General features: G+C 31.7%; 62 protein-coding genes, 2 tRNA genes and 1 riboswitch (1 of these 65 running past the window's edge). Of the genes, 16 read left to right on the forward strand and 48 right to left on the reverse strand.

Going from position 1 to position 57,671, the window contains the following annotated elements; genetic code table 11:
• Positions 1–35: 35 nt before the first annotated feature.
• The 5 genes from AC5LAX_RS11470 to AC5LAX_RS11490 form a co-directional block, all read right to left on the reverse strand.
• On the reverse strand, positions 36–404 hold the full coding sequence (locus tag AC5LAX_RS11470; RefSeq protein ID WP_288909490.1) for a CatA-like O-acetyltransferase: 369 nt from the start codon (positions 402–404) through the stop codon (positions 36–38).
• Positions 405–450: 46 nt separating this feature from the next.
• Positions 451–576: a CatA-like O-acetyltransferase gene (locus tag AC5LAX_RS11475; RefSeq protein WP_288909491.1), complete on the reverse strand. Its 126-nt coding sequence runs from the start codon at positions 574–576 to the stop codon at positions 451–453.
• Between the two features lie 7 nt (positions 577–583).
• Complete coding sequence (locus AC5LAX_RS11480; RefSeq protein WP_278489295.1) at positions 584–985, reverse strand: arsenate reductase ArsC; 402 nt, start codon at positions 983–985, stop codon at positions 584–586.
• Positions 986–1,001: 16 nt separating this feature from the next.
• Positions 1,002–1,988, reverse strand: a complete 987-nt coding sequence (locus tag AC5LAX_RS11485; RefSeq protein WP_288909492.1) for a permease — start codon at positions 1,986–1,988, stop codon at positions 1,002–1,004.
• 69 nt (positions 1,989–2,057) lie between these two features.
• Positions 2,058–2,339 carry an ArsR/SmtB family transcription factor gene (locus AC5LAX_RS11490; RefSeq protein WP_008538987.1) on the reverse strand — a complete coding sequence of 94 codons (282 nt, stop codon included), beginning with the start codon at positions 2,337–2,339 and terminating at the stop codon, positions 2,058–2,060.
• A gap of 86 nt (positions 2,340–2,425) precedes the next feature.
• Between AC5LAX_RS11490 and AC5LAX_RS11495 the strand changes: the two genes are divergently transcribed.
• From AC5LAX_RS11495 to AC5LAX_RS11510, 4 genes are all read left to right on the forward strand, one after another.
• Positions 2,426–3,349 (forward strand): ketopantoate reductase family protein, encoded by a 924-nt coding sequence (locus tag AC5LAX_RS11495; RefSeq protein ID WP_288909493.1) that lies wholly within the window; start codon positions 2,426–2,428, stop codon positions 3,347–3,349.
• Between the two features lie 39 nt (positions 3,350–3,388).
• The gene (locus tag AC5LAX_RS11500; RefSeq protein WP_008538989.1) at positions 3,389–4,174 is read left to right on the forward strand and encodes a sulfite exporter TauE/SafE family protein; all 786 of its coding nucleotides are present in this window, start codon (positions 3,389–3,391) and stop codon (positions 4,172–4,174) included.
• Between the two features lie 121 nt (positions 4,175–4,295).
• Positions 4,296–4,964: a tRNA (guanosine(46)-N7)-methyltransferase TrmB gene (gene trmB, locus AC5LAX_RS11505; protein ID WP_288909494.1), complete on the forward strand. Its 669-nt coding sequence runs from the start codon at positions 4,296–4,298 to the stop codon at positions 4,962–4,964.
• Positions 4,964–6,157, forward strand: a complete 1,194-nt coding sequence (locus AC5LAX_RS11510) for an FtsW/RodA/SpoVE family cell cycle protein (RefSeq protein ID WP_008538992.1) — start codon at positions 4,964–4,966, stop codon at positions 6,155–6,157. The genes trmB and AC5LAX_RS11510 overlap by 1 nt, the downstream gene beginning before the upstream one ends.
• Positions 6,158–6,882: 725 nt before the next feature.
• Here the strand turns inward: AC5LAX_RS11510 and dhaL are convergent.
• Positions 6,883–7,506, reverse strand: coding sequence for a dihydroxyacetone kinase subunit DhaL (gene dhaL, locus AC5LAX_RS11515; RefSeq protein ID WP_008538994.1), 624 nt, complete (start codon positions 7,504–7,506; stop codon positions 6,883–6,885).
• 306 nt (positions 7,507–7,812) lie between these two features.
• Here dhaL and AC5LAX_RS11520 point away from each other — a divergent pair, with 306 nt between their 5' ends.
• The gene (locus AC5LAX_RS11520; protein ID WP_288909495.1) at positions 7,813–8,658 is read left to right on the forward strand and encodes a menaquinone biosynthesis protein; all 846 of its coding nucleotides are present in this window, start codon (positions 7,813–7,815) and stop codon (positions 8,656–8,658) included.
• 70 nt (positions 8,659–8,728) lie between these two features.
• Here AC5LAX_RS11520 and manZ read toward each other — a convergent pair whose 3' ends face one another.
• From manZ to AC5LAX_RS11560, 8 genes are all read right to left on the reverse strand, one after another.
• Positions 8,729–9,544, reverse strand: a complete 816-nt coding sequence (gene manZ, locus AC5LAX_RS11525) for a PTS mannose transporter subunit IID (protein ID WP_018998590.1) — start codon at positions 9,542–9,544, stop codon at positions 8,729–8,731.
• Between the two features lie 16 nt (positions 9,545–9,560).
• Positions 9,561–10,379: a PTS mannose/fructose/sorbose transporter subunit IIC gene (locus AC5LAX_RS11530; protein ID WP_018998591.1), complete on the reverse strand. Its 819-nt coding sequence runs from the start codon at positions 10,377–10,379 to the stop codon at positions 9,561–9,563.
• Positions 10,380–10,449: 70 nt separating this feature from the next.
• Positions 10,450–10,926 (reverse strand): mannose/fructose/sorbose PTS transporter subunit IIB, encoded by a 477-nt coding sequence (locus AC5LAX_RS11535; RefSeq protein WP_018998592.1) that lies wholly within the window; start codon positions 10,924–10,926, stop codon positions 10,450–10,452.
• Positions 10,926–11,369 carry a PTS sugar transporter subunit IIA gene (locus tag AC5LAX_RS11540; RefSeq protein WP_008538999.1) on the reverse strand — a complete coding sequence of 148 codons (444 nt, stop codon included), beginning with the start codon at positions 11,367–11,369 and terminating at the stop codon, positions 10,926–10,928. The genes AC5LAX_RS11535 and AC5LAX_RS11540 overlap by 1 nt, the downstream gene beginning before the upstream one ends.
• A 237-nt stretch (positions 11,370–11,606) precedes the next feature.
• Positions 11,607–14,333, reverse strand: coding sequence for a sigma-54-dependent transcriptional regulator (locus tag AC5LAX_RS11545; protein ID WP_288909496.1), 2,727 nt, complete (start codon positions 14,331–14,333; stop codon positions 11,607–11,609).
• Positions 14,334–14,449: 116 nt separating this feature from the next.
• Positions 14,450–15,205, reverse strand: a complete 756-nt coding sequence (locus AC5LAX_RS11550; protein WP_288909497.1) for a C40 family peptidase — start codon at positions 15,203–15,205, stop codon at positions 14,450–14,452.
• A gap of 50 nt (positions 15,206–15,255) precedes the next feature.
• Positions 15,256–16,521, reverse strand: coding sequence for a DAK2 domain-containing protein (locus tag AC5LAX_RS11555; protein WP_015563018.1), 1,266 nt, complete (start codon positions 16,519–16,521; stop codon positions 15,256–15,258).
• Between the two features lie 131 nt (positions 16,522–16,652).
• Positions 16,653–17,906: an Nramp family divalent metal transporter gene (locus AC5LAX_RS11560; RefSeq protein WP_288909498.1), complete on the reverse strand. Its 1,254-nt coding sequence runs from the start codon at positions 17,904–17,906 to the stop codon at positions 16,653–16,655.
• A 224-nt stretch (positions 17,907–18,130) separates the two neighbouring features.
• Here AC5LAX_RS11560 and AC5LAX_RS11565 point away from each other — a divergent pair, with 224 nt between their 5' ends.
• Complete coding sequence (locus AC5LAX_RS11565; protein WP_008539007.1) at positions 18,131–18,409, forward strand: metal-sensing transcriptional repressor; 279 nt, start codon at positions 18,131–18,133, stop codon at positions 18,407–18,409.
• Positions 18,410–18,448: 39 nt separating this feature from the next.
• Here the strand turns inward: AC5LAX_RS11565 and AC5LAX_RS11570 are convergent, their stop codons facing one another.
• The 12 genes from AC5LAX_RS11570 to AC5LAX_RS11625 all read right to left on the reverse strand — a co-directional run bounded on the left by AC5LAX_RS11570 (position 18,449) and on the right by AC5LAX_RS11625 (position 29,150).
• The gene (locus tag AC5LAX_RS11570; RefSeq protein WP_288909499.1) at positions 18,449–18,805 is read right to left on the reverse strand and encodes a molecular chaperone Hsp90; all 357 of its coding nucleotides are present in this window, start codon (positions 18,803–18,805) and stop codon (positions 18,449–18,451) included.
• 166 nt (positions 18,806–18,971) lie between these two features.
• Positions 18,972–20,504 (reverse strand): cobyric acid synthase, encoded by a 1,533-nt coding sequence (locus tag AC5LAX_RS11575; protein ID WP_288909500.1) that lies wholly within the window; start codon positions 20,502–20,504, stop codon positions 18,972–18,974.
• Complete coding sequence (locus AC5LAX_RS11580; RefSeq protein WP_288909501.1) at positions 20,504–21,898, reverse strand: cobyrinic acid a,c-diamide synthase CobB; 1,395 nt, start codon at positions 21,896–21,898, stop codon at positions 20,504–20,506. Before AC5LAX_RS11580 ends, AC5LAX_RS11575 begins: the two co-directional genes overlap by 1 nt.
• A gap of 15 nt (positions 21,899–21,913) precedes the next feature.
• Entirely contained in the window at positions 21,914–22,549 is a 636-nt protein-coding gene (locus tag AC5LAX_RS11585) for a precorrin-8X methylmutase (RefSeq protein ID WP_115150925.1), read from the reverse strand.
• Positions 22,550–22,560: 11 nt separating this feature from the next.
• Entirely contained in the window at positions 22,561–23,328 is a 768-nt protein-coding gene (locus AC5LAX_RS11590) for a cobalt-precorrin-6A reductase (protein ID WP_270386415.1), read from the reverse strand.
• Positions 23,325–24,062, reverse strand: a complete 738-nt coding sequence (gene cobJ / locus AC5LAX_RS11595) for a precorrin-3B C(17)-methyltransferase (RefSeq protein WP_117585319.1) — start codon at positions 24,060–24,062, stop codon at positions 23,325–23,327. Before cobJ ends, AC5LAX_RS11590 begins: the two co-directional genes overlap by 4 nt.
• Positions 24,053–25,114: a cobalt-precorrin 5A hydrolase gene (locus tag AC5LAX_RS11600; protein ID WP_288909502.1), complete on the reverse strand. Its 1,062-nt coding sequence runs from the start codon at positions 25,112–25,114 to the stop codon at positions 24,053–24,055. The genes cobJ and AC5LAX_RS11600 overlap by 10 nt, the downstream gene beginning before the upstream one ends.
• Entirely contained in the window at positions 25,114–25,875 is a 762-nt protein-coding gene (gene cobM, locus AC5LAX_RS11605; protein WP_008539017.1) for a precorrin-4 C(11)-methyltransferase, read from the reverse strand. The genes AC5LAX_RS11600 and cobM overlap by 1 nt, the downstream gene beginning before the upstream one ends.
• 24 nt (positions 25,876–25,899) lie before the next feature.
• Positions 25,900–26,481, reverse strand: coding sequence for a precorrin-6Y C5,15-methyltransferase (decarboxylating) subunit CbiT (cbiT, locus tag AC5LAX_RS11610; RefSeq protein ID WP_288909503.1), 582 nt, complete (start codon positions 26,479–26,481; stop codon positions 25,900–25,902).
• A gap of 36 nt (positions 26,482–26,517) precedes the next feature.
• A complete protein-coding gene (gene cbiE, locus AC5LAX_RS11615) occupies positions 26,518–27,144 on the reverse strand; it encodes a precorrin-6y C5,15-methyltransferase (decarboxylating) subunit CbiE (protein ID WP_288909504.1) in 627 nt (208 codons plus the stop codon).
• Complete coding sequence (cbiD, locus tag AC5LAX_RS11620) at positions 27,129–28,235, reverse strand: cobalt-precorrin-5B (C(1))-methyltransferase CbiD (RefSeq protein WP_288909505.1); 1,107 nt, start codon at positions 28,233–28,235, stop codon at positions 27,129–27,131. The genes cbiE and cbiD overlap by 16 nt, the downstream gene beginning before the upstream one ends.
• A 109-nt stretch (positions 28,236–28,344) precedes the next feature.
• Positions 28,345–28,519: riboswitch (cobalamin riboswitch) on the reverse strand.
• Positions 28,520–28,565: 46 nt separating this feature from the next.
• Complete coding sequence (locus AC5LAX_RS11625) at positions 28,566–29,150, reverse strand: GNAT family N-acetyltransferase (RefSeq protein WP_288909506.1); 585 nt, start codon at positions 29,148–29,150, stop codon at positions 28,566–28,568.
• Between the two features lie 209 nt (positions 29,151–29,359).
• On the opposite strand from AC5LAX_RS11625, the gene AC5LAX_RS11630 reads away from it, so the two are divergent.
• The gene (locus AC5LAX_RS11630) at positions 29,360–31,729 is read left to right on the forward strand and encodes a heavy metal translocating P-type ATPase (RefSeq protein WP_288909507.1); all 2,370 of its coding nucleotides are present in this window, start codon (positions 29,360–29,362) and stop codon (positions 31,727–31,729) included.
• 50 nt (positions 31,730–31,779) lie between these two features.
• Here AC5LAX_RS11630 and AC5LAX_RS11635 read toward each other — a convergent pair whose 3' ends face one another.
• On the reverse strand, positions 31,780–32,655 hold the full coding sequence (locus AC5LAX_RS11635; RefSeq protein ID WP_117585324.1) for an AraC family transcriptional regulator: 876 nt from the start codon (positions 32,653–32,655) through the stop codon (positions 31,780–31,782).
• Between the two features lie 113 nt (positions 32,656–32,768).
• On the opposite strand from AC5LAX_RS11635, the gene AC5LAX_RS11640 reads away from it, so the two are divergent.
• The gene (locus tag AC5LAX_RS11640) at positions 32,769–33,554 is read left to right on the forward strand and encodes a histidinol-phosphatase HisJ family protein (RefSeq protein WP_266286742.1); all 786 of its coding nucleotides are present in this window, start codon (positions 32,769–32,771) and stop codon (positions 33,552–33,554) included.
• Positions 33,555–33,605: 51 nt separating this feature from the next.
• On the opposite strand, the gene AC5LAX_RS11645 is transcribed toward AC5LAX_RS11640, so the two are convergent.
• From AC5LAX_RS11645 to yqeC, 7 genes are read right to left on the reverse strand one after another with little or no spacing between them, the layout of a single operon-like run.
• Complete coding sequence (locus AC5LAX_RS11645) at positions 33,606–34,094, reverse strand: MogA/MoaB family molybdenum cofactor biosynthesis protein (RefSeq protein WP_115150916.1); 489 nt, start codon at positions 34,092–34,094, stop codon at positions 33,606–33,608.
• Positions 34,095–34,107: 13 nt separating this feature from the next.
• Entirely contained in the window at positions 34,108–34,542 is a 435-nt protein-coding gene (locus AC5LAX_RS11650) for an MOSC domain-containing protein (protein ID WP_288909508.1), read from the reverse strand.
• A gap of 22 nt (positions 34,543–34,564) precedes the next feature.
• Positions 34,565–35,044 carry a cyclic pyranopterin monophosphate synthase MoaC gene (gene moaC, locus AC5LAX_RS11655; RefSeq protein WP_117585328.1) on the reverse strand — a complete coding sequence of 160 codons (480 nt, stop codon included), beginning with the start codon at positions 35,042–35,044 and terminating at the stop codon, positions 34,565–34,567.
• A gap of 21 nt (positions 35,045–35,065) precedes the next feature.
• The gene (gene tatA / locus AC5LAX_RS11660; protein WP_008539032.1) at positions 35,066–35,260 is read right to left on the reverse strand and encodes a twin-arginine translocase TatA/TatE family subunit; all 195 of its coding nucleotides are present in this window, start codon (positions 35,258–35,260) and stop codon (positions 35,066–35,068) included.
• Between the two features lie 26 nt (positions 35,261–35,286).
• Complete coding sequence (locus AC5LAX_RS11665; RefSeq protein ID WP_288909509.1) at positions 35,287–36,276, reverse strand: XdhC family protein; 990 nt, start codon at positions 36,274–36,276, stop codon at positions 35,287–35,289.
• A complete protein-coding gene (gene yqeB / locus AC5LAX_RS11670; RefSeq protein ID WP_270520903.1) occupies positions 36,273–37,082 on the reverse strand; it encodes a selenium-dependent molybdenum cofactor biosynthesis protein YqeB in 810 nt (269 codons plus the stop codon). The genes AC5LAX_RS11665 and yqeB overlap by 4 nt, the downstream gene beginning before the upstream one ends.
• A 33-nt stretch (positions 37,083–37,115) precedes the next feature.
• Positions 37,116–37,838 (reverse strand): selenium cofactor biosynthesis protein YqeC, encoded by a 723-nt coding sequence (gene yqeC, locus AC5LAX_RS11675; protein WP_288909510.1) that lies wholly within the window; start codon positions 37,836–37,838, stop codon positions 37,116–37,118.
• A 28-nt stretch (positions 37,839–37,866) separates the two neighbouring features.
• On the opposite strand from yqeC, the gene AC5LAX_RS11680 reads away from it, so the two are divergent.
• Positions 37,867–38,475: a nucleotidyltransferase family protein gene (locus tag AC5LAX_RS11680; RefSeq protein ID WP_288909511.1), complete on the forward strand. Its 609-nt coding sequence runs from the start codon at positions 37,867–37,869 to the stop codon at positions 38,473–38,475.
• On the opposite strand, the gene AC5LAX_RS11685 is transcribed toward AC5LAX_RS11680, so the two are convergent.
• The 11 genes from AC5LAX_RS11685 to AC5LAX_RS11735 form a co-directional block, all read right to left on the reverse strand.
• Positions 38,472–38,714, reverse strand: coding sequence for a putative Se/S carrier protein (locus AC5LAX_RS11685; RefSeq protein ID WP_117585333.1), 243 nt, complete (start codon positions 38,712–38,714; stop codon positions 38,472–38,474). The two genes, AC5LAX_RS11680 and AC5LAX_RS11685, sit on opposite strands and share 4 nt — an antisense overlap.
• A complete protein-coding gene (locus tag AC5LAX_RS11690) occupies positions 38,702–39,829 on the reverse strand; it encodes an aminotransferase class V-fold PLP-dependent enzyme (RefSeq protein WP_117585334.1) in 1,128 nt (375 codons plus the stop codon). The genes AC5LAX_RS11685 and AC5LAX_RS11690 overlap by 13 nt, the downstream gene beginning before the upstream one ends.
• Entirely contained in the window at positions 39,826–40,437 is a 612-nt protein-coding gene (yedF, locus tag AC5LAX_RS11695; protein WP_008539041.1) for a sulfurtransferase-like selenium metabolism protein YedF, read from the reverse strand. The genes AC5LAX_RS11690 and yedF overlap by 4 nt, the downstream gene beginning before the upstream one ends.
• A gap of 20 nt (positions 40,438–40,457) precedes the next feature.
• The gene (gene selD, locus AC5LAX_RS11700; RefSeq protein WP_278849013.1) at positions 40,458–41,471 is read right to left on the reverse strand and encodes a selenide, water dikinase SelD; all 1,014 of its coding nucleotides are present in this window, start codon (positions 41,469–41,471) and stop codon (positions 40,458–40,460) included.
• Between the two features lie 150 nt (positions 41,472–41,621).
• Positions 41,622–42,932 carry a nucleobase:cation symporter-2 family protein gene (locus AC5LAX_RS11705; RefSeq protein WP_018998619.1) on the reverse strand — a complete coding sequence of 437 codons (1,311 nt, stop codon included), beginning with the start codon at positions 42,930–42,932 and terminating at the stop codon, positions 41,622–41,624.
• Between the two features lie 62 nt (positions 42,933–42,994).
• Positions 42,995–43,957, reverse strand: a complete 963-nt coding sequence (gene moaA / locus AC5LAX_RS11710) for a GTP 3',8-cyclase MoaA (protein WP_115150908.1) — start codon at positions 43,955–43,957, stop codon at positions 42,995–42,997.
• A 33-nt stretch (positions 43,958–43,990) separates the two neighbouring features.
• A complete protein-coding gene (locus AC5LAX_RS11715; RefSeq protein ID WP_288909512.1) occupies positions 43,991–45,214 on the reverse strand; it encodes a molybdopterin molybdotransferase MoeA in 1,224 nt (407 codons plus the stop codon).
• Between the two features lie 36 nt (positions 45,215–45,250).
• Positions 45,251–45,541 carry a hypothetical protein gene (locus AC5LAX_RS11720; protein ID WP_008539053.1) on the reverse strand — a complete coding sequence of 97 codons (291 nt, stop codon included), beginning with the start codon at positions 45,539–45,541 and terminating at the stop codon, positions 45,251–45,253.
• Positions 45,542–45,621: 80 nt separating this feature from the next.
• A tRNA-Ser gene (locus AC5LAX_RS11725) sits at positions 45,622–45,709 on the reverse strand.
• Between the two features lie 72 nt (positions 45,710–45,781).
• Positions 45,782–45,976 carry a DUF951 domain-containing protein gene (locus AC5LAX_RS11730; RefSeq protein ID WP_008539055.1) on the reverse strand — a complete coding sequence of 65 codons (195 nt, stop codon included), beginning with the start codon at positions 45,974–45,976 and terminating at the stop codon, positions 45,782–45,784.
• Positions 45,977–45,978: 2 nt separating this feature from the next.
• Complete coding sequence (locus tag AC5LAX_RS11735) at positions 45,979–46,890, reverse strand: cation diffusion facilitator family transporter (protein WP_018998622.1); 912 nt, start codon at positions 46,888–46,890, stop codon at positions 45,979–45,981.
• Between the two features lie 274 nt (positions 46,891–47,164).
• Here AC5LAX_RS11735 and AC5LAX_RS11740 point away from each other — a divergent pair, with 274 nt between their 5' ends.
• Entirely contained in the window at positions 47,165–48,130 is a 966-nt protein-coding gene (locus tag AC5LAX_RS11740) for a type I phosphomannose isomerase catalytic subunit (RefSeq protein WP_008539059.1), read from the forward strand.
• A gap of 71 nt (positions 48,131–48,201) precedes the next feature.
• On the opposite strand, the gene AC5LAX_RS11745 is transcribed toward AC5LAX_RS11740, so the two are convergent.
• Positions 48,202–49,380 (reverse strand): MFS transporter, encoded by a 1,179-nt coding sequence (locus AC5LAX_RS11745; protein ID WP_117585341.1) that lies wholly within the window; start codon positions 49,378–49,380, stop codon positions 48,202–48,204.
• A gap of 100 nt (positions 49,381–49,480) precedes the next feature.
• Positions 49,481–49,557 (reverse strand) — tRNA-Pro (locus tag AC5LAX_RS11750).
• A 401-nt stretch (positions 49,558–49,958) separates the two neighbouring features.
• Here AC5LAX_RS11750 and AC5LAX_RS11755 point away from each other — a divergent pair.
• From AC5LAX_RS11755 to AC5LAX_RS11780, 6 genes are all read left to right on the forward strand, one after another.
• The gene (locus tag AC5LAX_RS11755) at positions 49,959–50,978 is read left to right on the forward strand and encodes a pyridoxal-phosphate dependent enzyme (RefSeq protein WP_008539063.1); all 1,020 of its coding nucleotides are present in this window, start codon (positions 49,959–49,961) and stop codon (positions 50,976–50,978) included.
• Positions 50,979–51,140: 162 nt separating this feature from the next.
• Positions 51,141–51,905: a TSUP family transporter gene (locus tag AC5LAX_RS11760; RefSeq protein WP_115150899.1), complete on the forward strand. Its 765-nt coding sequence runs from the start codon at positions 51,141–51,143 to the stop codon at positions 51,903–51,905.
• Positions 51,906–52,362: 457 nt separating this feature from the next.
• A complete protein-coding gene (locus AC5LAX_RS11765) occupies positions 52,363–53,271 on the forward strand; it encodes a Ppx/GppA phosphatase family protein (protein WP_288909513.1) in 909 nt (302 codons plus the stop codon).
• A gap of 6 nt (positions 53,272–53,277) precedes the next feature.
• Positions 53,278–53,973 carry a DNA alkylation repair protein gene (locus AC5LAX_RS11770; RefSeq protein ID WP_288909514.1) on the forward strand — a complete coding sequence of 232 codons (696 nt, stop codon included), beginning with the start codon at positions 53,278–53,280 and terminating at the stop codon, positions 53,971–53,973.
• A gap of 185 nt (positions 53,974–54,158) precedes the next feature.
• A complete protein-coding gene (gene gyrA / locus AC5LAX_RS11775; protein ID WP_288909515.1) occupies positions 54,159–56,603 on the forward strand; it encodes a DNA gyrase subunit A in 2,445 nt (814 codons plus the stop codon).
• Between the two features lie 33 nt (positions 56,604–56,636).
• Positions 56,637–56,840 (forward strand): DUF2905 domain-containing protein, encoded by a 204-nt coding sequence (locus AC5LAX_RS11780; protein ID WP_270520891.1) that lies wholly within the window; start codon positions 56,637–56,639, stop codon positions 56,838–56,840.
• Positions 56,841–56,887: 47 nt separating this feature from the next.
• Here the strand turns inward: AC5LAX_RS11780 and AC5LAX_RS11785 are convergent, their stop codons facing one another.
• Positions 56,888–57,671, reverse strand: partial view of an LCP family glycopolymer transferase gene (locus tag AC5LAX_RS11785; protein WP_018998629.1) — the 3' portion only. 473 nt of this gene lie beyond the right edge of the window; only the last 784 of its 1,257 coding nucleotides appear in the window; its start codon lies beyond the right edge, outside the window; its stop codon occupies positions 56,888–56,890.

Genomic DNA, 57,671 nt, shown 5'->3' on the forward strand with positions numbered 1-57,671 from the left:
AAACAATGATATCGAATCATTGTTTTTTAGCGAGCTTATATCCCCATAAATAAATTTAGGGGCTTTACGCTCGCATTTGGTAAATAATAATCATATCCTTTAGCTAAATTCAAATTAAAACCTGTAAAACTAACCCAAGGAACACAAGAAACATTAAACACATTTTTTTCTAATAATAATTTAGAGCTTTTTATCTCTTGCTGTTGGTAATTTTTCATATCCAATAAATAATTTTGATAAAACACTTCAAAATCATCATCATATTTTGTCCACACTTGATAAAACTGTTCTTGCGCTTCTTCAAAGACTGTAAAAATAGGATTTATCTTATCATAATATCCTAATTCTCCATCTTTATTTAAATCCATGCGGAATTCTTTATATTTATTAACAAACTTACTCAAACCATATAAAATTACAGGAAAAATTTTTAGCTGTTTTATCTCTATTTTATTTTTTTAAACCTGTGATATCTAAATTGATTGTCATACTATAAGTGCAAGGAACATCTTTGCTATACAGCTCAAAAACTTTTTTTCTTTGCCATTTTTCTTTATCTATTTTTATAAAATCCATTTCAATATCACAACTCTTTATTATTTATTCTAGCTATTAAATTATTCATTTTCGCTTTTATCTGTTCAACGATTTTCAAAAATTCCTCATCAGATTTTCCTGTAGGGTCTTGTAGTCCCCAATCTTCACGATATTTACATTTAATCATAGGGCAAGCTACATTACAACCCATAGTTATAACAATATCAATCTCTGGTAATTCCTGCAATAATTTAGGTCTTTGCACCTTTGTTATATCACCATAACCTAAAGATTTCATAATACGAACTGCATCAGGATTTATTTGATTTTTTAACTGTGTTCCTGCAGAAAAAGCTTCAAATACATCTTTTCCCATTTCTTTAGCTATAGTTTCTGCCATTTGCGATCTACAAGAGTTATGCACACAAATAAATGCTACTTTTAACAAATTTTACACCTCTATCTTAAAATACAAAATTAAAAATATATCCTACAAAAATAATCCCTATACTTACAATACCTATAAATAAAAACAATAATTTTCTTTGCAATACTTGGCTGAGCATAATAAGTGATGGAAGTGATAAAGCTGTTATCGCCATCATCAATGCTAAAATCGTACCAGCTGGCACACCTACTAAATACAAAGCTTCAGCGATTGGCAAAGTTCCAAATATATCAGCATAAATAGGTACACCAATCACTGTAGCCAAAATAACGGCAAATGGATTGTTATCTCCTAAAATAGTTAAAATAAATTCTTGTGGTATCCAATTATGAATTAATGCACCTATTAATACACCCAATAATACATAAGGAAAAACTTTTCTCACAATAATTTTAGTATCATTTAAAGCATAATTTAATCTTTGTCTTTGATTAAAATATTCTGATTCAGAGTAAAAATCTCTAATTGCTCCATCATATTTTTTTAAATATCTTTCAGCGTGCATCATAGATAAAACTTTACCGCCAACAACAGCTAATATTACACCTACAACTGTATAAAAAATAGCAAATTCAGGTCCAAAAAATGACATCAACATAAGCATAGATGCTACATCTACCATAGGAGAAGATATCAAAAAAGAAAAAGTCATGCCCACAGGTAATCCCGCTCTAGTAAAACCTATAAAAATAGGCACACTTGAACAAGAACAAAATGGCGTTACTGTTCCAAGTAGTGCAGCAATTATATTTCCAGTAAAACCATCAAAATGTGTTAAAATTCGTTTTGTCTTTTCTGGTGGAAAATATGACTGAATATATGATATTAAATAAATTAAAGTTACTAATAAAATAGTTATCTTTATCGTATCATAAAAGAAAAAATGAGCACTTGACCACCAATTTGAATTTTGGTCTGCATGGAAATAATTTATTAATACACACCAAACTAAATCACTTAACCATTGCATTCCTAGTATTTGTTCAACAAAAAAATCAAACATTATCTCACCTCATATCAAATATTTTTGATATGTTTATTATATCAATTTTTTTTGATATGACAAGTCTATTTATTCATGTTGAAAAAATTTTATCGCCTTTTGACTAAATACTTCTGTCAATAAAGAACTATTAATACTATAAAAATTCCATTTTCCCTGCGGTTTTACTTTTATTAAATTCGCTTCTAACAATAATTTTAAATGATAAGATAATTTACTTTGAGCTATAGCAAATTTTTCCATTAATTTACAAACACAAATTTCCTCATGTTTTGCAATTTCTTGTAAAATCTTTAATCTCATTTCATCAGACAACGCTTTAAAAATTTTTACATAATCAATCTCTTTCATATTATTTATCTCACTTTCTTATTTTATTAAGAAAAATCTTTTATACTTTGTTATAATAACTATATCATATTTAAGGAGGGATTTTCTTGAAATATCTCATTGTCGGCACTGGAGGAACTGGAGCTTGCATCGGTGGTTTTTTAGCCCAAAATAATCATGATGTAACCTTTATCGCTCGTGGAAAACATCTTGAAGCCATCAACGAAAATGGCCTTACTATCAATTCTGATAGAATTGGTAAATTTAATTTAAAACCCGTAAAAGCAATGACTACAGAGCAATATCTTCAAACAAATGAAATACCTGATGTAATTTTTATCTCTGTCAAAGGATACGCTCTTGATGATATCATTCCTTTTTTAACTAAAATAAGCAAGGAAAAGACCATCATCATTCCTATACTAAATATTTATGGTACAGGTTATAAACTAGCACCTAAATTACCTCATACAAATGTAATTGAAGGATGTATTTATATCGTTGCCTATATTTCTGCACCTGGAGAAATATCTCAAAAGGGTAATATTTTCCGTATCGTCTTTGGCACACGTGGAAAAACTCCATTAAAAAATCAATTAGAACAAATTGCTCAAGATCTTAAAGATAGTAATATTTCTGTTGTCTTATCAGAAAATATCGCAGAAGATACCTTCCGCAAATTCGTTTTAATTTCCCCTTATGCCAGTTGTGGAGCTTATTTTGATATACCAGCAGGTATCATGCAAAAACAAGGAAAAGAACAAGATTTATTCATTGCCTTAACAAAAGATTGTATTAATCTAGCTAAAGCTTATAATATTAATCTTCCTGAAAATATCATTGACATAAACTTAAAAACATTAAATGCTATGACACCAGATACTACAGCTTCTATGCAAAAAGACTTACAAAAAGGCAGTCAATCAGAAATTGATGGACTCATTTTTGAAGTTGTTCGCATGGCAAAAGCCAAAAATATCGCTGTGTCAGCCTATGAATTAGTAGCTAAACATTTTGGTTTTATAGCCTAAAATATAATAAATTACAAAATATGAAAGTAAGGTTTTTTTATGATTGAAATTCTTGTATTATTTGTCGTCGGTATTGGCGTAGGTACATTTGGTACTTTAATAGGTATTGGTGGTGGTTTAATTATGATACCACTTTTTACTTTTGCACTCACACCTTCTATTTTTCATAGTGCTCCTGAAATCGTTGGTACTTCATTATTTGGTGTATTTCTAAATGCACTTTCAGGAACATATGCTTATGTAAAACAACATCGCGTTTATTTTAAAGCAGCCATTCCTTTTGCTATTGCTACACTTCCTGGAGCTATTTTAGGTAGCCTTGTTAGTGATTATTTCACAGGTCCTACTTTCAGTCTTAGTTATGGTATCTTTATCTTAATCATCTCTGCTATCATGTATTGGAATTCATCTAATAAAAAAGCTATTGCTACTAATTTTGATGAAACCTTATTTATAGCTCGCAAAAAACTCGGTATTATTTTAAGTATGTTTGTAGGTTTTATCTCTAGCATCTTTGGTATTGGTGGCGGTATCATTCATGTTCCTGTTATGATTTATGCCCTTGCTTTTCCACCACATATGGCAACTGCAACATCTCATTTTGTCTTAGCTGTTTCCTCTTTTATGGGTGTTACATCTCATATATTTTTAAATCATATCGTTTGGATACCTGCTCTTGCTGTTGGTTTTGGTGCTGTAATCGGTGCTCAAATCGGTGCTAGATTATCTAAGAAAACTAAACCTCGCAGTATCATTTTACTTCTTTGCATTTCTTTATTCTTATTAGGTATTCGCATGATTGTTGAAAGCAATCTCTTATTTTAAACAAAAAGCTTCTGTTCTCAACTCTAAAAAAGAACAGAAGCTTTTTATGTAAAAACCATGTATTTATAAATCTTTTGTGATAAAATATTCTTTGAATATATTTATAAAAAGGAGAATTATTTTGCGTTTACGAAGAAAACCTTGGATTGATGAAGCTATTTTAGATTTTAATGATTTTGTATATACTAAAGGACAAAGTCCTTCTGAAGAAATTAAAGGTCATTGGCATGAAGTATTTAACCGCCAGGCACCTCTTTATGTAGAACTTGGCACAGGAAAAGGAGATTTTATCAGTAAAACAGCAGCTCTTCATCCTGAAGTTAATTTTATCGGTATAGAACTTCAACAAGATGTTTTATACTATGCTGCTAAAAAAGTAAAAGAACTTGGCTTAACTAATGTTCGCTTAATGGTATTTAATATCGAACAAATTGAAAATATCTTTGCTGAAGATGAAGTTGACCGTTTTTATATCAATTTCTGCGACCCATGGCCAAAAGCTCGTCATACAAAAAGACGTTTAACTTATATAGGATTTTTGGAAAAATATCGCAAACTCTTAAAAGATAATGGGGAATTATTCTTTAAAACCGACAATAGACCTCTATTTGATTTTTCATTAGAACAATTTGAACTTGCTAATTTAAAAGTAAATGCACTTACTTTTGACCTTCATAATAGTGAATATCAAGCTAACAATATCATGACAGAATATGAACGTAAATTTAGCGGTTTCGGTGAAAAAATCAATCGCTGTGAGGTAACTTTTACTAAGCAGGATAAAAAATAATGTTGACTAAGCAAAAATTTTGGATAAATGATATGGAAGCTATCACCTGTATCATGTTTATCCTGATTGTCATTGGCACTATAAATATTTGTAGTGCCAGCTTAATAACTGCTTATACTAACTTTGAAAATCCCTATTTCTTTTTAATTCGTCATTTAATAAGTTTGTTAATTGGATTTGTCGCTTTTGCTTTAACTTCTAGATTTAATTATAAAAAATTAAAAAATAAATCATTACTGCTTACAGTCATAACGATTTTATCCTTAAGTGCTGTATTAATTATGGGTGTTACTGTAAATGGTTCTAAACGTTGGCTATCACTTGGATTTATGCAATTCCAACCTTCTGAAATCGCCAAAATTGTTACCATTATCATCAGCGCCTCTTATCTTGGTCAATGTATAGATAAAAAAATTCCTATAACGGTAAATCCACAAAAAAATATTATATTTCTTCTATGTCTAATAATTGCAGGTTTTGTTGAAGCTCAACCTGATATGGGAACTGCACTTATCATCATTGGTATTCCAACCATTATGTATTTTATTGCTGGTCTATCCAAAAAATGGATTGGTATAATCTGTGGTATTGGTTTTATCTTACTTACACTTTTAGCAACCTTCCAACCATATCGTTTAGACCGTATCAATAGTTGGTATGATCCTTGGTCTCGCTCTCAAGAAGACGGTTATCAAATAGTTCAATCCATCTTAGCTATTGGTTCGGGAGGATTTTCTGGCATGGGCTTAGGTCATGGATTTAGTAAATATTCTTATCTACCTGAATCTCATACAGACTTTGCCTTTGCTGTTTTTTGCCAAGAAATAGGATTTATGGGCGCTTTTATTGTCTTTTTACTTTTAATTGCGCTAGCTTTTTATTGTATAAAAATTGCTCTACGCACTAAAGATAATTTTGGCAAAATGCTTGTATGTGGCATTACTTTATTGATTGTAGGTCAAGCTACTGGCAATATGGCTATGGTTATCGGTATTGTTCCTGTAGTTGGTGTACCTTTACCGTTCATCAGCTATGGTGGTACTTCACTTATCTTAAATATGATTAGCATAGGCTTAGTTTTAAGCGTAGACCGACATAATCATATCATAAAAAAAAGTACTAAAAACGAAACGATAACTACTCCACCTATTAAATATTTAAGCAAGAAAAAACATCTCTATCGTTTAAAATAAAAAATAAATAATGGCAAAATAAAAGACGATTAACATATCTTCATGCTAATCGTCTTTTATCTAGTATACTGTGTATACATCAAACTACCTCACTATTTAATTTTTTTTTGCAAATCTTCCCTTAAGATAGAAGTCTTTGCTGTATTTATCAGTCAGCTAACGTGTGTAATATGCATTTAATTCCAAATACATCTTTTTACATTCTTTTATAATATTCTAACTAACTTAAAATACACCTAATACGTATTATACACTTTTTGAATTAATAATAAATTTTGTAACGTTACTATTTGTGCACACTTATAAATCAGTTTAGACTTTAACTAGCAATGCCTTACTATCTATAAAATCTAGTTTTTCTTTACAAACTTGCTTTCTTCAACAGCACGAGATATCTAAGTGCAACTTTCATTAAAGCCTTTTTGCAAATCCGCTATAACCCTCACTCCTTTCGAATGCATTCTATATAAATAATTTTTAGTTCCTCTGTACAATAATTTCTATTGCTCATTCTCCATAAACTATTTTTATATCATTACATTCAATTGTTTTAAGCACTATAGCTTTTCTTTCTGTCTTTATTATAGCACAGTCAATATTTTATTGCAATAATCAGATTATTTTTTTTATATATTTTTTTCTGTAAAAACAACATTTTAATAAAAAAAATATAAGTGCCTACTAAAAAATCTCATAGTAGACACTTATGAATTATCCTTTGCTTATTAACGTTGAAAAAAGTTATATAATTCTCTAACCATAATAAGTGAAGATGTAGCACCTGGGTCTTGATGACCAATACTTCTGATACCTAAATAGCTTGCACGACCTTTGCTTGCAGAAATAGTGCGTGTATAATCTGCACCTTCTTTTGCAGCTCTTGATGCTTCACCTAAACATTGGAATAATGTTAAATCTTTTTCTTTACCTTTTACAAAAGCTGTATGTACAGGAATTAAAACATCTAACATTGTTTTTTCACCCGGTTCTACACGACCACGTTTTTTAATAGCTTCGATAGCTTCACCTAAAACTTTAATTACAGAATCAACTGTAAAAGATGTATTTTCATCACAAGCTTTAGCTGCACGGTTGAAAGCTGCTGCATATAATGGACCAGCTGCACCGCCTACATTTTCAGAAAAAGCTGTACCTATAGCTTTGAAAACTTTTGCTGGATTTCCATCATCATTCATATTGTCAATTTCTTCTAAAGCAGCTTCAAAACCAATAGCCATATTATTGCCATGGTCGCCATCACCAATAGCTTTATCTAACATATTTAAATAATCTTTTTGGGCTATTATAGCTTTTGCTATATGTTCAACTGCATCTTTAATTCTTGTCATATACGATATTTCCTCCCAAAATTTTAATGAAAATTATAATATTATTTAATTAAATAACTTATAAATAGCCTAAATATACAGATTAATTTTAACATATAATCTGCTTACTGTGTATATGTATATCTAAAAAAATGATATCTATCAATATACCACTTTTATCTAATTATACAATACAAACTGTACAAAAATCACCTTTGTTGTATTTCTTTTGCTAAAATAATATAATAGTATATTATATTATTCTATTTTTTACAATATTTTAATATAACATTTTTTATAATCTATTTAAATAAAAGAGGTATCTATATGTTAAAGCCAAATGTTGGTCATATAAATTATTTAAATTGTCTTCCTTTAACTTATACACTCACTAAAAATCCTAGTGATAAATTCAATCTATTTAAAGATGTTCCTGCTAATTTAAATCAAGCAATCACGCAAGATAAATTGGATATCAGTCCTGTTTCATCTATCATTTATGCTCGCAATTTTGATAAATTAATGATTTTACCCGATATTAGCATTATGGCTGATGGCCCTGTACAAAGCATAATTTTAGTCAGCAAAAAACCTATTCATGAAATTACCACAGATAAGATTTTACTCACATCTCAATCGGCTACTTCACATTGTCTTTTGAAAATAATCATGAATAAACGTTATCACGCTACACCAGATTATTCTATTGCTAAAGTTTCACCTCAAAATCCTTTTTCTGATGAAAACGCTACCGCTTCTCTATTCATTGGTGATGATGCTCTCTTTTTAAAATATCATCAAGATAAGAATTTATATTATTACGATATCGGTCAACAATGGAAAGAATTCACTAATCTTTGCATGGTATATGCAGTATGGGTAGTACGCAAAGATTTTGCACAAGAAAATCCTCAAAAAACCTCTATTATTCAGCAATATATAAAAAATGGTTTTGCCAATGGTTTTACCAACCTTCATCAGGCTATAAAAGAAATCGCTACAGATAAGCCATTTTCTTTCACGCAATTAGATGAATATCTTCATATAATTCAATGGAAATTACAAGAAGAACAACTTAAAGCTTTATCTTTATTTTATCAATATGCTTTTGAATTAAATCTAATTGATGCACTTCCACAATTAAATATATTCAATCCAAATACTAAAAATTAAATACGTAAAAACAAAAATGGTGTTGATAAAATATCAACACCATTTTTTATATTAATTTTGGTCGGGGAACTTATTTAAGAATACCTAAACCGTAACCAATAATACCTACAGCGAATAAGCCAAAGATAATCCAAATTGCATTGACTTTTTTCTTCATGAGTTTCATGCATAAGAATGTAAGTAAAAGTGGTACGAGACCTGGCATTAATTGATCTAAGATAGATTGAACAGTAGTTGTAACTACACTACCATCTTGCATAGTTACTTCAGAAATAACTACTGGAATATTAACGGTTGTCCATTTATTTACCAGTGCCCCCATGACGAATAACCCTAAGATAGAAGCACCTTCTGTAATTTTTTGAAGAGTATTACCAGCTACGTCCTGAATAATATCAGTACCTTTAGTGTAGCCATATTTAATACCATACCAACGAATAAGTAAACGTACTACATTGAATAATACAAAGAATAAAATAGGACCAAGCAAGCTACCGCCCATAGCTAAAGAAGCACCAAGAGCTGCGCAGATAGGACGAAGAGTACCCCAGAAGATTGGGTCACCAACACCTGCAAGAGGTCCCATCATACCAACTTTAATACCGTTGATAACACCATCTTGAATGTCTTTACCATTAGCTTTTTGTTCTTCCATAGCTGCTACTACACCAATGATTGGAGCTGTAACGAATGGCTGTGTATTATAAAATTCTAGATGTCTTTTAATAGCTTGTTTTCTTTCTTCGCCTTCATATAGTTTTTTAATAATAGGAACCATACCAAAGCAGAAACCAAGTGCCTGCATACGTTCCATATTCCATGAACCTTGAAGGAAATTTGAACGAATAAAGGTCCAGAATAAATCATTTGAACTTAATTTTTTCATAATCTTCAACCTCCTCTTAGTCTAATTCATCATCAAGATCATCATCTACATCACTTTTTGCGCTGCCAGCGCTTGCTGCTGCTGGAGCTGCCACTTGATGATATTTAGGGCTAAGCTGAATGTAAACAATTGCACAAACAAGACCAATTACACCAAATGCAACTAAATTGAATTCAGTAAATGCTGCTGTAACAAAGCCGAGGAAGAAGAATGGCATTAAGTAACCAGCATTCATCATGTTAATAACCATTGCATAACCAACTACAACGATGAAGCCACCAGCAACTTGAAGACCACCTGTGATTACTGGAGGAATTGCATTTAATAAACCTTGAACAGCGTCTGTACCAATGTACATAGCTACAAGTAAAGATGGAACAGCTACACGTAAAGCTTGAAGTAATAATGCACCTAAATGGCAGATGTCAATACCTCTTAAATTACCTTCTTGAGCAAAACCATCTGCTTTATGTTGGAAAAATACTGTTATTGTACGGCAGATAATAGTTAATACCTGACCTGCTGCTGCAAGTGGCATAGCAATCGCAATACCTGCACCAATACTTTGATGACCAGCAATTACAAGAATTGTAGAAATAACAGAAGCAAGTGCTGCGTCAGGTGCCATAGCTGCACCGATATTCATCCAGCCAAGTGCAATCATTTCCAAAGTACCACCGATTATAATGCCTGTTGTCATATCACCTAAAATTGCACCAACTAATGTACATGCTATCAATGGACGATGTGTCTGAAATTCATCAAGAACACTGCCCATACCAGCTATTGCTGAAACGATAAAAATAGCTATAAGTTGTACTCCACTGAGTTCCATAAAAAAACCTCCATTCATAAGAGCAGATTAACAGCCATTGAAATTAATAGCTGTTAATCTTTTCATTTAATTATTTAATAATTTCCATTAAATTAACACGTTTATCTGTATCTACTTTTCTAAATTCGATTTCAATACCTTTTTCACTTAATTTTTTGAAGGATTCTACATCTTTATCATCTACAGAAACAGCATTTGTAATTTGGCGTTTACCTTCTTTAAAGCTCATACCACCAACGTTTACAGATTTAATATCTACGCCACCTTCAACCATGCGTAATACACTTGTAGGATTTGTGAAGAGCAATAAGCATTTATCATTTTCATATTTAGGGTTGTTGTATACGCGGATAGCTTTATCTACGCTAACAACACTGGATTTGATACCTGGAGGAGCTACTTGTTTTAAAAGTGTAGCACGAATAGTATCTGCTGCTACATCATCATCACATACAATAATACGTTCGCAACCAGTAACTTTTGCCCATACAGTTGCTACTTGTCCATGGATTAAACGGTCATCAATTCTAGCTAATACAATTTTCATTATAAATCGTCTCCTTCGTCATCTGTTTCGCTTTCTACTTGGCTTTTATGGAATTTTTGAGCTCCAGCTACACTAGCTTCTACAGCTTTTTCCATTGCATCTTGAACATTTGCATTTTCGCCATTGCATAAACGATAATTTATTACTTCTACAAGCATTGGTAAGCTAACGCCTGTTACAATACCGCATTTATCATTTTCCATAGCAACACGGCATGCAGCATTATAAGGGCTACCACCAAATAAATCATTTAAAATAATTACACCATTAGTAGTGTCCATTTCTTCCATGGCTTTATTATATTTAGCCATTAAATCTTCTGGACCTTCTCCTGGTACTAATGTTACTGTTGTTAAATTATCTGGCTGACCACAAATCATAGCACAAGTATTTACTAATTCTTCTGCTAAATGGCCATGTGTACCAACAATAATACCTAACATTTTAATTTCCCCTTTCAAAATTCTTCTTGTTATATATTATATGCAAATGGCGTGCCAACTTTTAGTGTCAAAATTTTTACTGTAACTATAAGGACTTTTTAAATGGTAATTATGCGTATTGTCTAAAAATTGACACTCTTCTTCCATTTACTAAACTGTGTCAATTAAAAATTGACACTAAAACAAAAAGTCTGTGTCATTTTTAATTTGACACAGACTTTTTTAGACACACTTTTTTTAAATCATGCTTACAATATAATACATTTCATCTTTTGTTAATTTTATTTGTAATGTTTCCTCAAATATTTTTGCAGCTTCTTCTACAACTTTTAATTTTTCTTTATCTATATTTTCTATATTTTTTTCATTAAATTTAAGCCCATTATTGATTACCATTCGCTCTAATGCACAGCCTATATGAATTATCAAGCGCAATTTCTGAGGATTGTCCCATGTTAATTTTAATTTTTCTTCTAAAATATTGATAAATTTAAGTAAAATATCAATTATTTTATTAGGATTTAAATATAACAACATTTCCTGCAATCCATCTTCACAAAAACGTTTCAAAACAATATTTGTTTCGTCTTTTTTTACAATATCTTTTGCTCCCACAATTTCACGCAAAATAATATCGCCTTGACCGCTGATGATTTGCTCAATTGGTATAAATGGAGCATCTATATGTGGATTTTTTATACCTACAACAGCAATAATCTGATATTTATGCCCTATTTCCGTTAAGCGTTTATGCATATCTACAATGCCTATAGGAATTACTTTTATATGGTTCATTGAAGCATCAATCAAGATATCAATCACTAAATTTTGTAATTTTTCCGCTGTTCCCTTACCTGTACTACAAATTGTTACTACAGCTTTTTGTTTATCATTTGTGTCATCAATTGATAGTGTGTTATGTTCATAACCATTAAAATTCTTCAAGGAATCATATATAGCACTTAAACTAATACCTGCAATATCTGCTTTTCTCATCGCTTCTAATACAAATGGCGTCGTAACCATGCCTAAAGTCCTAACTGGCACACCTAATCTTTCTTCTAATATAGGGCCAAAGCTACATAAAGAACCCATGTCTGCCAGCAATAGTACGCCTTCTTGGCAATTAATATTTTGTAATTGCTCAACAATCTGATTTAACATATCCTCAGGTCGACACTCTAAAGGCATATCAAAAGCTAATATCGGCGCTTTATTGGCACTAAATAATTTTCGTGCTACATTCACCATAGAACTTGCTGTATATTCACCATGCATAGCTACTGCTATTACTATCTTTTGTGATTTATCTTCTTGTTTTAAAGATTGCAATAACATAGCAAAATATTCTGTTTCCGATTTTGACACAGATACTTTATATTTTTCTTCAATCATCAACTTTATTTTTGTTGCTAATTTAAATTCTATAGAATTTGTGTCAATTGTACCTTCCAAAACATTATGCAAATCCTGCTTTCCTTTTATGCGATTGAATAATGAACTTAAATGCAAACCAAACGCATATAAAAAACGCTCTCTTGATACTAATTTTATATAACGCTCCACTAAAGATACTACTTGCTGTGCAAATTCCACCATATCTGCATCAATGATTTTCAATAATCTATCATAAACAGATAAAGAAATATCATCTTTTTGATTATAAAAAGTTTTTACATACGTATTTACGTCCGCTACTACAATTTGTTGAATTAATTCTTCCGCTATGCCTTCTCGCTTAAGCATATTAACCTTATTTTCTACCATTTGATATAAATTAAATGGCTCGTCTTCGCTTTCACGAGGCAATTTACTTTTGCTAGATGGTGTTACATACAATCCTTTTTCAATATAACGACTAATCAAAGCTATATCTTCACGCGTTTGACTCATCGGCAAAATTCCTGACTTTATATTTGCAGGCAACATTTGATAAGTTATCTCAATATGACCATCTGTCTTTATACCGTTTAAAAATGCTTGTGCACATAAAAGACGAATATTAGATTTTAATTGACCAACATTACCATTACCAATACTGCCAATAATCGCTTTTATCGCATCTGAAGAAACTTTTACTGGTCTTTTTATACTGCGTGATTCTTCTGTAAATAACACTGTCATTATTTCCAATTTTTCTTTTAACGAACGCTCTGCTAATGGTGGTATAGATATTATATTAGGAATACGTCTTTTAAAAGTCTTAGTCAATACTGAATCAGGATTTTCTGTAGTCGCTCCAATGATTAACACACTAGCTGTTCTTTCTCTTTTCGTTTCACCTAAACGATTGAAAGTCCCTGTATCCATAAAATAAAAAATCATTTCTTGCCCTTCTGGTGGCAATCTATGAATTTCATCTAAAAATAAAATACCTTCATTTGCTGATTCAATTAAACCTGGTACAGACTTATCTGCTCCAGTGAAAGCACCTTTAATATGCCCGAAAATATGTGAAATCAACAATTGAGGATTATTATAATAATCTGCACAGTTAAAAGTTACAAAAGGTGCATTTGTAGCAAAGCGACCAACTTCTTTACCATATTCAAACATCATATGTGCTAAGAGCGTTTTACCAACACCAGTTTGACCTACAATCAGTGTATGTAATCCATTTGGAGGATAAATCACTGCTGCTTTTGCTTGTTCTACTTGTGTTTTTAAACTATCTTCTGCACCAATTAAATCATTAAATGCAGATTTATCTATTTTATTTATTTTATTAACAGTTTTTATTTCTATTTTATCATTGATATTTTCATCATTTATTTTATATAAAACAGGTCTACCTGAAATCTTCATTATTTTACCCATTCTATATAATTTGTTTAACTCTCTACTGACATTACTGCGTAAAATTCCTAAATTATCTGCAATAGCAGTAGCTGTAAGAGCCTTCTCACCATCTTGACTTTTTGCTACCTCTTGTAAATATTCAAAAACCCTTTCAATACGTTTCATTGTCAATTACCTTTCTATTTCAAAAACTCATTTCCACACCTAGATTTCTTCAACAATGAAATCATCTCTTTTTACCATTTTTAGAAAAAACAGCAGGAAAAAACCTGCTGTTTTCTTTATTTTACTATATGTTTACCACCATAATATCGAGATGCCCAATACGTATTATCTAAATTATCTACACGAATACCTCTACTTGTTGATGCATGTATAAAATTCCCGTTACCTAAGTAAATACCACAATGAGAGGCTCCTGGTTCATACGTAGTAAAAAATACTAAATCTCCAGCTTCTAAATCATCTGGTTCGACAAGTTTTCCTAATTTATATTGTTCATCTGCCGTGCGAGGTATGCGAATTCCATGTTTAGCAAAAACATATTCCAAATAACCAGAGCAATCAAAACCTGCTGGTGTATCTCCGCCAAACACATACGGCACGCCAATATAATCCTTCGCTGTAGCTATAATACCTGGGACTTCTTTTTTAGATAAAAATTGTCTGCCATATGGCACTGAAGATAAATTATCTAAAATAATTTTTTCGTTAATAGATGACTGCGAATTGACTATAATATTTTGTTTTCCGCCTTTAATAGCCCACCATGTCTCACGATTTACAATGCCTGTAACTTTTATTTTATGATCTTTTTGAAACGCTTTTACTGCTTCTTGCGTCTCTTTATCATAATTACCGCTAACTTTACTTAAATCATAATTCATACGAATGAGGTTTTGCTGTAAAACTATTACATCATGTCCATGAGAATTTAATTTTAGTATTGGTGCTGCCTGTGCATTAGCATTTATAAAACAACAAATAATTGCCAAAATCAATACTTTATAACTTAATATACAATATCGTTTTGCCATCTCCACCTATTCCCACCGTCCCTTCACTTTTATTTATACAATAATTGATATTAAATAGCTTCATGCATATTCTGTAAGTTAACTTTTAAAGTTTCGTTCACATCAAAAGCTTTTAAAGCTTTTATTTGTTCTTCTACATTATTAGTATAAAGAATTTCTATATTATTTTTTAATAAGCGTTTTACTTGTGCCATAACTAAAGAGCTTGATTTATTATTAGATAAAATAATATAGTTTTTAGCAATATCGCCATGAATTAAATTAATTAAATCGCCAACAGCAGGGCCACTTACTTTATCTTGAGTGATTACTGCAATTGCACCTAATTGTTCTAAACTTTGAGCTGTTTTTTCATCATCAGCTACTGCTAAAATAGCGATATCCATAATAGTTTTATCTACATTTTTCAAATCATGTGGCATAGCCAAATTCTGAATTTTAATATCTTCGATTTGACCCCAATCTACAGCCTGACCAACTACTAAGCCTGGGCAATCTGTGTGTAAATACACAGTTATTCTATCATCTAATGATTTTACTACTATTACTTTACCTAATGGATTTAACATTTTTTCTAAATCACTGATACTAGCACGGCATTTTACTAAACTAAATGATACTGCATATGTATAAACAATATCGAATTTAGGATTTGGCACATCATGAGATTTTTTAAACCCAGAAGAAAATAATAATACTGGTGATACATAATTTCCATCCAAACCAGCTCTACAACCTTGTAAAAATACCATTAAAGCTTTTGCCCCTGCATCTACAAAGCCATTTTTCTTTTCAGCTTGACTTAATGCAATGCCACCTGCTTTGATAGCTTCTGTTAAAATTTCAGCAATTGGTAAATTTGCACGAACAGCATTATAAGCACCTTTTGCCACTGCTTTTGCTGTAATAATCAAAGGACGTTCTACTTCATCATTTACTGCACGTTGAGCATATAAAATACCATATTGGAAAGATTTTCCAAAAACAGAAGATGATGCATCATATTTTCCTGCTAAACCTTTAGCAATACCACGTAAAATTTGTGAAATCAATACACCTGCATTGCCATGAGCACCTAAAACTGCCGCACTGCCTACACGTTTAGATACTCCACCAATGCTATCTGCCTGTAAATCACGAAGAGACATCGCAGCTGCACCAATTGTACGTAAAATATGTGTACCTGCTTTTTCATCCATTAAAGAATCAGCATTTAAAGCATTGATATTTTCATATTCTAATAAAAAGGCACTGTAGGCACCTGCTATCATTCTTTTAAAATCGTTACCTGTTATTACTTCTCTATTTCCTGTCATAAAAACCACTCCAATATTCTACCTGAATAATATATATATTCTACTAGATAATATTCTAAAAATCCATCAATATATCCTTTTATTATTTACAAAAAAATGGATGCATTAAAATTATACATCCATTTTATCACTTATTTATAAAAAATTTCCCATAATAAAGTTAAATTTAAGCAAGTTACAATTATACCGACAATGATTAAAATTATTTTCTGATATAAATGATTTGCAAATTTACCCATTATTTTTTTACTAGAGGTTAAATATATCAATAAAAAAATAGTAATTGGTAATTGTATGCTTAAAAACATTTGTGAATAAATCAAACCTTCAAATGGGTCTTGAATAAATAATATAACTAATATAGCTAAACCATAAGTTATCAATACACCATGCCATGAATGATAATCTTTAATATTATAATCTTCACCAAAAATACCAGAGAAAATACTGCCTCCTGCTATTCCGCATGTCGCTGTTGAAGATATCCCTGCAAATAATAAAGCTATGGCAAAAATCAAGGCTGCACTATCGCCTAAAATAGGTCTTAATAATTCTGTTGCTTGTGCTAAATCATCTACTTGTAAATTATTTGTGAAAAATACACTGGCTGCAATAATAATCATCGCACTATTTATTGCCCAACCAAGTCCCATAGAAAATAAAGTATCTAAAAACTCATATTTCAATTGTCGTTTTATAATTTTTTCATCTTGTAAATTCCATTGACGCGATTGTATTACTTCTGAATGTAAAAATAAATTATGTGGCATGACTACTGCCCCTAATACACTCATGATAATGACAATTGAGCCTTCTGGAAAAGAAGGTGTTACCCAACCACTTATAGCCTCAGTCCACTCAACTGAAACCATATTCAATTCAAGTAAAAATGAAAAACCAATAATAGATACAAAAGCTATAATTATTTTCTCCATTTTAGGATAAGAATTTGTTTTTAATAAAATAGCACAAAAAACTGCTGTAATTATAGAGCCTATAACAAGTGGTATATTGAATAATAAACTGAGTGCTATAGCTCCACCTAAAATTTCTGCTAAAGCTGTAGCAATAGATGCCATCATTGCCGTTGCTAATATTGGTCGTGAAAGCCACTTCGGTAAATATTTAGTAGATGCTTCCGATAAACAAAGCCCCGTTACTATTCCCAGATGAGCTGCATTATGTTGAAGCAAAATAAGCATTATCGTTGAAAGCGTTACCATCCACAACAATAAATAACCAAAATCTGCACCAGCTGCCAAATTTGATGCCCAATTACCAGGATCAATGAAACCAACCGTAATTAAAAGACCTGGACCAATATAGCGAAGAATTTCTCTAGCTCTTTCGCTTGCTGAATGTTTTTTACTATAATCTTTTAACATAAATTTATTCCTTTACTTTTATTTATTTGAAAATATTTCTCAATTAATATTTAATTTAAATTATAGCAAATATAAATATATAATCAACAAATATTTCTTTTTCATAAAATCATTCATTAAAGAAATAACTTATATATTATTTTCCTTTAATTATAAATAGCATTATTAATAATATTTAGCTTCATGATATAATAATTATATCATTATAAAAAGGAGATTATCTTATGAAACAATGTATGGAAACAGAAAAGCTCCATCGCCGTATAAAAAAAATTATTGGGCAATTAAATGCCATAGATAGAATGATTGATGATGAAACTATTCCTTGTGAAAATGTTTTAATGCAAGTAAATGCTGCAAAATCCGCTCTACATAGTGTCGGCAAAGTAATTTTAGAAGGACACTTAAAACACTGTGTAATTGATGGTATTCAGCATGGTGATGCAGAAAAAACAGTTGAAGAATTTGCTAAAGCCATTGACCATTTTTCTAGACTTTCATGAAAAAAAGCGATTGATTTTCATCAATCGCCATTTTTATTATTAGAGCATTTGTTCTTTTTTCGCTAAAATATCTGCTACAGCTTTGCATGCTAGACAATCACAATATTTCGCACCTTTTGCCTTAATATCTTGAGCATGAGCTAATACATTTTTTGCCATTTCTTCACCAAAAACTTTAACACCTATTTCAGAATTAGCAAAAGCAATCAATCCATCAATCGGCATAATATCAGCTTCAAGCTCTGCTATATATTTTTTAGTTTCTGCTAATTGATTATCTGTGCCAATAGCATCAAGCCAATTTTGTGCTGCTTGTTTTGCTTCTTTACTGCAAGAAGGAGCATTCATTAATTCATGTGTTTTTTCTACAACATAATCTAATACTTTTTGATCCATGATAAATCCATCGCCTTTCTAAGTATTATTTTCTCATTACTTTTATAATATAACTACTCAAAAAAATTGTAAAGTAAGCACCTTTTAGTAACATAGTTACTTTAAAGTAACTAATTATCAAATAAAAATGCACCTTAAAACTATATTAAGTCTTAAGGTGCATTTTTTATGCGTCTTGTAAGATTTCTCTTAATTTTTCCATATTCATATTTTGACGAACAGTATCTGCTAAACGATTAAATGCTGCTTGTTTCGCTGCTGCATAATTTGTACTTACAGGTAACGCTTCTAAACCTTTGCGTTTACGCAATATATTGATCAGACTACGACGATACTTATCATTATCAAAAATACCATGAATATATGCACCCATGACATTTTGTTCTTGATTTATCATACCTTCTGCCACCTGCACATCTTTATCAGCACGTTTTGTGATCATAAATGGATGATTTGCTTCTTTTGTAAATTTAGTAGTTCCCATATGAATTTCATAGCCAAACAAATCATCTATAGATAATTTTTCACCTAAAAATTTCCAAGAAAGACATTTTGCTTCAACTTGTGAAGTGAGTTTTTTCTCTACAAAAGTAGTTTCCATTGGCAAGAAGCCAAGTCCTTTTACGCTATCATTATCTGATTCAGTATGCAATGGGTCGCTGATTTTTTCACCAAGCATTTGATAGCCACCACAGATGCCAATGATAGGAATGTTTTTTTCATGAGCTTCATTTAAAGCTTTTTCCATACCACTATCACGCAAATAAAGCATATCTTCTGTAGTATTTTTGCTACCTGGAAGTAAAATTAAATCTGCTTCACCGATTTCTTGACCTTCTTTTACATAATAAAGATTTATATCATCTTCTTTACTCAAAGCATCAAAATCAGTGAAATTAGAAATTTTAGGAGTTTGAATTACTGCAATTTTTATTGGTGCATTTGCTTTATCTTTCGCTTGAGTCTTTTTATCATCTAAAGATACAGAGTCTTCATCTTCAATACCTAAATCAGGTAAATAAGGAATTACACCTAAAACTGGTTTTCCTGTTTTTTCTTCGAGGAAATCAAGTGCAGGCTGTAAAATAGTTACATCTCCACGGAATTTATTGATGATAAGTCCTTTTACTAAAGCTCTTTCATCTGGTTCTAAAAGCTCTAAAGTTCCCACAAGGGAAGCCAATGCTCCGCCACGGTCAATATCAGCAATCAATAATACTGGTGCATTTAAATATTTAGCAATACGCATATTTACGATATCATTTGCTTTTAAATTCACTTCTGCTGGACTGCCTGCACCTTCAATTACCATCATATCAAAGCGTTCTTCTAAACGACGAATAGCTTCTTTTACAGTGTCAAAAGCTTTTAATGAATATCCCTTATGATATTCACGTGCAGACATATTTCCTACAGCTTTTCCCATTAAAATAACTTGTGAACAAGCATTTCCTGTTGGCTTCAATAATACAGGGTTCATCTCTACAAATGGTTCAAGACCTGCTGCTTCTGCTTGAGCTACTTGAGCCCTGCCCATTTCATCGCCGTCTTTAGTTACATAAGAATTAAGTGCCATATTCTGTGCTTTAAATGGCACTACAGACATACCTTCTTGATAAAAAATTCTGCATAAAGCTGTAGTTAAAATACTTTTTCCTACATGAGAAGAAGTACCTTGTAACATAATATGTTTAGTCATCAGTTTTCCTCCATCTCTAGTGATTTTTTATAAGCTCTTATTTTTTCCACAAAATATTTAGCATTTTGCTTTGAGCCTAAAAAATGTAAATGCAAATATGAACCTACAATATTATCTTTAGCATATCCTGCTTTGTATTTCATATTATTACGCATTTTCGTAAATTCAAATGCCCATGGAAAACTTTCATCTTGTGTATCAATTTGTGTTGAAAAATGAAATTCATGACCTTTTATCTCATCATTTTGTTTTCCTAAAATATTATCTTGCAGAATTTTTGCTTTTACATAACCTACAGTCTGCAATTTTTTATTCATTTGAGCTTTTGCAGGAATAATCCCCACCATTTCATAAAATCTTTGCTCAAAATCATAAATTCCCTGCATTAAATACATAAAGCCACCACATTCAGCATATATCGGCATTTTGCGTTCATTAGCTTTGCGTATAGATTTTATCATCGAAGTATTTTGCATAAGTTCTTGGGCAAAAACTTCTGGGAAACCTCCACCAAAAATCAAAGCATCAACATCATCAGGAATAGTTTCATCTTCTAGTGGACTAAAAAATTTCAACTTCGCCCCTAAATTTTCTAATTGAGCTAAACTTGCTGGATAGTAAAAAGAAAAAGCTTTATCTTGTGCAATACCTATAGTTATATCTTTTTTGATATTTTCAGCTTCAAATTCTTCAACTTCAATAGCTGGTGCTGTTTTAGCAAGTTCAATGATTTCATCTAAATATACTTCTTGAGCAATTTTTTCAGAAATCTTTTCGATGACTTCACGTGCATTATTTTCTCCAGCTGGTGTCAAACCTAAATGACGCTCTGGCATATGCACACTATCATCACGGAAAATCGCACCATAAACAGGCACATTTATTTTCTTCATAGCTTCTTCAATCAAAGCTTTATGTGTTGGTGAACCTAATTTATTTAAGATTACACCGGCTAAATTCACATCACTATCATATAATTTAAAACCAAGTGCTATAGCTGCAGCTGAATCGCCCATTGATTGCACATTGATGACTAAAATCACAGGTGCATTTAATTTTTTCGCTAATTGTGCTGTAGAACTAACACCATTTTTTCCGCCATCATAAAGCCCCATAACACCTTCGATAATCGCTATATCGGCATCTTTTGATTCTTGCACAAATAAATCATTTATCATACTTTCATCAACAAGCCATGTATCGAGATTATGACCTTTTCTTCCTGCTGCCATGCCATGATAACTAGGATCAATATAATCAGGGCCAACTTTATACGGTTGTACATTTAAGCCTTTATTTTTTAATGCACGAAGTATTCCTGTAACGACTGTAGTCTTACCTGAACTACTTTGAGTGGCTGCAATAACTACACGAGGAATATTTACTTTTTTCATCATTAAATCACCTTATTAAATGCGTGTATTATCAATGATATACATTACTGCATTAATGCAAGAAGCAGCAATTGGGCTACCGCCTTTTGTTCCTGTTACTGTAATATATGGAACTTTTGATTCAGCAATTAATAAATCTTTTGATTCAGCAGCTCCTACAAAACCAACTGGTGTACCGATAATAGCAGCTGGACGAATATTTTCTTCATTCATTAAACGGATAACTTCAAATAAAGCTGTTGGTGCATTACCAATAGCAACGATTGCTCCATCTAATTCTTTACCAAAATGACGCATAGCAGCAATAGAACGAGTGATACCGTGTTCTTTTGCATATTTTGCAATTTTTGGATCTGCAATTTTACATTCTACAGAGCCACCCCAAGAAGCTAATTTGCGTTTATTGATACCAGTGCGAACCATTTCTACATCAGTATAGATTTTGCAACCAGAAAGCAAAGCTTTTTTCATGGAAGCTACTACATCTTTATGAATACGAATGATTGGTGCATAATCCACATCACCAGAAGCGTGAATAATACGAGAATAAATTTTTGTTTCTTCTTCGCTTAAATTTAATTTTTCAATATATGGTTTGATAATTTCAAAACTACGAACTTCTATCGCCATTGGGTCTTTGATAAATTCCATCAAAATCCCTCCTATTTTTCATATTTGGCAACAAATGTGCCTACACAATCATAATCATGAGTTAAATTTTTATAATCTATTCTTGGTCTATCAATAATGACAATTTCTAAACCTAATTTAATTGCAGCTGTCAATTTTGTTTCTGTGCCACCTAAAGTACCACTATTTTTCATTACAACAACATCTGCATTGTATTTTTCATATAAAGCTATATTCAAGCTTTCCGAAAAAGGCCCTTGCACAGCTACTATATCTTTGGGAGATATTCCACAGTTTTCACAGATTTGCAGAGAAGCAATAGCAGGAAGTACTCTCGCTATAATATGCTTATTGTATTTTTTACTATCATTAGCAAATAAATCTAAACGATTGCTACCTGTTGTCAAAAAGATATTTTCACCTAGTTGCATAGCAAGGTCAGATGCTTCTTCATAAGTTTTCACTAAATGAAGTTTATTATAAGCAGGTATTGGCGTTACTTCTCTTTCATAGCGAATATAAGGTATATTTAATTCATCACAAACCTGCATAGCTGTTTTAGATACATTCACCGCATATGGGTGCGTAGCATCTACAAAAACTTTTATCTGATTTTCTTTTAAGCAATTCTTCATAGCTTCTTCATCTAATTTATGGTCATTGATGATTAAATTTTCATCTTTCGGTAATAACTCTTTACCATAATTAGTAACTACGGAAGCCATAACTTTATAATTTTGCTTTAATAAATATTCTACAAGACCTCTACCATCTTGCGTTCCTGAAGCTACAAAAATCATACTTCATAGCCTCTAGGTGTTATCATAAAGCCTTCTTTAGCAAAAGTTTTGCTATTGCCAATGATTACCATAGAAAACATATTAATATCTTCTTTGGTGAAATTTTCTAAATCAGAAATAACCATTGTTTCATTTTCACGGCTTGCACTATTTACAATGCCAACTGGAGTTTTAGGGTCTTTATATTTTAACATGATTTCACGAATTTCTTCGATATGCTGTACACGTTTATGGCTTTTGGGATTGTATAAACCAATTACAAAATCACCTTGAGCTGCAAGGTCTGCACGTTTTTTAATCAATTCCCATGGAGTCAATAAATCACTTAGGCTAATAATTGCAAAATCATGCATAAGTGGAGCACCTAATACAGCAGCAGCCGCATTTACAGCAGAAAGACCTGCTACAATCTGAACTTGTGGTCTTTCTTCTTTTGGCAATTTCAATAATAATTCTAAGACAAGACCTGCCATACCATATACACCAGAGTCACCACTTGAAACTACTGCAACATTATGACCTTTTACAGCTTCTTCAATAGCCATTTTACAGCGGTCAACTTCTTGCATCATTCCTGTGCCAATTACATTTTTTCCATCTAAAAGATGTTTTATCAATTTAATATATGTGTTATATCCTGCTACTGTATCAGCTTCTAAAATAGCATTTAAAGCACGAGGAGTCATATCCTCTTTACCACCTGGACCAATTCCAATTACTTTAATCATTCCCATGCTAAGGACACCGTCACTTTCTCAAATTTTGTTTTCGGCAAAATTATTTTTGCCCTCTCATTATATGCCAATATAGCAGCTTGACATACATTTCCTATACCAATTTGTTTTTTTACAAAATTAGATTCAGGTAATTTATATTTATCAATCACATTTTGCATGATTGTATTATCATAAAAATGAGTTTCTACTTTATATTTTTCTGCCCATTGATGTAAAGCTTTCTCATTTTGCTTGACGATTGTAGAAACTAATGCTTTGATTTTTAAATCTTCACAATCTGCCATTTTTTTAGCTTCATTTATTGCCTGTTCCACAAGATTTAGTTCAACATCTCTGCGACAACCAACGCCAATTATCAATTGTTTTCGCGTTAAAAATAATATATTTTCTCGCACTTGTCGTTTATCTGTGATAAATACACAAAAATCATTTTGCCTATCAAATTCTTCTACATCAATTAATTTAGCTTCAATCTTAAAATCTCTAGCCAAATCGATTATCATCTGTTCACTTTGCTTTAAATCTTTATCTACATAATAAATAACTTTTTGCTGTTGAATTAATGCTGAATTAATTATTTTTATATGTTCTAAAGGATAAGGCACTAAATTATATTTTCTTGCCACCACATCAGGAGCAATTATTTTATTCGTATCTGTCGCTGTAGTAATTACTGGCATAGCATTTAATATATCAGCAATCTTCAACGTGAGTTCATTTGCTCCACCTAAATGACCAGATAATAAACTTATCGCAAAATTAGCTTTTTCATCTAAAACTATTACAGCTGGGTCTTTGACTTTATGCACGATAAATGGTGCTATCATTCGCACAGCAATACCTGTCGAAGTGAAAAATATAATCGCTTCATACTCAGCAAAAATATTTTTTATCACATCTCTCATTTTGTCATACTCATATATATGCTCAGCTAAACTAATATCATATCTATCTTTTTTTACATAGATATCACAAGTTTTCAAGGTATTTTGCAATTTACAAGCTAATTTAGCACCATTTTTAGTTACAGTAATAATTGCATATTTCATTAAGCTTTATCTGTACCTTGACGATACATATGACTAAATTCTGGTGCATAAAGACGAGATTTTGCATATTCTGTATCTAAACATTTACTTACAACAATCATAGCTGTACGAGAAATATTATTTTCTTTAACAATATCGGCAATAGTTTCAAGTGTACCACGTACAATTTTTTGTTCAGGCCAAGAAGCTTTCTGCACGATAGCAATAGGTGTAGATGGTTCATAGCCACCTTCAATCAGCTGTTCTACTACTTCAGAAATCATATGCACACTCAAGAAAATACACATAGTAGCTTGATGAGCTGCTAAAGATTTTAATTTTTCTTTTTCAGGAACAGGTGTTCTACCTTCATTGCGTGTGATGATTACAGTCTGAGAAATTTCAGGTAGTGTATATTCCTGTTTCAAAGCTGCTGCTGTAGCTAAGAAAGAACTTACACCAGGAATTACAGTATATTCAATATTGCGACGAGATAATTCGTCCATCTGTTCCTGAATAGCACCATAAATTGCAGGGTCACCAGTATGAAGTCGAACTGTCATTTTGCCTTCTTGTTCTGCTGCTGTAATTGTTTCAATAACTTCACCTAAAGTCATAGAAGCACTATTATAAATTTCACAATCTGCTTTTGCATAATCTAATAATGCAGGATTTACAAGAGAACCAGCATAAATAATTACATCTGCCTCTTTTAATAATCTTTGACCTTTAACTGTAATAAGTTCAGGATCCCCAGGGCCTGCACCAATAATATAAACCATAAAAAATATCCTCCCTAATTCATCTTATTTTAGTTTTTTACAAGTAACAATATAAACTGGATTTTGTGCATTGAACATATCATATGAACCGATTTGTCTTAAACGATTTACTTGTACTTGAATTGATTCATAAGTGTAATTTTCTTTTTGCTTCATATATGTTGTGATTTCAGATATTGTCTGGATTGTTACCGCATTTACGATAATGCGTCCACCTTCATTTAATTTACTATCAATTATATCTAAAATCTCAAACATATGTTTGCCACTGCCACCGATGAATACTACATCACAATTTGGCAATTCATCTAATCCTTTTGGTGCTTCTGTGGCAATGACTTTAACTTTATCTTCTAATTTAAATTTAGCAATATTTTGATGTAATAAATCAACAGCTAAATCTTTTTTCTCTATAGCATAAACTTCTCCTTGTGGAGCAAGTAAAGCCGCTTCAATAGATAAAGAACCTGTACCAGCACCAATATCCCAAATAATATTATCAGGACGAATTTTTGCCTTGCACATTGTCAAAATGCGAATTTCTTCTTTTGTCATTGGCACTTTATCGCGAATAAATTCTTCATCTGCTATTCCTGGTAAATTCAAATATGCACCAACTTTCTATTCATAATTTATTTTATATTAACCTTCAACTATCATCACACAATGACTCGCACATGCTTTTGTCTGTGCTTCATCTAAAGATAAGCTGACTATCTTTTCATCAGGATAAGAAAGTCTAGAACAAATATATGCTCTCGCATTTTTATCCCAACCTCTTGCAATCAAATATGTGGCTATAGCATTAGAATTAAATTTATTATCTGTGAGCATACCGATTATGCGACCTGGATAATATTTTAAGTCTTCATCACTTGGCACACGTCCATGAAAACTAAGTAGACTAGCGTCTTGCCATGGAAGTGCTATCTTGGCAAAAGCTGTTTGCATGGAACTTAGCCCTGGAATTACTTTTATATTTTCTAAAGGAAAATTCTTGCGCAAAGCACTTAACAAAGAATAATATCCTGGATCGCCAGATACCATCACTACTACATCATTATCATTTAATTCAACTTTTATAAAATCCATCACAGCAGTGATATCTGCTTTTATGGCAAAAGTTTTTTGACCTTGATGAGAAAATTCATTTAATGCTCTTGTTCCCCCAACTAAAACTTTTGCTTCATTTATAGCTTGCATAGCCATAGGAATGACATATTCTTTCGCCCCTGGACCAATTCCAGCCACAATTATTTTATGTTCCAACCTAATCTACCACCTATTTCTCTTGCATTATCGTCCATGCCCAAAATTTCACCTTTCAAAGTAACCATCACAGTTCCTACTTTGAAAGCATTAAATACATGTTGTTCACTGCGAAGACTAGCTCTTTTAGCTAATAAATCATAAAAACCTTTTTCTACCAATCCATATCTTTCAATAATTGGCATAGCTGCTTCTGTTGTCTTCACTTTAAAAATTTCTTCTATGCCTTTTTTACCCATACCTAAAAGAGCAGCATAAGAAGCTAATATTTCCAAGCGAGCATCAGCTATTTTACTATGTGTATAGAAAATTCCTCCAGCTACTTTTACCAATTTACCTAAATGACCAAATAAAAGCACTGATTTAATTCCTTCATCAGCAGCAAATTCCAACATATGACCGATAAAATTACTTGTCTGTACCATAGCTTTTGCTGGAAGATTTAATTTACTAGCGATATTTTCACCAATTTTCCCAGGAACAAAAATAATATCATCAAATCCATTTGCTTTGGCTACAGAAATCTGCGGTGTAAGTGAATTTTTAAAGCCTTCTTCAGACATTGGACGCACCACGCCAGTAGTGCCAATTATAGAAATACCACCTTCTATACCTAATATAGGATTAAGCGTTTTTTTCGCTAGTTCCACTCCTTTAGGAATAGATATCGTAATATCACAGCCATAAGCTTCTGGCAACAATTCACGAACGACTTTCGTCATCATTTTTCGTGGCCCTGGATTTATTGCCGGCTCTCCTGGTGGAATAGACAAACCTGCCTCTGTAACTTTTCCAATACCTAAGCCAGCATAAAAATTGATTTTATCATCATCTTTATTTATTTTTACTTCCGTAAATACAGAAGCTCCATGTGTGATATCTGGGTCATCACCAGCATCTTTTATGACTTCTGCTCTTGCTCCAGTTGATGTAAGCTCTACATTTTTAATGGGAATATGCAATAATTCTCCACTTAGAGCATATAATTCAATCTCTTGAACGACATTTCCCTGTAAAGCAAGTATAGCAGCTTTTGTACCAGCAGCTGCACAAGAACCTGTTGTATAGCCACTTTTCATTTCTTTACGCATAAAAAAATCTCCCTTTGGGCAGGGAGATAGACTTATCCCGTATTTCTACGAAAAATTCTCCACCTGCCCATCTCTCGTGAGTCTGAAAAATATATCATCTATAAATTTCACGGTGTTTTTCCAATAGGCAAGTCTCCTGACTTAGGTTCCTCGCTGATTTTCGCCTTCCCAAAATAAATTATTTCAGTGACATAATTAAAAATAGCTCCCCTTACAGTGGCGGGACCGTACTGGCTCTTCCAGTTTCCTTATTAAGCTTACGCACCTATCTCTATTTAATTTAATATATTATATTATAGGCATTATCCATTAATACTGCAAATCAAATTATTATTTCTTCAATATCTTTTCCACTAAATTTTTATCTAAATCAGGTAAATAAATAATTTCTTTTGCCAATGTTTCATGTTTATTTATCATTTTTTCCATGAAAACCATATCATACCAACAATTTTGCTTATAACCACATTTTGTAAAATGAGCTATTTTCTTATAATTAAATTTTTCATGGAAAGCTATACTTTGCGGATTGGGATAGGTTATGCTTGCTACTAAATTAGTTATATTTTGCAATTTTAAAATCGCTTCTAATTTCGTATATAAAATTTCTCCTATTTTTCTACCTTGATATTTTTCATTAATATAAATAGAAGTTTCTACACACCAATTATAAGCTTGTCGTTCCCTAAAAGTAGAAGCATATGTATAACCTACTATTTCATCACCAATACAAGCTAAAATATAAGGAAATTTCGACATTATTTTTGTTATACGCTGTTTAAATTCGTCAATTATTGGCACTTCATATTCAAAAGTGATATTTGTATTTTTTACATAGGGAGCATAAATTTCTACTAATTTTTCTGCATCATCTATTTTGGCTAAACGAAAAATTATTTTTTCATTGTTCTTCATTAAAATCTCTCCTCAATGACTAAATTTTTACTTAAAATCTATACAAATATTTATACTAAATAATTCTAGTCAAAATTTATATTGAGTCAAATAAAAATTTAATCATTATTGATATTCATTCTTGACACCATATACCCCATAGGGTATACTAAAGACGTAAAGATAATACCCCTATGGGTATATAATTATTTTAGAAAAGAGGCGTACATATGGCTACTACTTCTAATTTATCTATTGATAATAATAATCACAAACAAAAAGCATATTCAATCAATATCCATTGTGCTAATTGTGCTGCCAAAATCGAACGAAAAATCAACGAATTATCTAATGTAGATAACGCTACTATTTCTATTTTGACTAAACAATTAACTTTAACAGCTAAAAATCCTGATGAATTATTACCTACTATTCAAAAAATAGCAGACAAAATTGAACCTGGCACTATAATCTCTCAACTTGAAGAAAATGCTTCTAATTATAAAGAAAAAATCTATCTAATCGAAAATCTAGATTGTGCTAACTGTGGTGCTAAAATCGAAAAAAAATTAAACGAATTACCTGAAATTAAATCTGCTCAATTGACATTTGCTACTAAAAAATTAAAAATAGTAGCTCAAAATCCTGATGCACTTCTACCTCAAATAAATAAAATAGCTAATTCCATTGAAAATGGTGTAAAAATCATAAATGCTGATGAAGCTTCTTCAAAATCTCATCAAAATACAAAAAAATTTTTTGATGAAAAAACCATTGATATTATTGAAATTGTATTTGGTGCTATTTTATTTATCATTGGCGAATTTACCTCTCTTGTACCTGACCAATATACACTTTATCTGTATATCGTAGCTTATTTAATTTTAGGTTTCCATGTACTAAAAACTGCCATCACCAATTTATTTCATGGAAACGTTTTTGATGAAAACTTTCTCATGAGTATCGCAACTTTGGGAGCATTTGCTATCAAAGAATATCCTGAAGCTGTCGGTGTTATGCTCTTTTATCGCATTGGCGAATATTTTGAAGAACGTGCTACAGAAAAAAGTCGCAGTCAAATTATGGATGCTGTTGATTTACGACCTGAAACAGTAAATCTTCTCCATAGTGATAAAATGTCTGTTATTTCTGCTCATGAAGCCAAGGTTGGCGATATTTTATTAGTTCGTGCTGGTGATAGAATTCCTGTTGATGGCATTGTCATTGAAGGAGAAAGTCGTTTGGATACATCACCTGTTACTGGCGAACCTATTCCAATAAAAATTGCCCCAAATAGCTCTATCACTTCTGGTTGTTTGAATATTTCCGGCGCTATCAAAATGAAAGTAGAAAAACCTTTATCTGAATCTATGGTTTCACGCATTTTACAAGCTGTAGAAAATGCAGCTGCCAACAAACCTAAAATAGATAAATTCATCACTCGTTTTGCTAGAATTTATACTCCTATTGTCGTTTTAGTAGCTACGCTTACAGCTATCATTCCTTCATTGATTACAGGTGATTGGGAACATTGGATTTATACAGCTTTAACTTTTTTAGTAATTAGTTGTCCTTGTGCTTTAGTATTAAGTGTGCCACTTGCTTTCTTTTCTGGTATCGGTAGCGGTTCCAAACAAGGAATTTTATTTAAAGGTGGTCTAGCTTTAGAAGCTCTAAAAAATATAAAAACTATTGTCATGGATAAAACAGGTACACTGACTCATGGTAATTTCACAGTTAAAACTATAAATCCTACAAACAATTACACAAAAGAAGAATTGCTTTCTCTTTGTGCTAGTTGTGAAAAAATTTCTTCTCACCCTATTGCTATCAGCATTATCAATGAAGCCACTAAACAAAAACTCAATTTAAAAACTACTACTGATAATCAAGAAATTGCTGGTGAAGGTATAATCTGCACTATTGACAAGCAAAAAATTTATTGTGGTAATAAACGCTTAATGCAACGATTTAATATTGCTTTACCTGATGATTTGCTTATTAATGCTGGTACAGAAATATTTATTGGTATAGATGATAAATATGCTGGCTCTATTGTTATTGATGATACTATCAAAGATGATGCAAAATCCACTATCGCTAAATTAAAAAACTTAGGTTTAACTACAGCTATGCTCACAGGTGATAATGAACATAGTGCTTATGCTGTAGCTAATGAAGTAGGCATTGATAAAGTTCATGCTAAACTTTTACCTGAAGATAAATTAAAAAAATTATCCTCACTTAGACAAGAACATGGTAATGTATTTTTTGTCGGCGATGGTATAAACGACGCTCCTATTCTCGCCGGTGCTGATGTTGGCGCTGCTATGGGTAGTGGTGCTGATGCCGCCATTGAAGCTGCTGATGTAGTATTTATGAATTCTAAAGTTCATTCTATTTTCCAAGCAATAAATATTTCTCGCGATACCATTCGCATAGCATGGCAAAATGTAGTCTTTGCCTTAGGTGTAAAAATACTCATCATGATACTCGGTCTTATGGGATTTGCTTCCATGTGGGCAGCAGTTTTCGCTGATACTGGCGTAGCTATGATTTGTATTTTAAACTCCATTCGCATTCTCTATAAAAACTATTAATAGCTTCTAACTTTTAATAATCTGTTCATTTTCTTTTTTAGATGAACAGATTATTTTTTATATTTACGAAAATTTCTTGGAGTACATCCATTATATTTTTTAAAAAGTTCTGCATAATAACTTCCACTATTAAATCCACATTCTAATGCAACTTCTGTAATTGATAAATCTTCATTCTTTAATAAAATCTTACTTTTTTCTAATCTATATAAATTAACAAAATCATTTGGTGTTTTATTTACATATCGCTTAAAAAGTTCATAACACTTACTTTTACCTACATTTCCAGATTTTGCAATATCTTGTAAAATTATTGCTTTTTTATAATTTTGATAAATAAATATTACCATCTGTTTAAATATGTTCACATCATCAGAAGTATCATCTTTTATTAAGTTTAAATTTTTATCATTATCTATTAAATTATATATTTGATACCATAAATCATATACTAAAGACAACAATTTCCATTCTTTTGCTCTACAAGATTTTTCCTGCCAATCTATTAATGCAAATAATATTCTATCTAATTGTTTTCCTTCATTATTTTTCAAACACCATGCCAATAGTCCATTATTCTCAATAATAGGAATTACATATTCTCGATACATAGCTTTATTAATTGTTAATACTGAAGGATTTACCATTAAACAAATAAATTTACAATCATCATGATTATATTCATAACCATAATGTATCTGCTTTGAATTTACAATTAAAATATCATCTTTTATTAAATGAAAAATTTCTCCATTTATATAAAAATTCATTGAACCTGATAAAATTTTTATAATTTCTATATCATCATGCCAATGACATAAAGCTCTTTTATTTTCATATTGTATTAATTCTCTTATCTTTATAGATATTGGCAATAATAAATTTTCATATTCTACTACTTCTAAATTATTTTCTATTATATGCATAAAACTCATCCTCAGCAGATTATTGTTATAAAAAACTCGATCAATATTGATAGTATTATCCCCTATTATATATTATTATGACTCTATAATTAATTATTTTAGGAGGTTTTATCATGCTAGCTGATTATCATATGCACACTGAATTTAGTGATGACTCTACTTGCCCTATGGAAAAAGCTATCCAAACAGCAATAGCGAAAAATCTTGATGAAATCTGTTTTACTGAACATATTGATTATGGTGTAAAAACAGATTTAAATTGTGATTGTCAAAAATACCTTGAAAAATTTACATATTATCAAAAATTATTTTCTCCCCAAATAAAACTAAAATTTGGCATGGAATTCGGTATGCAAACACATACTATCAATCAATTTGCCAAAACATTTGCTAGTTATCCCTTTGATTTTATAATACTTTCTTGTCATCAAGTCGATAATCTTGAATTTTGGAACCAAGCTTTTCAACAAGGAAAAACACAACAAGAATATAATGAACTTTATTACCAAGAAATTTTAAAAGTAATCCAGCAATATAAAGATTATTGTATTCTCGGTCATTTAGATATGATTAATCGTTACGACCAAAAAGGAATTTATCCTTTCAATAAAGTCTTTGACCTTGTAAATGAGATTTTAAAACAAGTCATAAATGATCATAAAGGCATTGAAATTAATACTTCTTGTTATCGTTATGGTCTAAAAGATTTAACGCCTTCCGTTGAAATTTTAAAACTCTATAAAAAATTAGGTGGCGATATTATAACTATTGGTTCTGACGGTCATGATGTTGACCAATATGGCTTTAAAATCCAAGAGACTAAACAAATATTAAAAGATTTAGGATTTAAATATATCTATACATTTGACAAAATGAAACCTATCGCTCATACAATTTAATAATTAAAATAAAAAAACTAGATGCAGTTCAAAACTACATCTAGTTTTTTATTATTTTCTAGCACATTCATTATCTAAATTAAGCATAATTTTAAGACCATGGTCTAATGTCGGCAATAAATATTCTAAGCATTCTCTTACAGCTTTAGGACTTCCCGGCAAATTAATAATCAAAGATTTTTTTCTAATGCCTGAAGTTGCTCGACTCAACATAGCTCTTGGTGTAATTTTTAAACTATACATTCGCATAGCTTCAGAAATTCCTGGTGTTTCTTTTTCAATTACATCTTTTGTCGCTTCAGGTGTATTATCTCTTGGTGAGAAACCTGTACCACCTGTTGTCAAAATCAAAGGAATTTCTTTATCCGCAAGCTCTATCATTTTGTCTGCCAATAAAGCTCTATCATCTGGCAAAATTTCCATGGATACTACTTTATAATCAGACTCTTCTACAATCTGCTTTATACATGGACCACTTAAATCTTCACGAAGACCTTTTGCACCTTTATCACTTGCAGTGATTATCGCTACTTCAAACATTTCATTCACCTTCTCAAGCTTCTACAAAAATCGTATCTTGTGCTTTAATTTCTCCACCATTTAATACAATCGCAAACACACCTTCATTAGGCATGATACATTCACCTGTTTGCTTTTGAATATTGCAACCTAAATGGCATTTTTTACCTATTTGAGTGATTTCCAATAAAATATCATTTACTTTTAATCTTGTACCAATCGACAAATTTTTTAAATCAATACCTTCAACTAAAAGATTTTCGCCAAATGCACCAGCAGGAACTTTGAAATTATATTTTTCTTCAAAAGCTCTCACAGCTTCCACTGCTAATAAACTTATCTGACGATGCCATTTTCCAGCATGGGCATCATGCTCTAAACCAAAATCCTTTATCATTAAGCCCTTATCTACAGCAGTTTTTAAAGTACCTTTTTGTTCACTGATACATACAGCTAAAATTTTTCCCATCAATTAAAATCTATACTCCTTATTATTTTTCATAATCATAAACGCCAGATTTTCCGCCTTCTTTATGCAATAGACGTATATCTGATATTTCCATACTTTTATCTATAGCCTTGCACATATCATAAATCGTCAATAAAGTAACTGATACAGCATGGAGTGCTTCCATCTCAACGCCAGTCTTACCATTGACTTTTGTTGTCGCAATAGCTTTTATCATATAATTGTCTTCGTCTAATTCAAAATCAATCGTAATTTTTGTAATAAATAATGGATGACAAAGCGGTATCATATCACTTGTTTTTTTCGCTGCCATAATACCAGCTATCCTAGCAACAGCTAATACATCACCTTTTTTATTAGTCTGTTCTTTGATTGAACGAAAAACTTCTTGATTTACTTTTATACTACCTTCGGCAATAGCTATACGCATGGTAATGTCTTTTTGACTGACATCAACCATGATAGCTTCACCATCTTGATTAAAATGCGTAAAATTCGCCATATTTTCCCCATTTATAATTTATTATTTTAATTTTTTAGCCACATCAGTTACATCTTTAACAGTATTTACTGTATCTGTAATATCTGATGTTGAATTTCTAAATTCTTTTATACTTTTACCTAAAGCCTTACTTATTTCTGGCAATTTCTTAGGTCCAAATACCACTAAAGCAATCACTAAAATCAAAATTAATTCTGGTATACCTAATCCAAACATCTATTTTTCTCCCATCTAAAATTATTTTACTGAGCTCTTTTTTGAATTAACTGAGCTACAATACTAATTGCAATTTCGGAAGGTGTTTCCGCTTTAATATCTAGCCCTATAGGCATGATAATTTGTTTTATTAAATCTTCGCTAAAGCCTTTTTCAGCTAAATAATTTTCTACATGAATTTTTTTATGTCTACTGCCAATCACACCAATATATGCTGGAGGATTTTTCAATAAACTTTCTAAAACCAAGGTATCTTTCGTATGACCATTAGTCACAACTATTACATAATCGCTGTTTTTTATTTCCACTTGATTACTAAAATCTGCATAATCTACAACTACAATGCGTTTAGCATCTGGAAATAATTCTTTTTTTGCAAATTCACTGCGTTCTTCAAGCACGATATATTCAAATTCTAAATTTGGCAATAATTTTGCGACCTCTTGAGCCACATATCCGCCACCAAATAGATAAACTCTAGGGCTTTGCTTCATGATTTCTAAATACTGCCCAGATTGATTTGTTGTATCCATCTGCAATAAAGATTTTTTAGTCAACTTTTCTTTCAAAGCAAAACTTTCCGCTAAATCATAAACTTTAAAATCAAAGTTTTCATTTTGCCAACTTAAACTCAAAACGATTTTATTTTTCGTATTGATTAAAGTCAATGCTTTTTCCACTTGAACTAAATCTTTTTGCTGTAAATAATATAGAGCAACTGTCAACTGACCGCCACAAACCATACCGTATTCACCAGCAGTAGCATTATTCAAAGAAAAAGTCTGCACTATGGATTTACCATTTTTTAAATTTTGTTTAGCTTCCTGTATCGCCAAATATTCTAAAGGGCCACCGCCAATTGTATCCACCATTGAGCCATCAGATAAAATAAGCATATGTGCACCCACTCCACGCGGAGCAGAGCCTTTTTTCTCCATGACCATTGCCAAAATTACAGGATTATTTGCTTTTAATTGCATTTGCACTTTTTGCCAAAAAGCTTTTATTGTAATCATTTTTTGCCCTGCTTTCTCAAATTTTTCAAGCCATATAATACAGCTTCTAAAGCACCGCCACCTATAGCTCTAGATTTATCAGATATGCTAAAACAATGACTTTGCTCTGCTCGTGGATCAATATCTCCACATTTCATCTTATCTGTAACTACAATGCCATCATGCAACATACCGCGAACAATACCATCTATTAAGGCTGTTACTTCTCTATCATCAACATAGGCTACAATATCGCCTTTTTTTACAAAATCACCAATTTTTGCTACGGATTTAAATACGCCCTCGCCATTAGCTCTGATAATTCGCTCTACAGTATAACCACCAATATTCCCTGGAACACCTGTATTTTTTATAGCACTGCCATCTTCGATTACCTTACCTAAGAAATGACCTCTTTTCGTTTCGATAACATAATCGCAATCTTTTTTAGCTGTAAATCCAGGCCCTACAGCAATGACAATCGGTGCATCATCAATTTTTGTATTTATATTTTTCTTAGCCATTATAGCATCAATGATAATATCTGGTTTATATTCTTTCGCAATATCAGCATTTTCATCAACAATTACAGCAATTTTATCTTGTGCGATAACTTCTTGTGCCTCTTGATAACTATTTACTAACTTTCCTTTTATGCCTTCTATATTCACTTCATTTTCATAAACAGCATTAGAATAAGACACTGTCAATCTCACAGTCAAAGGCTTTTCTATCTCCGTCATAATAATCGGAAATCCTGCTCGTTGTAATCGCCAAGCAATACCTGATGCTAAATCGCCAGCGCCTTTTATCAATATTTTTTCCATTAAAATTACCTTTACCTTCTCTATTTTTACTTTCTAAAACTCATCACGATAACTACTTATCGCCACTTTTATTTTACATTCTGTCAATTTTTCAGCTATAAATATAGCCTCTTTTAAAGCAAGCAAAGTATCAACTTGATTTAAAATAACGAAAAACTCTCGCTTACCTATATCTTTTCTTGCCCCTTGTTCACTTGATATCACTTTTATTATATCATTTTTTGTCAGATTTTCGTTTACTTGCTTTTGTAAAAACTTTGCTAAAAGTTCGGCTCTACATAAAGATTTTAATGGCTGATTTAATGCACTCATGCCTACGATATATACCACTTTATTTGATGAAGATATATATACTGGTTCTTTTTGTTTAGGGAATTTAAATGGCAATCTTTTTGCTCCATCAGCTTCAATCAAAGTTATATCTGCCAAAGATACGATTTCTTGTAAAAATTCTTCGTCCCATGAACTTATCTTTTTGCCATAATCTTGACCAGTAAATACCCAATTTTGCTGTTTTAATTTTTGCTTTAATAAATTTTTATCTCTTATCGTTATAGCATCTGCTGTTTTAAACATCTTTGTCGTTGTTGTAATCAAAATTTTCTTATGTTCACGCACTAAATTTTTAGCTAATAATTTTATTGTAGAAGTTTTACCACCTGCACCAGATATAGAAATTATATCTTGATTTTTCACTTGCAAATACTCTACTATACTTTTATTAATTAACTTTTTCTTTGTATATTCTAAAAACATAAATTTATTCTCCTATGAGGTGTTTTCTATGTATAAAAAATCTCTATGCGTTGTTATTTTAGCTGCTGGCAATAGCTCTCGTTTCGGTGCTAATAAATTGCTTTATCCTATAAATAATATTCCTATGTATCAATATACTTTAAATTTAATCAAAAAACTAAATTCCAAACAAACAATTTTAGTTACTAAATATCCTGAAATCACCAAAAAAATTGACCCAAATATAATAGTTGTTCCTAACTATGATACTCATTTGGGTCAATCTCATTCTATGCAATTAGCCATAAAAGCCAGCCAACAATTATCTTCTGCTGATAATACAAATGATAATAATATTGACGGCTATTTATTCATCGTTTGCGACCAACCATTTTTGACATTTGCAAGCCTAAATAAACTTTATCAAATATGGCAAAAAAAAGATAATATCTGCGCTCTATCGCATAAAGGAAAAAGAGGTAATCCTGTGATTTTCGCTCAAAAATACGTGCCAGAATTACTCGCTATCCATGGAGATAAAGGCGGTCGCGTTGTCATTCAAAAACATCTTGATGAATTAACTTTAGTCGAAGTGAATTCTGCTAAAGAATTAGTAGACATAGATACATTATCTATATTAAATGAACTTCAAGACTAAAACTCAAGCTCTAAAATATGACCAACTGCTAAATTATTTTGTTTTATAAAATCTTCTACTATAGATTTATCTTCTATTTTACTAGTCCAACCAATGCCACAGCCACCTGTAAGCTCCACAGGTACAGGCAATAATCTGCCAGCGATATTTCCTTTTTTACAAGCAGATTCAAAAGCAAAAGCATGCGTCGGATTATCAAATGTTATCACTAATTTTAAAGATTTTCTTAATCTTGACATAAATCGTCCCTGATTTCTTTTATTGCTATTAATGCTTGTTTTACTTCTTCTTGTGTATTAAATCTTGAAAAACTAAAACGCACTGTGCCTTGTTTATCAGTTCCTAAAGCCTGATGAATAAGTGGCGCACAGTGTATACCACTGCGGACAGCAATGCTATATTCCATCCATAATCTATCTGCAACTATTGAAGAATCTATATCTTTGATATTAAAACTTATCACTGGTACGCGATTTCTTTTAAAACAGCCATAGATTTTTACATCTTCAATATTTTTTAGACCTTCATAAAAATCTTTTGCCAACAAAAGTGCATCTGTATCTAAACCATTTTTTAAAATCCAATCTACAGAAGCATTCAGTCCTGCAATACCATGAACATTAGCTGTTCCCGCTTCAAATACATTTGGCATCATATCTGGGTGATTTTTCGCAAAACTATAAAAACCACTGCCACCAACTTTTACAGGTACAGGGTGAAGACCTTCTCGCAAAACTATACCACCTGTACCTTGCGGAGCAAATAATTCTTTATGACCTGTAAAACATAAAATATCTATGTTGAAATTTTCCATGTCAATCGGTATTAAACCAGCTACTTGAGCAGCATCTAAAATAAATAAAGCATTATGTTCATGAGCTATAGTTCCTATACGCTGTATATCCATGAGATTACCCGTAACATTTGATGCTCCTGTTGTAATCACAGCCAAAGTATCAGGACGAAAAGCTCTTTCCAGCAATTCATATTCAAAATTTCCATCTTTATCTACAGGAATTATGGTTAAATCCAAATCACCATCACGCAGATATAATGGACGCAATACAGAATTATGGTCATTTGCTGTAGTTATGATATGCCCTTTATTAAAAAAAGATGCTATGACTAAATTCAAACTTTCTGTTACCCCAGAAGTAAATGCCACATTTTCTGGTTTTGCATTAAATAAAGTAGCAATTTTTTCACGTGCTTCATAAACAATTCGCGAAGACCAAATAGATGGCCCTGTTGCACTTCTTGATGAATTGCCAGCATTAGCTAACGCTTCAATAACAGCAGTAACTACACAATCTGGACGATAATAACTCGTTGCTGCTTGGTCAAAATAAATCATGGTTTTACCACTTTCGTCGCTTTTGCTTGACGCTCTACAATATCAAGCATATTTACGATTTTACCTACAGCTAATTTTTCTTTTAACTGATAAAATTCTAAACAAGTGCCACAAGCTACTATTTCTACACCAGCATCAGCTAAAGTCTTTAAGTCCTCTAATACTTCAGAACCTTCAACTGCTAATTTAACACCACTATTATAAAAAATAACAGCTTTAGGTAAAGTTTCTAAACAAGTCAAAGAATAAATAAAGCCTTTAATCAAAATACTGCCTAATTTATCATCGCCATGACCCATTACATTACTGCTGACTACAACGACAAAAGAATTATCTGTCTTTGTTGGCACTTCACATTTTATTTCTTCTTGTTGAGGAATGAACATGGATTTTTTTACGAACAAAGATACTATATAATCTGTACCTTGTTGTACTTTTTGAGATGGTAAATTCATCTGGCTTGCCATTTTTTCCAAATTCTGTGCAGAAACTAAATTGTCAACAACTACATTTAATTTATCATCTTGTGTCAAAGTTTTTAATGTATCTCTAGCCATTACAAGCGGTTTTGGACAAGCCTGACCTCTAGCATCTATAGTTTTTTCCATAAAAATCACCTCTAAAAAAATTACATAACATTTATTTTATATTTATTTAAATTTGTCACCTTGCCCACAATATGAGCATCTATATCTGCTTTTTGCATTTCTTCCACTAAAGATTTACTATCCTTAGAATTTACGCTTATCAATAAACCGCCAGAAGTTTGTGGGTCGAATAAAACTTCTTGCATAGCAAAAGATATTTCGTCTGCAAAAGAAACTCTATCTCCTGCAAAATTGCGATTTCTCTGACCTGCACTTGTGATTAAAAAATTATCTGCATAAGTCAAAGCTTCTTTGATAATTGGCAATTTATCTGCATAAACATCTACACTATAATCTTTAGCTACCATTTCTAAAAGATGACAAATAAAACCAAATCCTGTTACATCAGTGCAAGCATGAACATCATAATCAGTCATGATTTCTGCCGTCTTTTTATTTAAAGTAGTCATGGATTTTATAGCTTTTTGCATAGCCTCATCACTTGCTTCACCGACAGAATTTGCCGCCATAATAATACCTACACCTAGTGGTTTTGTTAAAATTAAATCATCATTTAATTCTATAGTATTATTTTGATATATTTTTTGAGGATTGACAATACCTGTTACTGCCAAACCATATTTTATACTTTCATCATTTACAGAATGACCGCCAGATAAAATTCCGCCAGCTTCCATAATTTTACTAGCTCCGCCAGCCATTATCTGCCCTAAAATATTTAAATCTTCATTTTCAGGAAAACACACTATATTCTGTGCAGTTTTTACTATGCCACCCATAGCATAAATATCACTTACTGCATTTGTTGCTGCTATTTGCCCAAAAATATAAGGGTCATTTACCATCGGTGGGAAAAAATCTAATGTCTGTATCATTGCAATATCATCTGTCAATTTATATACAGAAGCATCATCACTTGAATCAAAACCCACTAATAAATTTTCATCTTCAAATTTAGGCAATTTAGATAAAACTTTACTTAAAACCTTCGGCCCTAATTTGGCACTACAACCACCACTTTTACAAAAAATCATAAATATCCTCCTCCCAATTTCAATCAATTAAATTTATAAAAATTTTATTTTTACTTTTTTATCAAATGATTTAATAAAAGTTTACCACATATTTCCTAACAATAAAAAACTCCTTTAGCTAAAAACTAAAGGAGTTTCTTTTATTATTTATTATTTTTTTAATTTATTATTTCTATTTAAAATAGCATTTAAAATAATTGCTGTTAAACTTCCGATTGTAATACCACTATGGAAGATAATGCTCCAAATGCCAGTTAAATGTTTGAAGATTTCAGGAACAGCCATGGATAAAAGACCCATTGCAAGGCTGATACCTACGATTAAGACATTATAATTGCCTTCGCCTTCGTATTCAACTTTCGCCAATACACGAATACCATTTGCTGCTACCATACCAAACATAGCGATACCAGCACCACCAAGTACAGGAGCTGGAATACATGCAACTAAAGCTGCCATTTTAGGGAATAAACCTAATAACATTAAAATTACACCAGAACCAGCTACAACAAAACGGCTTTTTACATTTGTGAGTGTAATAAGACCAATATTTTGAGCAAATGCTGTATAAGGGAAAGTATTTAAGATACCACCAAGTAAAGTGGAGAAACCATCAGCACGAAGACCTCTTGTAATTGTTTTTTGATCTGCTGGTCTACCTACGATAGCACCTACAGCGATAATATCACCAGTAGTTTCTGTCATAACAACTAAGATAACTAAAATCATTACAATAATTGCTGGAATATCAAAAGTTGGTACACCAAAATGAAGAGGAGTAACAAGACCTAGCCAATCAGCTTTACCGATATGGCTAAAATCTGTATAACCACAGAAAGAAGCTACTACTGTACCTATTACTAATGCTAACAATACGGAAATATTTCTCCATACACCAGAAAACCAACGATAGAATATAATTACTAACAATAAAACAAAAGCAGATAACAATAAAGTTGGAATACTTCCAAAATCTGCAGCAGCTGGATTACCGCCACCAGCCCATCTTACTGCTACTGGCAATAAAGACAAACCAATAATTGTAATAACACTACCAGTTACTACTGGAGGGAAAAAGCCAACCAATCTGCTAAAAAATGGAGACATTAAAAACATGAACAACCCGCTGGCTATAACAGCACCATAAATCGCTGTTAACCCATCAGCTTGACCAATCATTATCATCGGCGAAACAGCTGCAAATGTTACACCTTGCACAATTGGTAATTTACTTCCCATTTTACATGGACCCAAAGTCTGAATTAAAGTCGCAATACCAGCAGTAAATAAGTCTGCATTAATCAAATAAATTAAATCCTCTGTACTAAGACCGATAGCATTCGCCACGATAAGTGGTACCGCTACCGCACCAGCATACATTGCTAATACATGCTGAAGACCATAGAGAAACGTTTGACCTAATGGCAATCTTTCATCAACTGGATGTACAGATTTGTTCATTAAAAATACCTCCTGTATTCAATTAAAATATATAATATAGTGATATTTATTTATTATATCACTTATCCACCAATTAAAGACATAGATTTATCTTCTTTTTGTGAAAAAGCTTCATTTTCTAAGTGATGATTTTTAGGTTTATGATAAATAGTATCCTTTATTATCGCTAAAATTTCTTCATCTGTTACATTCTTTTTCAATAAATCATTTAAATTAACACCACTATTATAATGTAGACAAGGTTTTAATATGCCTGTTGATGTCAATCGTAAACGATTGCAATTAGCACAAAATTTATGTGATAATGCAGAAATAAATCCTATTTTTATTGATAAATTTTCTACTTGATAATAATGTGCTGGGCCTTCAAATACATCTATTTGTTTTAAAGCTCCATATTTTTTGCTAATTATAGCTTTTAAATCATCTTCTTTTACCGCTTTAAAATTCTTTGCCACATTCATCGGCATTAACTCGATAAAACGCAAATCTATTTTATTATCATTGGCAAATTCAATCAAGGGAATTATCTCTTTTTCATTTATACCCTGCATAATTACACTGTTGATTTTTAAAGAAATATTTTCTTTTTGAGCTAATTTTATTCCTAATATAACTTTATCTATATCTCCGCCACGTGTAATTTCTCTAAATAAATCTTTATCAATACAATCTAAACTTAAATTTATACCACTTATACCAGCTTTTTTCAAAACATCTACTTTATTAGATAACAATATGCCATTTGTAGTCAATACTATTTTTTCTATACCTTGTATTGCTTTAAATCTTATTATTAAATCTTCAATATTTGGATATAATAATGGCTCTCCACCAGTGAGCCTTATTTTTTTTATACCCGTTGAACTGATTAATTCCACTAAATGTATTAAATCTTTTTGCGAAAGCATTTCTTCTGTCTGCTTTATTTTTTGCTCTGGCATACAATACTGGCAACGTAAATTGCAATTACTTGTAAGTGATACACGCAAGTAATCTATATTACGCTTAAAACAATCTTGCATTCAAAATCCTCATCATTTCTATTTTACATAAGCTTAATTTTGATTTTCTATCTCTTTGCGTTCAACTATCAATTCAGCAGTTACTTCATCGCCTACATTTAAACTTGTACCTTTTAATTGATAGATGAAACCGTTATATTTTTGCAATAAAGTAGCTCTTGTTACTCCTTTAGGATTAATTATTTGCGCATGATATTTATCATCTTGTTTAAAAATATGAACTTGCAAGCAAAAATCTGCATTTTTCGGTGCTGTAAAATCAAAATCTACAGTTACGTTTACTGTTTCCAAACTGCTTAATTTTTGATGATAATATGCTTGCATAATAGCTTTTAAATAAAAACGCATAGCTAATTCTGCACCATTTGGAGGGCCTGCAATGCCTAATACTGGTTTTTGGTTAAATTTAGAGAAGCTAGAATGTTTACCTGGTCTACAACCTAATTCGTAAACTAAAACTTCACCTTCTGTTTCTAATAAATCAAGCGTAAAATCCTTTGTTCCTTTAGAAGAACCTGCATTTATTAAGATAATATCTGCTATTTCACTTGCTTTTGTAAGAGCTTCTTTTATTTTTTCTTTATCATCAGGGATTATCGGAAATATAGTTAAATCTGCTTGATATTGTTTACAAAAAGCAGATAACATCATGCTATTTGACTCTATATTTTTATCTACTGGATAATCTTCACTTTGCCATGAAACTAATTCATCACCAGTAGGAATAAATGCAATCTTTGGTCTTGCTATAACTTTTACTTCTTTAATACCGCCTGATGCTAATAAACCGACTTGAGGTGCTGTGATTTTTTCATATTTATTTACTAAAACTTCATCTTTACCGATAAGACTTCCTGGTGGGTCGATTAACTGTCCCTTTGTTTCAGGTTTAGCTAAAATTTTTAATTTACCATCTACAAAACGGACATCTTCTATTAAAATAACTGTATCATATGGCTCTGGCACTACACAGCCAGTATTGGCAAAAATATATTCCTTGCCTTCTTGCCAATTTTTAGTATCTGGTATGCCATCTTTAAAATCTGCAAAACAAACACCGATGCCATCCATTTTGCTCACTGGCAATTTAGGTAAAATGACTTTTGCCTTTACATCTTCAGCACTGACTTTATCTACAGCATTATATAAATCCACAACTTCAAAATTTCGTTTAAAGTCTATCTGCTCTATGAGAAATTTTTTCATCATTTCTCGAGAAGGCATATAACCCTTTTCTACATATTCACGATAAGCCATAATATCACCTCATAATTATGTTACTTATATTTTTTATTATTTTATCTTTCCAGAAAAGAAATATATAAGTACAGTTAAAACAAGTCCTAAAGCTCCATACAATGGTCCTTTTTCAACAAAAGCATAAATGGTCATCACCAAACAAATAATAACTGCGATTGAAATTTGTTTAGCATTTTCTTTACGGTAAGCAAAAGTTTCATAATCTACGCCTGCTTCTTGTTTAAAACACTCTTGGCAAATAACACGTTTATTGCCATCTTTATCAGTATTGACTAAAGCTACTTTTTCATCAATATGTTTATGACAAATCGAACATTCTACCATCTTTTTACCCACCTTCAATCTTTATTTTCAGATAAAAACAAAAAAGACCTGCTCTTATGAGCAGGTCTATTATGCACATATGGCAGAGAGGGTGGGATTCGAACCCACGGTACCTCTCGGTACAATTGATTTCGAGTCAATCACCTTCGACCACTCGGACACCTCTCCACTTATTCATGATATGATTAGAACCACAAAAATTATATCATTGTCAAAATCAAAATACAATACCTAGATTTATTATTCTTCAGTCACTATAGCCTTAGCCATTTTCTCAAATTTTACACGAGGCATCATTACAAAATGACCACAACCATTACATTTTAGACCAAAATCCATACCCACTCTAAGTATTGTCCATGTATCACTACCACATGGATGCTTTTTTTTCATACGCACTACATCATTTACTTTATATTGAACTTTTTCCACCATCTTTACCTCACTGCTTCAACGTAGTTTTTTTTTATGACTGAACCATTTTCATCTACTGGTTCTGGGTGAATAGTAATATCAAATCCACCAAATCTATTTCTTATCTTGCATTCAATATCATCACAAATATTATGAACTTCTTCTAAGTGCATATCTTTATCAAAAGTAACATGCACATCTAAAAGTCTATCGGAACCAGATTTTCTAGTGCGTAAATGATGATAACCTTTTAATCCTTTATGTGATAAAATTATTTCTCCAATAATCGCTTCATCTTCTTGAGATAAACTGCTATCAGTCAATTCTCTTGCACTATCTACTACCATTTTATAACCAGCACGGAATATAATCAAAGCCACTATAATTGCAATAACAGGGTCTAACCATAAAAAGCCAAAGACTTTCATACCTACAAGACCTAATAAAACACCTACAGAAGTCCAAACATCTGCTTGAAGATGCAATCCATCGGCTTCTAATGCTTGAGAATCAGTTTTTTTTGCTACAGCAATCAAACGACGAGAAACAATTATATTTACTACAATAGAAATAAACATGATATAAATACCATATTGTAAAAATTCTGGGTCTAATGGTGTATTAAATTTGTGTATTGCTTCATAAATAATAAAGATAGCAGTGGCTACAATCAATAACGCTTCTACTGCTGATGATAAATTTTCAAATTTACCATGACCATAATCATGTTCTTTATCTGGTGGTACTACAGCTTTGCGCACAGCCCAAAAAGCAATAAAAGCAGCTATCAAATCCACACCTGAATGAAGTGCTTCTGAGACTAAACTTACTGCGCCTACATATAAACCAACAGCTAGTTTTAAAATAACTAATAAAGTATTCGACATAATAGACAGCCATGCCGTATTACGTTTTAAAGTATTTGCATCTGTCATAAAAATCACCCATCCCCTAAAAATATAAATGCTATTAATTATCATTCAAAAAGTTTTTCATAGCAAAAAATCTGCAACATCTCATTTAGATGTGCAGATTTGACAAAAAATATTATTTATATCCTAACACACGGAAAAATATATGTAAAGTAAAACATATTGTTTAGAATTTCTAAATAATATAAAAATTAACATAAATTTACTAGACAAAAATTAAATTAATGATAAGATAAAATTAGTATTTTATTTAAGCGAATTGAAAGGATTTGATATAATGCTTTACCCATTAAAACTAAATGCAGCTTTTAAAGATTATCTATGGGGCGGTACAAGATTACGCGATGAATTTAATAAACAAACTGATATTGATCCTGTAGCTGAAAGCTGGGAATTATCTTGCCATCATGATGGACAAAGCATTATCAGTAATGGCGAATTTTCTGGTAAAACTTTAGCCCAATATATTGAAACAGTAGGCAAACAAGTAATTGGTACAAAAGCTCCTAAAGATAAAGATTTCCCTATTTTAATTAAATTTATTGATGCTAAACAAAGTTTATCTGTACAAGTTCACCCAGATGATAAATATGCACTTTTACACGAAGGCGAATCTGGTAAAACTGAAATGTGGTATGTAATGGACGCAACTCCAGATGCTACTTTAATCTATGGATTTACTCATGAAATTTCTCACCAGGAATTTGAACGTCGTATCAAAGATAATACTCTTCTTGAAGTTTGCAACCAAGTGCCAATAAAAAAAGGTGATGTATTTTTCATCGAAGCAGGTACACTCCATGCTATTGGTGCAGGAGCATTGATTGCAGAAATTCAACAAAGTTCCAATTCTACTTATCGTGTATATGATTATGGTCGTGTGGGCAAAGACGGTAAACTTCGTGAACTTCATATTGAAAAAGCTCTCGCTGTAACTAAACTTGAACCACCAACTAGAAAACCTGAACCTATCGCCAAACTCACAGCTTTTGCAGATTATGATTTAACAATTCTCGCACAATGTGAATTATTCAATGTAAGTCATTTTGATTTACACGGCAATTGCTCATTAAATGCTAAAAAAGATAGTTTCCATTCTATCTTAGTTTTAGATGGACAAATAGCATTGACTTACGGAAATGATAGCTTCACTATCACCAAAGGCGAAAGTGTATTTATTCCTGCTGATATGGGTGAATATATCTTAAACGGCACAGGTGAATTTATCTTAACTACATTATGATTACAATATAATAAAAGCAAAAGGCAAGTAAATCAAATTACTTGCCTTTTTTATATTTCAACATAATAAATTTATTGTCTTCTTTTTTCTGGAGTTAAATAAACTAATACAATACTTATAACTAATAATATAGCAGTCAATGCTAATGCCATAGTAAGTCCATAACTTTCAGCAAGTGAGCCTGTAAGCATTGTGCCAAAACCACCAAGACCAAAAGATAAACCGAGCATCATACCGGAAGCCATACCTGGATTATCTGGCAATAAATCCTGACCCCAAACTATAGCTCCTGGATTTGCTGCCATGACTAAGCCACCACCAACAAATAAAGCAATATACATCAATATATCTATTTGTTGTGCAAACAAGAAATACATTGTAGGGATTAATGTAAATATCAAAGCCCACAAAATTACTTTTTTATAGCCGATTTTATCATTTAACGCTCCACCGATTAAACCACCGATTACAGAACCACATAAATATATTGTCAAAATCCAACCACTTAAAGTATTATCACAACCTTTTTCTATTGCCCATAAAGGTAAAAATGTAACTAGAGCTGTAAATAACCATGCTCTAAGTCCCATGGATATATTAAGCAACATTAACGGTTTATTTTGCAAAATTTGAGCTAAATTAAAATGCATATTCTTAGCTACTTGTTCATTGACAAAACGCGCTTTAGATAATCCTGAACTATACATCAATACACCTAAAATAATTGCAGGTATAATCAATATAGGTAAATAATCCAAACTGTACATCTGCATAAAATAAACTAATAAAATAGGAGCCAATGCAAAACCAAAACTGCCACCAGCTACAAATATTGAGATACATGTTGATATTTTTCCATCAGGTGCCACTTTGCTGACTAAACCAGCACCCATAGGATGAAATGTAGAAACAGCCAATCCACTAAGTCCAATCAAAACAGCTAATACAATAAAATTACTTGCCCAATTAGTAAGACAGATAAATACAGCTCCAAAAGGAATAATCAGTGGCATAATCTTATTAAAATTATATTTATCCATAAAATAACCAAAAACAGGCTGTAACACATTTGCAGATAAAGACATAACCATAACTAACGCACCACTTAAGGTAAGTGATAAGCCCAATTTAGGTATTAAAATCGGCAATAAGATAGGTAAAAAATTACAATAAAAATCATTAAAAAAATGACCCATTGCTAATAAAATAACTTGCAAATAAGATTTCTTAACTACTACTTCAGTTGACATTATGTATACCTCGAAATTAAATTTATTTATAAAAAAAGCGAAAGCTTATGCCTTCGCTAATAAACAAAAAAAGGAAGCTTTCGCTTCCTATAATTTCTAATGGTCGGAGCAGCAGGATTCGAACCTGCGACCCCCTGGTCCCAAGCCAGGTGCTCTACCAAACTGAGCCATGCCCCGTTTCTCACTTGTTCCCCGTGAGAACATGTATTATTATATGACCTTTACGAGGAAATGTCAACACCTTTTTTTAATTTTTTTATAAAAAATTTTAAAAAAGTTTTTATAGCTGAAAAAACCTTATAAATTAAGGCTTTTTTTCATGTTTAACTATAATCATACAAAAGTTTTTGTATTTTTTCTATATCTTTTTTAATAAATTCATCATTATTTAAAATTTTAAAAGGAAAAATATTTTATTCTATAGAATATATATTTATATACTTAATAATCTAATTATGACCTACATATAACGCTCATTAATTTATTAAATATTAATATATTTTTTAATATTTCCTTAAATCTACAAAGGAATAAATTCCCATTTTATGTTACAAAAATATTTCTAGGAGATGATTAGTATGCATTTTTATTGTGAAAAATGTAAAAAAGAATATCCATTAAATTCAATTTCTTACCATTGTTCTTGTGGTGGTTTATTTAGATTATATAAAAATAACACTGATCCTATAACACCAGAAGTTTCTATTGGAGAAATTGAAACACCGCTTATACCTATAAAATTTGGTAAACAAGAGTTTTTCTTTAAAATGGAAAACTTAAATCCAACAGGTTCTTTCAAAGCCCGTGGTGCCAAGACAATGATTAGCATACTAAAAAATCTAGGCATAAAACACATAATTGAAGATTCTTCAGGAAATGCAGCTTCTGCTATAGCAGCTTACGCAGCTGCGGCAAATATGAAATGTACTGCTTATGTACCTGAAAATATAGCTGAAGGCAAATTAAAACAAATTGAAACATTTGGTGCTCAAATTCGCCTTGTTATTGGTAATCGTGATACCGCAGCCAAAACAGCTCAAAAAGAAGCTACAAAATCTAAAACATATTATGCTTCTCATGTCTATAATCCTTTATTCTTCGAAGGAATAAAATCTCTAGCTTATGAAATTTACCATCAATTAAATGACCATGTACCTGAATATATTTTCCTTCCTGTTGGTAATGGTACAATGCTTCTCGGTCTTTATTATGGATTTGAAGAAATTGGTCGTTTACCAAAATTCATCGCTGTTCAAAGCGAAAATTGCTGTCCTTTATATAATGCATTCAAGAAAAAACGCAAAGGTTCCAAAGTTGGTTATACTATAGCTGATTCCATACGTGTAGAAAAACCAATGCGTTTAAAAGAAATGCTCATGGCAATTACTCGTAGCAATGGTGAAGTCCTCACTGTAGATGATGAAGAAATTATCGAAGCTCAACATCAAGTAGGTAGAAAAGGTATCTATATTGAACCAACTGCTGCTGCTTCCGTTGCTGGTGCTTTAAAATATTTCAAAAAAGGAAAACCAGATAATTACCGTGTTATCATTCCAATAACTGGTGCTGGTATCAATACTTCTAGTAACAAAGATTAAAATAAAAGTCAGTTTTAGTAAAAGCTAAAACTGACTTTTTTTATCAACATATCCATCATTATCAAAAATAACTTACTATATATCCTTTTATCCCTAAAAATTTATGATAAAATATATTATTAATTAACTCAAATTAAATTTATTTTTAGAAAGGATGTTTTGATGGAAGATATTAATATCTATATGTGTTTATTTCTAATTGTTACTGGATTTATCGCAGCTTTTATCGATACTGTAGTTGGCGGTGGTGGTCTTATTTCTTTACCTGCACTTTTATTTACTGGCATGCCTCCCGTTACAGCTATAGCTACGAATAAAGTGTCTGCTTCTATGGGTGCTACAATCGGTTTTGCCTCTTTTATTCGCTCTGGTAGAGTAGATTTTTCTACTATAAAATATTTACTACCACTTTCTTTCATTGGCTCAATCTGTGGTGCTAGTATTTTAAAATTAATTCCTTCTGACTTTCTTCGTCCCTTGATTATCATTTTACTTGTAGCTGTAACTATCTATACTTTGACAAAAAAAGAATTTGGTCAAGTCGCTACATTTAATGGTATGAGTCAAAAAATGTGGATACTAAGCGCTATTGCTGCATTTATTTTTGGCTTTTATGATGGATTTTTCGGCCCTGGTACTGGCACATTCTTATTATTTGCATTTCTTTGGATAGGTTTTGATTTTATCGGTGCTGCTGCTAATGCTCGTGGTTTAAACTTCGCTAGTAATATCGCTGGTGCATTATTTTTCATCAGCTCTGGCATTGTCGATTTCGCCTACGCCATTCCTATGGGACTTGCCATGATGGTTGGAGCCTTCTGTGGAGCTCGCATGGCCATTGCCAAAGGTGCTACATACGTAAAAACCTTATTTATCATCATGTCCATCGTATTAATCGGAAAACAAGTAATCGATTTATTCAAATAATACAATGTTCGTTTTTCTTTTATATAAAAGAAAAATGAACCAAAAAGAAAATCTACCCGCAATATTGATTTTACTTTGACAAAGATAAAACTATGTCTACAACGCTCTAAACTCGCTTCGCTCAAACAATAGGACTAAAACCGTATCCATAGTTTTATCTTTGTCAATAGCTTTCAGCTACCGTAAAAGTCTGCTAATGCGGGAAAGTTTGGTATTATATTAATAACACGTAATATTATTTTCCGCATTATAAATTTTTAGTGGTAACCTTTAGGTTATTGAAAATAATTGTCGCTGAATACGGTTTTAGTCTGAATGTTTGAGCGAAGCGAGTTTCTAAGCGTTGTATGAAGCGAAAATTATTTTCAAAGCTAAAAATTTATCTGCGGTGATTTCTTTGGTTCGTTTCTTTGTCACCAAAGAAATGAACATATTATAATTGGGAGGGTATATTTTTATGTTATATGCAGTTATTGACATTGGTTCTACTACTATTCGTATGGCTATTTATGAAATCTTGGATAATAAGTTAAATCTTATTCATAAACGCAAATATACTGTAGGTTTAGCAAGTTATGTTAAGGATAATGTCATGGAACAAGCTGGTATTGATAAAGCTTGCGAGATTTTAAATAGTTTTAAATCTTTCTTGACTTCTTTTAATATCGAAAATGTAAGTGCTTTCACTACAGCTGCACTTCGCAATGCTCAAAATAGTAAAGAAGCTGTCGCTGAAATCATTACTCGCACTGGTATTGATTTGCATATCATCTCTGGTGATGAAGAAGCAACTTATGATTTTATCGCTGCTACACATGAACTTGATTATCATGATGGTTTTATCATTGATATCGGCGGTGCTAGTACAGAACTCATTCGTTTTGCTGATAACAAAATCATGCAAAAAACTAGCTTGCCTATCGGCTCTTTAGCTCTCCATACAAAATATGCTACTAACTTTTTACCTAGCGAAGACGAAATTGCACAAATGATAAAAGAAGTTCATGCTATTATCGATACAGCACCTGAATTTAAAGATATTTCCCATGCTGAAATCTGTGGCATTGGCGGTACATGTAAAGGAGCTAGAGCTTTATATAACGAAATGTACGCTCAAGATGATATAAATGAAACTATACCTGCTGACAAAATTCCTGAAATGATTTCTCATTTCACACGTGGGCATAAATTAACAGATAAAGATATCACAACTTTATTAAAAGCCGTACCTGACCGTTTGCATACTATCATTCCTGGCATGGTCATAGCTAATGAAATCGCTAAATTAATCCATGCTACAGCAATAACTTATAAAGATGCTGGTATGCGTGAAGGATTTTTATATACTCATGTAATTAAAGGTTAGTTTTTTATGCAGGAAAATAACGATATTTTACAAATATTATTCTCCTATCAAGATAAAAACTATGCTCAATTTATACAAAATTTATTGCCTAAAAATATTGATAGAGAAAATATAAAAATTATCGGTATACGTTTACCACAATTGCGAAAAATTGCTAAAGACTTAATAAAAAATAATTGGCAAGAATTTTTAAATCAAAATACAAATGAATATTTTGAGCAAATCATGCTTGAAGGCTTTGTCATTGCTTATGCTCCTATTGACGTAAATGCAAAACAAAAATTAATTCAAAATTTCTTACCTAAGATAAATAATTGGTCTATTTGCGATAGTTTTTGCGCTAGTTTCCAATTAAAAACTAAAGATAAAGATTTATATCTATCTTTTATAAAAAATTATTTAAACAGCCCTAATGAATATGAATTGCGTTTTGCCATCGTGATGTTATTAGACTATTACTTAACAGAAGATTTTGCTGACAATACACTTCAATTAGTCTATAATACAAAAGATATTTCCTATAGTGTAAATATGGCAAAAGCATGGGCTTTTAGTAAATATTTTGCTTTTTATCCAGACAAAGGCTTAATTTTTTTGCAAACACAGTCATTATCTAAAGATGTTTTTAAAATGACTTGTCAAAAAATAAGAGACTCCCGTAGAGTTTCTTCTCGTTATAAAGAAGCATTAAAAAATTTATAAAAATTTTTATCAGTTGTTATCTAACATTCATTATTTAACAACTGATTTTTTTATCTAATATAGCCCTAAAGCCTTATATCATAGACTTTTTTCGCTAAAAATGATAAAATATATTAGTTAAGATGATTGTCGTAATTTGTTATTTCGGTCATATTTTGACCGTAGATTAAAATTGAGGTGAGAATGTGACAGAAACTATAAATACAGGAAAAATTCTCCCTGTAAATCTTGAAGATGAAATGAAAAACTCATATATTGATTATGCTATGAGTGTAATTGTTATGCGTGCATTACCTGATGTACGTGATGGTTTAAAACCAGTTCATCGCCGTATTTTGTATGCTATGCAAGAAGCTGGTATGGGCTCTAATAAACCATATAAAAAATCTGCTCGTATCGTCGGGGAAGTACTAGGTAAATATCATCCACATGGTGATATTTCCGTTTATGATGCTATTGTTCGTATGGCTCAAGATTTCTCTTGCCGTTATGTATTAGCTGATGGTCATGGAAACTTTGGTTCTATTGATGGCGACTCTGCTGCTGCTATGCGTTATACAGAAGTTCGCATGTCAAAAATTGCAGAATTAATGCTCCAAGATATCGATAAAAAAACAGTGGATTTCACACCAAACTATGATGAATCCCTACAAGAACCATCTGTATTACCATCTAAAATACCAAATCTTTTAGTAAATGGTTCTTCTGGTATTGCCGTTGGTATGGCAACTAATATACCACCACATAATTTAAACGAAGTAATTGATGGCGTTTTACAGATGATTGATAACCCTGAAATTACTGTTGAAGAATTAATGCAAACTATCAAAGGTCCAGATTTCCCAACTGGAGCAATGATTATGGGTCGTGATGGCATTATTTCTGCTTATAAAACAGGTCGTGGTGCAGTAAAAATGCGTGCTTGCACAGAAATTACTACTTTGCCAAATGGTAAACCACGTATCACTGTAACTGAATTACCATATCAAGTAAATAAAGCTCGTCTTGTAGAACGCATTGCTGAACTTGTTCGTGATAAAACAATTGATGGTATTACCGATTTAAATGACGAATCAGACCGCAATGGTATGAGTATTGTAATTGATTTACGCCGTGATGCAAATCCAGAAGTTATTTTAAATCAATTATATCAACATACTCAATTACAAGAAACTTTCGGTGTAATTATGCTTGCTTTAGTTGATGGCAGACCTCGTATTCTCAACTTAAAACAAGTTTTACATTACTATATCAAACATCAAGAAGATGTTATTCGCCGTCGTACACAGTATGAACTTACAAAAGCTCAAGCTCGTGCTCATATCTTAGAAGGCTTAACTATTGCACTTGACCATTTAGACCCAATCATTAAAACTATTCGTGATTCTAAAAATGGCGATAGCGCTAAAGAAGTCTTAATGAGCGACTATACGCTTACTGAAAAACAAGCTCAAGCTATTTTGGATTTAAGATTACAACGTTTAACTGGTCTTGAACGCGAAAAAATCGAAAATGAATATCTTGAAATCTTAGATTATATCTCTGATTTACAAAATATCTTAGCAGATGAACAAAAAATCTTAGATATCATTAAAGAAGAACTTTCTGCTGTTAAAGCTAAATTCGGCGATGCTCGTCGCACTCAAATCACAGATGATAATTCTGATGTAGATATCGCAGACTTAATTGCTGAAGAAGATGTAGTAATCACTTTAACACATAATAACTATATCAAACGTATCCCTGTAACTACGTACCGCAATCAAAAACGCGGTGGTCGTGGCGTTACTGGCATGGGTACAAAAGAAGAAGATTATGTTGAAAATATGATTATCACATCTACACACAATACAATCTTATTCTTTACTAATAAAGGACTTGTATATCAATTAAAAGGATATGAAATTCCTGAATCCGGTAGAACTGCAAAAGGCACAGCCATTGTAAATCTTTTACCATTAGCAAAAGAAGAAACTATCACAGCTATCATTCCTATTAAGGAATTCTCTAAAGATAGATATTTATTTATGGCTACTCGTCATGGTATCGTTAAAAAGACAGGTCTTAGCGAATTTGATACTAATCGCAAAAAGACAGGTCTTATCGCACTTTCTTTAAAAGAAAATGATGAATTAATCGGTGTAAAACTCACTGATGGTAATCGCCAAATCATCATCGGTACTCGTGATGGTATGTCTATTTGCTTCAATGAACAAGATGTTCGTCCTATGGGTAGAACTGCCCGCGGTGTCATTGGCATAAAATTAAAAGGTGAAGATACAGTAATTGGCATGGATAATATCCGTGATGATTGCGAAGTCTTAACTGTTACTGAACATGGTTTTGGCAAACGTACTGCAACTTCTGAATATCGCACACAAACTCGCGGTGGCATTGGTCTTATCAATATCAAAGTCACTGAAAAAACTGGTTTTGTAATCGGCATTAAAGTTGTAGATAGCCAACAAGAATTCATGCTCATTTCTACTGAAGGTATCGTCATTCGCTCAAATATTGAAGAAGTTTCTGTAATTGGCAGAAATACTCAAGGCGTAAAAATGATGAATATGGATAATAATGATAAAGTAGCTGCTCTTGCTGCTTTTGAAATCAAAGAAGACGATAAATAATTTATAAGACAAAAGGATTTTGCTATGTATGATATGGGAAAAATACTCATCTATATAGGAATTGCTCTTGTTATTATCGGTCTATTAATCCATTTTGGTGGAAAATTATTACCTCTAGGTAAATTGCCATTTGATTTTAAATGGGAAGGTAGTAATTGGGGCGTTTATTTTCCTTTAGGTAGTTCTATTTTAATTAGTATTATCTTAACATTAATCTTAAATTTATTATTTCGTTAACTAAAAATACCGCAAATAGTTTTTATCCTATTTGCGGTATTTTTTATTTATGATTTACCTGTAGTATTCATATCTATAGCTGGGACATCTCTTGTTGGTGTTTGTGGCACAGGTTCTTTTTGTTTTGTTGTATTATCTTCCACTGGAGTTTCTTCTCTAGTTTCTACTTTTTCTCGATTACTATTTGTTCGTGGACGTTCTTCATCTACTTCAGATTTAAATCGTTTTGTAGATTTTTCTTGTTCTTCACGAAGTCGTTGCAATCTTTCTTCACGTTCCTGTGCAATTTCTCTTTTTATGCGTTCTTTTTCTGTTACTTCTACAGCATTATCAGGAATAGATTCTTCATATTCTATATTATCTTCATGAATAGATGTTGTAATTGATTGATTGATTTTTATGCCTAATGTATTTGCTAAAATCTGTCTTGTCTTACTAATATCTGGTACCCAATAGCTAATACCTTCTATATATACTGGTTTACCTGGTAACATTTCTGATTTTAATCCATTATCTTTTGCGTCTTGAAGTGTTCCCAAGAAAGATAATATTTCACTAACTGACATATCAGTTTCCACTGAATCAGAAACAGCAGATACAATAGCTGGCAATTTAGGAATAATTGTTGGAGATACTAATTTGTCCATTACTGCTTTCATGAAATTCTGTTGACGTTTGATACGACCAATATCGCCTTCTTCATCACGATAGCGTACATATGTTATCGCAGTCTTGCCGTCCATATGTTGCATACCTGGCTGGAGGTCAATATATAAACCGCCATCATCATCCCATGGGTCTTCATAATACATGCGTTTTTCTACATCAATA

It is taken from the genome of Megamonas sp., from assembly GCF_986095205.1.

Coding starts and splice junctions, on each gene's coding strand:
- AC5LAX_RS11645 (WP_115150916.1), bottom strand. CDS start 34,094: ATGTTTGAAGTAGCGATAATCACTGCAAGTGATAAAGGTGCAAAAGGT.
- AC5LAX_RS11535 (WP_018998592.1), bottom strand. CDS start 10,926: ATGAAAATTGTATTAGCTAGAATTGATGACCGTTTAATCCATGGACAA.
- AC5LAX_RS11760 (WP_115150899.1), top strand. CDS start 51,141: ATGGAAGATATTAATATCTATATGTGTTTATTTCTAATTGTTACTGGA.
- AC5LAX_RS11590 (WP_270386415.1), bottom strand. CDS start 23,328: ATGATTTTTGTAGCTTCAGGAACGCAAGATGGTAGAGGTCTTGTAGAA.
- AC5LAX_RS11640 (WP_266286742.1), top strand. CDS start 32,769: ATGCTAGCTGATTATCATATGCACACTGAATTTAGTGATGACTCTACT.
- AC5LAX_RS11690 (WP_117585334.1), bottom strand. CDS start 39,829: ATGATTTATTTTGACCAAGCAGCAACGAGTTATTATCGTCCAGATTGT.
- AC5LAX_RS11765 (WP_288909513.1), top strand. CDS start 52,363: ATGTTATATGCAGTTATTGACATTGGTTCTACTACTATTCGTATGGCT.
- selD (WP_278849013.1), bottom strand. CDS start 41,471: ATGATTTTTTGTAAAAGTGGTGGTTGTAGTGCCAAATTAGGGCCGAAG.
- AC5LAX_RS11745 (WP_117585341.1), bottom strand. CDS start 49,380: ATGTCAACTGAAGTAGTAGTTAAGAAATCTTATTTGCAAGTTATTTTA.
- cobJ (WP_117585319.1), bottom strand. CDS start 24,062: ATGGGAATGATTAAAGTAATTGGAATTGGTCCAGGTGGTAAAGAGGAT.
- AC5LAX_RS11580 (WP_288909501.1), bottom strand. CDS start 21,898: ATGAAAAAAGTAAATATTCCTCGTGTAGTTATTGCAGCCACTCAAAGT.
- AC5LAX_RS11735 (WP_018998622.1), bottom strand. CDS start 46,890: ATGACAGATGCAAATACTTTAAAACGTAATACGGCATGGCTGTCTATT.
- AC5LAX_RS11630 (WP_288909507.1), top strand. CDS start 29,360: ATGGCTACTACTTCTAATTTATCTATTGATAATAATAATCACAAACAA.
- yqeC (WP_288909510.1), bottom strand. CDS start 37,838: ATGTTTTTAGAATATACAAAGAAAAAGTTAATTAATAAAAGTATAGTA.
- AC5LAX_RS11570 (WP_288909499.1), bottom strand. CDS start 18,805: ATGGATCAAAAAGTATTAGATTATGTTGTAGAAAAAACACATGAATTA.
- AC5LAX_RS11520 (WP_288909495.1), top strand. CDS start 7,813: ATGTTAAAGCCAAATGTTGGTCATATAAATTATTTAAATTGTCTTCCT.
- AC5LAX_RS11770 (WP_288909514.1), top strand. CDS start 53,278: ATGCAGGAAAATAACGATATTTTACAAATATTATTCTCCTATCAAGAT.
- AC5LAX_RS11530 (WP_018998591.1), bottom strand. CDS start 10,379: ATGGAACTCAGTGGAGTACAACTTATAGCTATTTTTATCGTTTCAGCA.
- yedF (WP_008539041.1), bottom strand. CDS start 40,437: ATGGAAAAAACTATAGATGCTAGAGGTCAGGCTTGTCCAAAACCGCTT.
- AC5LAX_RS11565 (WP_008539007.1), top strand. CDS start 18,131: ATGAAACAATGTATGGAAACAGAAAAGCTCCATCGCCGTATAAAAAAA.
- AC5LAX_RS11665 (WP_288909509.1), bottom strand. CDS start 36,276: ATGATTACAATAAAAGCTTTTTGGCAAAAAGTGCAAATGCAATTAAAA.
- AC5LAX_RS11490 (WP_008538987.1), bottom strand. CDS start 2,339: ATGAAAGAGATTGATTATGTAAAAATTTTTAAAGCGTTGTCTGATGAA.
- AC5LAX_RS11755 (WP_008539063.1), top strand. CDS start 49,959: ATGCATTTTTATTGTGAAAAATGTAAAAAAGAATATCCATTAAATTCA.
- cobM (WP_008539017.1), bottom strand. CDS start 25,875: ATGGTTTATATTATTGGTGCAGGCCCTGGGGATCCTGAACTTATTACA.
- AC5LAX_RS11510 (WP_008538992.1), top strand. CDS start 4,964: ATGTTGACTAAGCAAAAATTTTGGATAAATGATATGGAAGCTATCACC.
- AC5LAX_RS11560 (WP_288909498.1), bottom strand. CDS start 17,906: ATGTTAAAAGATTATAGTAAAAAACATTCAGCAAGCGAAAGAGCTAGA.
- AC5LAX_RS11550 (WP_288909497.1), bottom strand. CDS start 15,205: ATGGCAAAACGATATTGTATATTAAGTTATAAAGTATTGATTTTGGCA.
- AC5LAX_RS11650 (WP_288909508.1), bottom strand. CDS start 34,542: ATGGGAAAAATTTTAGCTGTATGTATCAGTGAACAAAAAGGTACTTTA.
- AC5LAX_RS11585 (WP_115150925.1), bottom strand. CDS start 22,549: ATGGAATTTATCAAAGACCCAATGGCGATAGAAGTTCGTAGTTTTGAA.
- yqeB (WP_270520903.1), bottom strand. CDS start 37,082: ATGGAAAAAATATTGATAAAAGGCGCTGGCGATTTAGCATCAGGTATT.
- AC5LAX_RS11485 (WP_288909492.1), bottom strand. CDS start 1,988: ATGTTTGATTTTTTTGTTGAACAAATACTAGGAATGCAATGGTTAAGT.
- AC5LAX_RS11740 (WP_008539059.1), top strand. CDS start 47,165: ATGCTTTACCCATTAAAACTAAATGCAGCTTTTAAAGATTATCTATGG.
- tatA (WP_008539032.1), bottom strand. CDS start 35,260: ATGTTTGGATTAGGTATACCAGAATTAATTTTGATTTTAGTGATTGCT.
- AC5LAX_RS11600 (WP_288909502.1), bottom strand. CDS start 25,114: ATGAAATATGCAATTATTACTGTAACTAAAAATGGTGCTAAATTAGCT.
- AC5LAX_RS11575 (WP_288909500.1), bottom strand. CDS start 20,504: ATGACTAAACATATTATGTTACAAGGTACTTCTTCTCATGTAGGAAAA.
- AC5LAX_RS11475 (WP_288909491.1), bottom strand. CDS start 576: ATGGATTTTATAAAAATAGATAAAGAAAAATGGCAAAGAAAAAAAGTT.
- AC5LAX_RS11635 (WP_117585324.1), bottom strand. CDS start 32,655: ATGCATATAATAGAAAATAATTTAGAAGTAGTAGAATATGAAAATTTA.
- dhaL (WP_008538994.1), bottom strand. CDS start 7,506: ATGACAAGAATTAAAGATGCAGTTGAACATATAGCAAAAGCTATAATA.
- AC5LAX_RS11730 (WP_008539055.1), bottom strand. CDS start 45,976: ATGGTGGAAAAAGTTCAATATAAAGTAAATGATGTAGTGCGTATGAAA.
- AC5LAX_RS11705 (WP_018998619.1), bottom strand. CDS start 42,932: ATGAACAAATCTGTACATCCAGTTGATGAAAGATTGCCATTAGGTCAA.
- AC5LAX_RS11500 (WP_008538989.1), top strand. CDS start 3,389: ATGATTGAAATTCTTGTATTATTTGTCGTCGGTATTGGCGTAGGTACA.
- moaC (WP_117585328.1), bottom strand. CDS start 35,044: ATGGCGAATTTTACGCATTTTAATCAAGATGGTGAAGCTATCATGGTT.
- AC5LAX_RS11540 (WP_008538999.1), bottom strand. CDS start 11,369: ATGTTAGGTATTATTGTTGGTACACATGGCCATTTAGCAGAAGAATTA.
- AC5LAX_RS11715 (WP_288909512.1), bottom strand. CDS start 45,214: ATGGCTTATCGTGAATATGTAGAAAAGGGTTATATGCCTTCTCGAGAA.
- AC5LAX_RS11780 (WP_270520891.1), top strand. CDS start 56,637: ATGGGAAAAATACTCATCTATATAGGAATTGCTCTTGTTATTATCGGT.
- manZ (WP_018998590.1), bottom strand. CDS start 9,544: ATGAAAAAATTAAGTTCAAATGATTTATTCTGGACCTTTATTCGTTCA.
- AC5LAX_RS11680 (WP_288909511.1), top strand. CDS start 37,867: ATGTATAAAAAATCTCTATGCGTTGTTATTTTAGCTGCTGGCAATAGC.
- AC5LAX_RS11720 (WP_008539053.1), bottom strand. CDS start 45,541: ATGGTAGAATGTTCGATTTGTCATAAACATATTGATGAAAAAGTAGCT.
- cbiD (WP_288909505.1), bottom strand. CDS start 28,235: ATGCGTAAAGAAATGAAAAGTGGCTATACAACAGGTTCTTGTGCAGCT.
- AC5LAX_RS11555 (WP_015563018.1), bottom strand. CDS start 16,521: ATGACAGGAAATAGAGAAGTAATAACAGGTAACGATTTTAAAAGAATG.
- AC5LAX_RS11625 (WP_288909506.1), bottom strand. CDS start 29,150: ATGAAGAACAATGAAAAAATAATTTTTCGTTTAGCCAAAATAGATGAT.
- AC5LAX_RS11685 (WP_117585333.1), bottom strand. CDS start 38,714: ATGTCAAGATTAAGAAAATCTTTAAAATTAGTGATAACATTTGATAAT.
- AC5LAX_RS11545 (WP_288909496.1), bottom strand. CDS start 14,333: ATGAAACGTATTGAAAGGGTTTTTGAATATTTACAAGAGGTAGCAAAA.
- moaA (WP_115150908.1), bottom strand. CDS start 43,957: ATGCAAGATTGTTTTAAGCGTAATATAGATTACTTGCGTGTATCACTT.